This window comes from Bacillus sp. UNC437CL72CviS29, assembly GCF_000482345.1.
Classification (GTDB): domain Bacteria; phylum Bacillota; class Bacilli; order Bacillales; family Bacillaceae_G; genus Bacillus_A; species Bacillus_A arachidis.
In genome coordinates this window covers 403701-461371 of record NZ_AXVB01000003.1, presented here as the reverse complement: position 1 = coordinate 461371, position 57671 = coordinate 403701, and the positions used below count along the sequence as shown (strand labels likewise).

Here is a 57671-nt window from a genome sequence, read left to right as displayed (position 1 = left end):
ATAATAGACGTTTGTGGAATTTGAGTAGGAAGTTTCATTGCATCAATTAATAAATGATCTGGTGTACATGATAAATTCGCAATCGCATCTAACATTGCTCGTTTTGTTGCTTGATAAATATTTATCTCATCAATAACCTGAGGTGATACAATTCCAACACCAATCGCTATTGCCTTTTCTCTAATTTCATTATAGAAACGCTCACGTTTCGCTTCACTTAGCTTTTTAGAGTCATTTAACCCTGGCACATAGAAATCCTCCGGAAGAACGACAGCAGCCGTAACAACAGGCCCAGCTAGTGGTCCCCTCCCTACTTCATCAATCCCCGCAATATAGGAGAGCCCCCGTTCACGCAATGCTTGTTCATATTTAGACATCTCTAAAAATTGCTCTCTTTCTTTTTGTACCAGTTCTTTTTGTTTATGCCATTTCACAATTAATTTTTGAACACCTTTTCGTTCATCTTGCGTCAACATTTGAAAACGTTCATCTTCTTCATTCGTAATCTCTTGTAGTATACTTTCCACTTCTTGTATCGTAATTTTTTGCATTAGTGTACACTCCTTTTAAACATAACCAAAAAGAAAAGACGCACAAACGCACGTCTTATACCTCTTCTACAAATTCATCTGGTGTTTCAAATGTCATTTTTCCGAGTTTACCACCCCGAAGTTCTCGCAGAACAAGTTCTGATGTTTTATCATAATCAACAAGGCCACCGCCCATTAAACAGCCTCTGTTCTTTCCGATTGCATCAAATAATTCTACAATATCTTCTGGAATTACATTTAATTTATAACGCTCTTGCAAACGTTCTGGGTAATATTTTTCCATAAAGCGAAGTGCATAAACCGCTACATCCTGCAAGTTTAAAATAGAGTCTTTAATTGCACCAGTCGTTGCAAGGCGAAGTCCTACTAACTCATCTTCAAATTTTGGCCATAAAATACCTGGCGTGTCTAACAGTTCCATCTCTTTACCCACTTTAATCCATTGCTGAGCTGTTGTAACACCTGGGCGATCGCCTGTTTTCGCGATGTTTTTCTTGGCTAATTTATTAATTAACGTAGATTTTCCAACGTTCGGAATCCCAACGATTAATGCGCGAATTGCTCTTGGTTTAATCCCTTTCGCAATCATTTTATCAAACTTTTCTTTTACAAGTACTTTACATGCTGCCGTAATTTCTTTCATACCTTGTCCAGCTTGTGCATTAATTGAAATTGCTTTATGACCTCTCTCTTCAAAGTAAACAATCCATTGCTTAGTTAAACGATCATCTGCCATATCAGCTTTATTTAAAACAACCAATCTTGGTTTATGTGTAATAATTTCATCAATCATCGGATTTCGGGAAGATAAAGGTAAACGAGCATCTACAAGTTCAATTACAACATCGATTAACTTTAACTTCTCTGTTACTTGGCGCCTCGCTTTTGCCATATGCCCTGGAAACCATTGGATTGCCATGTTGCCACCTTCTTTTTCTCATTTATTTCACAATACGTGCATCTTTTAATGGCCAATATAACGTATTCGCTTTCCCAATTACTTGGTCCATCGAAATCGTTCCAATGGTACGACTATCTTTACTAAAACGACGATTGTCACCTAGTACAAATAATTGACCTTTTGGAACTGTTTTTTTACCTGTGATTTCTTCAAGTTTGAAATCATATGTAAGTGGTCCATCAGTAAGTTGTTTTTTCTGCTTGTCTAAATACGGTTCCTCATAAGGTTTTCCGTTAATATAGAGTTTATCATTACGATACTCAATCTCATCGCCTGGTAAGCCGATAACACGTTTAATATAATCTTTTTCCTCTGTCGCTCGGAATACAATGATATCAAAATGCTTCGGTTCTCCAATGTGATAGCCGATTTTATTAACAATCATTCGATCACGGTCATGTAGCGTCGGTGACATTGATACGCCATCTACAAGAATCGGCGCAAAGAAAAACTGCCTAATGACACCAGCCAACACAACAGCAATCAAAATTGCTTTTATCCATTCCCAAAGGGAACTCTTCTCTTTCTTCATGCATTTCCCCTCCACAATTTTGTAAGCTGTCCGTATTATATCAAAATTTCATATAGATTGGAAAAAGGGAGCTTGTGCATTTACAAGCTCCCATACATGTCTTATCGAATTTCTTTAATACGTGCTGCTTTACCGCGAAGGTTACGTAAGTAGTATAACTTAGCACGACGTACCTTACCACGGCGAAGTACTTCGATTTTCGCGATTCTTGGTGTGTGAATTGGGAATGTACGTTCAACACCTACACCGTAAGAAATCTTACGAACTGTGAACGTTTCACTAATTCCGCCACCACGACGTTTAATTACAACACCTTCAAAAAGCTGAATTCTCTCACGAGTACCCTCAACTACTTTTACGTGTACACGTAAAGTGTCACCAGGACGGAATGAAGGTAGGTCAGTTTTTAATTGGCCTTTTGTAATTTCTGCGATTAATTGTTGCATATTCAATTCTCTCCTTTAAACAGATGCTCTTATAAAGTCATTAATAAATTACAGCGGAACATCGTTAATACGGCTACTGCTTTCAGTAGCACAAATGTTATAATAGCACATTGCTAGGCCTGTTGCAATAGAAAATATATGCAGCTGTTATTGTTCTTCTTTAATCTGCTCAAGCCATTTTTCTTCTTGCTTTGACAACTCACGTTCTTCAAGTAAATCCGGTCTACGCGTATATGTGCGGCGCAATGATTCCTTATGACGCCATTCTTCAATATTCTTATGATTTCCTGACATGAGTACATCCGGTACCTTCATACCACGAAAATCGCCTGGACGTGTATAATGTGGATGTTCCAATAAGCCCGTACTAAAAGAATCTTCCACTTGTGAGTTTTGATTTCCAAGCACTCCTGGCAAAAGACGCACAACACTATCCGTAATAACCATAGATGCTAATTCTCCACCCGTTAACACATAATCACCAATAGAAATCTCATCTGTTACAAGATGTTCGCGAATCCGTTCATCATATCCTTCATAATGACCACACACAAAAATAACATGTTCTTCCCCAGCAAGCTCTTCTGCCTTTTTCTGGGTAAATCGTTCTCCTTGCGGGCACATTAATACAACTCTTGGTTTACATTCTGTTTCTTTCGTTAATTCTTCTACAGCATCAAAAATGGGTTGCGGAGTTAAAACCATACCTGCACCTCCGCCGTACGGATAATCATCCACACTGTTATGCTTACTTGTTGTATAGTCACGGAAATTTACAACCCTCAGCTTAACTGCTTCTTTTTCTTGCGCTTTTTTTAAAATTGAAGATCCAAATACACCAGTGAACATATCTGGAAATAATGTTAAAATATCAATTTTCATTATAGCAATCCTTCCATCACATGAATGGTTACTAGTTTATTTTCGATGTTAACTTGCAGTACAACATCATCAATATATGGAATTAAAAGATCTTGTCCTTTTGGACGTTTAATTACCCATACATCATTTGCACCAGGAGATAGAATTTCTTTTATCGTCCCTAACGCCTCTCCATCCTCTGTTACAACTTTACAACCAATAATTTCATGGTAATAATACTCACCTTCAGCAAGTTCACCTAATTGATCTTCTGGTACTTTTAATAGAGACCCTTTAAATTTCTCTACTTCATCCACGTTGTTATATCCTTCAAATGTCAATAAATCAAATGTTTTATGTTGACGATGAGAAGTGATTTTTACCGGAAGCGGTTCCGCTCCTTTATCGCTCCATATGTATAGTGTATTCCCTACCTGATATCGTTCTTCTGGAAAATCAGTACGAGAAATGACACGAATTTCTCCTCTAACACCATGAGTATTTACAATTTTTCCTACGTTAAACCATTTTGTCATAAACAGCATGTCACCCCTGTTTTCTATATAATTTAAGCATCTCCATTCCATATGTAGAACATGCAACTTCTCTTAAAATGTTAAAAAAGGGAGAGGAATAGATCCTCGCCCTTTTCATATTTATTGAATTTCCAGTGTAACTTTTTCATGATTATGATGTCCCACTGAATACAAGAGCATTCGAATTGCTTTCGCAACTCGCCCTTGCTTTCCAATGACTTTTCCAACATCCTTAGGATGTACGGTTAATCGATATTTTATCTCTCCGTTGCAAAGTTCCTGTGTAACCTTTACATCTTCAGGATGATCTACAAGAGGCTTGACGATCGTTACGATTAACCCTTTCATAGCCATTACCTCAATTACTTACCTTGTTTAGATAAGTGGAATTTCTCCATAATGCCTTGGCTAGAGAAAAGATTACGAACTGTATCAGATGGTTTCGCACCGTTTCCTAACCATTTTAATGCTGCTTCTTCGTTGATTTTCACTTCAGCTGGTTGAGCAACTGGATTGTAAGTACCGATTTCCTCGATGAAACGTCCGTCACGAGGAGAACGAGAATCTGCAACAACTACACGATAGAAAGGAGTCTTTTTAGCTCCCATACGTTTTAAACGAATTTTAACTGCCATTTATAAAGCACCTCCGAATTTATTTCACACAGATAATTATATTAGCAAAAAGACTATTGCTTTGTAAAGTATTTTTTCTTAACAGAGCCATCTTTTTTTCCTTACATAAATGGAAACTTCAATCCACCTAGTCCTTTTTTCTTACCTTTTTGCATGCCTGTCATCGTCTTCATCATTTTTTTCATATCTTCAAACTGTTTCAATAGACGATTGATTTCTTGTACGGTTGTACCGCTACCTTTGGCAATGCGTTTTTTACGACTAGCATTGATTATTTCCGGTTGTTCGCGTTCTACTTTTGTCATAGAACGGATAATAGCTTCAATATGCCCAATTTGCTTTTCATCAACTTGTGCATTTTTCAGCCCTTTGATTTTATTTGCACCTGGAAGCATCCCTAGCAATTCATCAAGCGGTCCAAGTTGACGCACTTGTCCAAGTTGCTCAAGGAAATCATCAAGTGTAAACGAAAGCGTACGCATTTTTTGCTCAAGTTCTTTTGCTTTTTCTTCATCAACTGTGGCTTGCGCCTTTTCAATTAATGTTAGAACGTCACCCATCCCTAAAATACGAGATGCCATACGTTCAGGATGGAATGCTTCAAGTGCATCTAACTTTTCGCCCATACCAGCAAATTTAATTGGTGTGTTTGTTACTGCTTTAATAGATAATGCTGCACCACCGCGCGTATCACCATCTAATTTTGTTAATACAACACCTGTTAAACCTAACTGTTCATGGAAGCTTTGTGCAACATTGACCGCATCTTGTCCTGTCATCGCATCGACAACCAGGAAAATTTCATCCGGCTTAGCAACTTCTTTTACTTTCGCTAATTCATCCATTAGTTCTTCATCAATATGCAGACGACCTGCTGTATCGATTAAAACATAATCATGATGATCTTCTTTTGCTTTTGCAATCGCTTGTTTTGCAATTTCAACAGGACTTACTTGATCTCCTAATGAGAATACAGGCATATCCAATTGCTTTCCTAGTGTTTCAAGCTGTTTAATCGCTGCTGGACGGTAAATATCAGCTGCAACAAGCATTGGTTTACGATTATGCTTTTTACGAAGCAAATTCGCAAGTTTACCTGTCGTTGTTGTTTTACCTGCTCCTTGAAGTCCAACCATCATAATAACAGTTGGAGGCTTATTAGCGACAGCAATTTTACTTTGCTCTCCACCCATAAGTTCTGTCAGTTCTTCCTGTACAACTTTAATTACTTGTTGTCCAGGTGTCAAACTCTTCATCACATCTTGTCCGACAGCACGCTCAGACACACGCTTTACAAAATCTTTTACTACTTTAAAGTTAACATCCGCTTCTAAAAGAGCTAGACGAACTTCTCTCATCATTTCTTTTACATCGGCTTCGGAAACTTTTCCTTTGCCGCGGATTTTTTGCATCGTCTGTTGAAGTCGGTCGGCTAATCCCTCAAATGCCATATTGCCGCCCTCCTAATCTAATTTTTCGATAGCTTCAACAACTTGTTTCATTTCTTCATTCACATGCTCTTCTTCGCCGATTAGCTGTTTTAGCTTTGCAACAAGTCGCTTTCGCTCTTGAAACTTTTGAAGTAATACTAATTTTTCTTCATATTCTTCAAGCATCGCTTCAGTCCGTTTAATGTTATCATACACTGCTTGGCGACTCACATCAAATTCTTCCGCAATTTCACCAAGAGATAAATCATCTAAATAATAAAGCGACATATAACTTCTTTGTTTTTGCGTTAACAACGATTGGTAAAAATCAAACAAATAATTCATTCTCGTTGTTTTTTCGAGCATGTTGGATCATCCTTTGTTAAGTGATTTCCCTTTACATGGATTAGTTTACATGGAGTCTAAAAGAGTGTCAAGTTTTTTTCTTAACATCCTATATTTTTTATAAAAAAGAAGCGATAACACCGCTTCTTCCACTTTATATTTCTTCTTTTTCTACTAAATTTGCAAATAAACCATACACATATTGTTCTGGATCAAATTGTTGTAAGTCGTCCATTTGTTCTCCAAGCCCAACAAATTTCACTGGTACGTCCATCTCATTACGAATTGCTAATACAATACCACCTTTAGCCGTTCCGTCTAATTTTGTTAAAACAATACCTGTAACATTTGTTGCTTCACGGAATGTTTTTGCTTGACTTAAACCATTTTGTCCAGTCGTTGCATCAATGACAAGCAACACTTCATGAGGAGCACCTGGAATTTCACGCTCAATGACACGTTTTACTTTTTCTAACTCTTTCATTAAGTTCACTTTATTTTGCAGGCGTCCTGCTGTATCACATAGCAAGACATCTGCTTTACGCGCTTTTGCAGCTTGAACTGCATCATACATAACAGCTGCTGAATCAGAACCAGATCCTTGTTTAATTACTTCCACACCAACACGCTCTCCCCATACTTCTAGCTGTTCAATCGCTCCTGCACGGAACGTATCTCCTGCTGCTAATAGGACAGACTTGCCTTCTGATTTAAACTTATGAGCCATTTTACCAATTGTTGTCGTTTTCCCAACACCATTAACACCAACAAATAAAATAACCGTTAATTGATCTTGTTGCATATTCAGTTCATTACTGAAGTCCTTATCACCTTTGTAAATCCCTACTAATTTTTCAGAAATAACAGCTTGTACTTCTTTTGGATCTTGAATATTACGACGTTGTACTTCTTCCTTCAGCTGATCGATAAGCTCCATTACAGTTGTAATACCAACATCTGCACCAATTAAAATCTCTTCTAATTCTTCAAAGAAATCCTCATCAACTTTACGATAACGATATACTAGATCATTTACTTTATCCGCAAATGAATTTCTTGTTTTTTCTAATCCTTGCTTAAATTTTTCAGTTACAGTATCTGTTTGCTTTGAAATCTTTTCTTTTAATTTTTTAAAGAAACTCATTCTTCTCATCCTTCCTATTCACTTGTAACAAGTTCTTCTTCCCCGTCACCTAAACGAACGGAAACAAGCTTAGAAACACCTGATTCTTGCATTGTCACCCCGTACAGTACATCCGATTCTTCCATCGTACCTTTTCGATGTGTAATAACAATAAACTGCGTTTCATCACTAAACTTTTTCAAATACTGCGCAAAACGAGCTACATTTGCTTCATCAAGCGCCGCTTCAACCTCATCTAGTACACAGAACGGAACAGGTCGCACTTTTAAAATACCAAATAGCAGTGCAATTGCGGTTAAAGCACGTTCTCCACCTGAAAGCAAACCTAGATTTTGTAGTTTCTTACCTGGTGGCTGCGCAACAATATCAATGCCCGTATTTAATAAATCTTCCGGATTTGTCATCACTAAGTCTGCTCTTCCCCCGCCGAACAACTCACAGAAAACGGATTGAAATTCCATACGAATTGCTTGGAATGTAGTAGAGAAACGTTTTTTCATTTCCTCATCCATTTCCATAATAACTTGGTGCAATGTCGCTTTTGCTTCCTCTAAATCGTCTCGCTGTTCTAACAAGAACTCATGTCGTTCCGCTACACGTTCGTACTCCTCAATCGCCCCTAAGTTTACGGTTCCGAGTTCCTCAATAGATACTTTAATTAATTTCACCTTTTTACGCGCATCCTCTGCAGGCATCGTCATTGTATATTTCAGTTTTGCTGCTTCAAATGAAATCGTATACGTTTCGCGTAAATGTTGCAATCTATTTTCTAATTCAACATCGAGACGATTGATTTTCACTTCTTGATCTTTTAAGACCTCAAGAACATATTTATGTCGTCCTTTCGTCTCTTTTACTTCACGCTCTATATGTTCTACCCGTTCTTGAAGAGTCAGACGTTGCTCACGACGAGAACTAATTAATTCCGATGTTTGATTTCGATCGTGTGCTTTCTTTTCAATCATATTCGTAATTTGCTCTTCACCGCTTGAATTGGATGTCATTTCTTGCTTTAAGAACGCTAAATCTTCTTTTGTTTTTACCAATGTTCGCTCTGTTTCTTCTTGTTCTTTCGTTAAACGAGCTACTTTCTCTTTTTGATTAGACAAACGTTGCTGCTGTTCTGCCGCTTGTACTTTTAGCTCCGTCATCTCTGTCTGAACTTTTTCTCTTGAAGAATGCTGCTCACTTTTTTGCTTGGTTAAAGCAATAATTCTTTCATCAAGCTCTGTGATATCTTTTTGAAGCTCTGCTAAAATTCCATCCAACTCTTGTTTTCGCCCTTGCATTTTCACTTGATCTTGTAAAAATCCTTCTATTTCTAAATCATAGATGGATAAACGGTCATTAATGCGATGCTCTTCTAGCTCTAGTTGATTAATTTCTTCTTTTAATTTTTGTTCAACGACACGCTCTTGTTCCGCATCGTGACGTAATTCTTTTATCTTAACTTCTTTTTCTTGAATTTCTTGTTTTAACGCTTTAACGAAGTTTTCTAACTTAGAAGTTTTTTCTTCCATTTCAGCAAGTTTCTTGCTCCACTCTTCTAATTCTCGCTGGCGTCCTAATAAGGATGATTTAGCTTGCTTCACAGCTCCACCAGTCATAGAACCGCCTGGATTCACAACATCACCTTCAACCGTTACAATACGGTAACGATATTGCAATTGCTTTGCTAGTTCATTCGCACCTCTTAAATCTTTAGCAACAATGACTGTTCCTAATAAATTTGAAATTATGTTTTCATATCTATTATCGTAATGCACGAGTTCCGCTGCCACACCTACAAACGCTTGATGTTGCTTTACCATGCGTAGTTGTTCAATTGATAACGATCTTCCTTTAACAACTGCCTGCGGTAAAAACGTTGCACGCCCATGGCGATTTTGCTTCAAAAAGGCAATTGCCTTGCGGGCATGCTCTTCCGTTTGAACAACAACGTGTTGCATCGCTGCGCCCAGTGCAATCTCCATAGCAACTTCATATTCTTTCGGTACCGTAAGTAGTTCAGCTACCGCACCTTCAATACCTTGAAGCTTGTTTTCACGAGCTTTTAATACTTCACGCACTCCCTGATAGAATCCAGAGTAATCTTCTTGCATCTCTTCTAGCATTTCTTTTCGAGAACGAGCTTGTTGAACAAATTGATATGCTTGATACAATTTTGTTTCATTTTCACTATATTGCGCCTTACATTTTCCAAGTGCCGATTCTGTTTTTTGTATATTTGTAATAACACTTGTAACTTTCTCTTTTACTTGTTCATAACCCTCTACAAGTTTTGCCTTTTTAGCTGTAATTTGCAGGCGCATTTGTACATACTTTTCATTTTCTTCATCAAGGCGTTGATTTTTAGAATTTTGTTGTTTGAATTGTTCCTCAAGCATAGATAGTTCATTACGGTTACTTGCTTGTTGATTTAACAATTCAATATAATCACCTTTTAAATGTTCAATTTGCTCTTCCAGGTCTTCCACATATGTAGAAAGAAGTTTCTCATTTTCATGTAGCTTCTGTTCTAACTCTTTTACCTGATTCGCAAATTTCATAAGTTCTTCTGTACTTGTTTCTATTTCTCCATCGTAAATCTTAGCTTTCTCTGTCAACTCAATAATTAATTGCTCAAGCTGCGCGCAATGCGTTGTTGCATTTTGCTTTCGTTCCTTTAATAATTCACGCTGACCTTCTAATTTTTCTAACTCTTTACTAGAAAGAAGGAGAACTTCTTGCAAGGAATCTACAGATTCATCAATCGCTTGCAATTGTCCGCGCAATTCCTCGAGCTCTGTTTCACTTTTTTGTAAATGCGTTGACATTTTTACTTCTTCATCTTTATTATGTCCAAACTGCTTTCTAAGCGCTTCCCATTTTTCATGTAATTCTTCAATCTCATATACAATAAGAGCGGCTTCAACTTTTTCTAATTCTTCTTTTTTCTCAAGATAATCTTTCGCAATAGAAGCTTGTCGTTCAAGCGGTTCTACTTGACTACTTAATTCGTGAATAATATCTTGCACACGATTTAAATTTTCTTGTGTTTCTCCTAATTTCCCTTCAGCTTTCTTTTTACGAAGCTTATATTTTAATACGCCTGCCGCTTCTTCAAACACACCACGACGTTCTTCAGATTTACTGCTCAAAATTTCTTCTACTTTCCCTTGGCTAATAATCGAGAAAGCTTCTCGTCCCATACCAGAATCCATAAATAAATCAACAATATCTTTTAGTCGACAAGATTGCTTGTTAATAAAAAAATCACTATCTCCCGAGCGAGTAACACGACGTGTAACACTCACCTCATTATACTCAATTGGTAAACGCTGATCTTCATTATTTAATGTTAATGTTACCTCTGCAACATTAACTGCTTTTCGTGTATCGCTTCCCGCAAAAATAATATCCTCCATTTTTGCACCGCGTAATGATTTTGCAGATTGTTCACCAAGCACCCAGCGAATTGCATCTGTAATATTACTCTTTCCGCTTCCATTGGGACCAACTACAGAGGTTACACCTGGGACGAAATCAACAGATACACGCTCCGCAAAGGATTTAAATCCTACTATTTCTAATCTCTTTAAAAACACGAAAGGCCTTCCCCCTATTCTCCGTTTCCATGGTTTATGTCTGTAAAACCAAGCTACTGTACGGATTCATATTTATTTTTTATATCGAAATAAATATAAAGTTTTATTCTATGCACAAGGAATCCCCCTCATTTAAAGGGGGATTCCTTATGATTGTTCTTTTAACGTTTTCAACGCCTCTGCAGCAGCTTGTTGTTCTGCTTCTTTTTTCGACTTGCCGCTACCAAGACCAAGAGCTACGCCATTTAATGTCACACGTGACACAAATTCTCGATTGTGAGCAGGTCCTTTTTCTTGCAAAATTTGGTACTCAATATTACCGCTACCATCACGTTGAATTAATTCTTGTAATTGACTCTTATAATCCATCACATGAGAAAAAGCACCTTCATTAATTTTCGGATATACAATTTCTTTTAAGAATTCCCAAACTGTATCCAATCCTTGATCAAGGTAAAGGGCACCAATAAACGCTTCAAAGACATCCGCTAATAAAGCTGGTCGTTCACGTCCGCCTGTCATTTCTTCACCTTTTCCTAATAGAACGAGATTACCAAATGACATTTCATTCGCAAAACGGACAAGAGATGGTTCACACACAACAGCTGCACGCAACTTTGTTAATTCTCCTTCGCTCATTGTCGGATATTTTTGAAACAAATACTGTGATACAGTTAGTTCTAATACAGCATCTCCGAGAAATTCAAGACGTTCATTGTCTTCATGTGGCTTTTTTCGATGCTCATTCACATACGATGAATGCGTAAATGCTTGAATCAATAATTTTTCGTCTGTAAACGTAATACCTATTTTTTGTTGGAACGTTTTAAAAGCTTCACGATATTTTGTTTCATATTTCTTTTCTCTATATTTTCGGTACGGCATAGGTCCCTCCAGATATAAGCCGAGAAAGCCCCGCTATAAAACGGGACTTCGCTCAAACATTATAGATGACTCTCTATGTAAGTCACAGCATCGCCAACAGTAGCAATTTTCTCTGCATCTTCATCAGAAATTTCCATTTCAAACTCATCTTCTAATTGCATTACAAGTTCAACTACATCTAGGGAGTCTGCACCTAAATCTTCTTTAAAGCTTGCAGCTGGTACTACTTCTGTTTCTTCTACTCCTAAACGATCCACGATGATTTTCGTTACACGCTCTAAAACATCTGCCATAATTCATTCACCTCCCCTCAAATATTATATTAAATATTTCACAAAAAAACTAGGTGAAATCTTTTCTTTTATTACATTACCATACCGCCATCAACATGTAGTGTTTGTCCTGTAATATATTTGCTGTGATCAGCAGCAAAAAATGTAACAGCATTCGCAATATCTTGCGCTTCTCCAAACTTAGCAGCAGGTATTAATTTTAGCATTTCCTCTTTTACGTTTTCGCCTAATATATCTGTCATATCAGTAGCGATAAACCCTGGAGCAATTGCATTAACTGTTATATTGCGACTAGCTAATTCTTTCGCAGAAGTCTTAGTCAATCCAATTACTCCCGCTTTTGCTGCAACGTAATTCGCTTGACCAGGATTTCCTGTAACACCGACAACAGAAGCGATATTGATAATGCGACCATGGCGCTGACGCATCATATAACGAGATACTGCTTTTGTACATAAGAATACACCTTTTAAGTTTGTATCAATAACTGTATCCCATTCTTCTTCTTTCATACGCATTAATAAATTGTCTCTTGTTACTCCGGCATTATTCACAAGAATATCAACTTGTCCAAATGTATCTACAGTTTGCTTTACCAGGCTTGTAACTTCTTCAGTATTAGCAACATCCGCTCTTACTGCGATTGCTTCTGAACCAAGTTTTTTTATTTCATCAACTACTTCGTTTGCTTTCTGCTCATTACCAGCATAGTTTACTACAACCGATGCTCCTTGCTTTGCTAAATCAATTGCAATTGCACGACCAATCCCGCGTGATGCACCTGTTACTAACGCTACTTTCCCTTTTAACATCCGCTTTCTCCTCTCAAACTTGAAATGGTATCTTTCAATGTCTCTTCATCATATATCGCATATACCTTCGCAGATGGAGCAATTGATTTCATAAGACCAGCAAGAACTTTCCCAGGACCGATTTCAATAAATGTATCTACCCCTTGTTCTACCATTTGTTCAATAGATGGGTACCATAACACAGGTGAATAGAGCTGTTCAATTAGCTTTTCTTGAATATCTTCACTACGACTTACGCAATTTGCCGTAACGTTCGCAACAACTGGAATGTTCGCATCTTGAATTGTAATTTCGTTTAGAACACTTTGAAACTTCTCAGCTGCCGGCTTCATTAATGAAGAGTGGAATGGACCACTCACACGAAGTGGGATTGCTCGTTTCGCACCATTTTCCTTCACTTTTTGAGAAGCGAGTTCTACTCCTCGTTTCGTTCCAGAAATAACAATTTGCTTCGTGCTATTCATATTAGCAATTTGCACAGCATGACCTTCACTCGTCACTTCTTCTGTAACTTGTTTCAGAACATCTGGGTCTGCTCCTAAAATAGCAGCCATTGCACCTTCTCCACTCGGCACAGCTTCTTCCATATATTCGCCACGTTTTCTCACAGCGTAAACAGCATCTTCAAATGTTAATGCTCCCGCTGCCACAAGTGCGCTATACTCACCTAAACTATGTCCTGCAACATAATCGGGCGTAATATCATATTGTTTCAAAGCTGTTAAGATTGCAATACTTGTCGTCAATAGTGCTGGCTGCGCATTTGTCGTTAATGTTAACTTTTCCTGAGGTCCTTCAAAAATCAACGATGAAAGAGACTCTTGTAAAACTTCATCTGCTTTTTGAAATATTCTTGCAACCTCTTTATTATTCCCTGCTAATTGCTGTCCCATTCCAACTGCCTGTGAACCTTGGCCCGGAAAAAGAAATGCCAGTTTTCCCATTTCAAATCCTCCTCTTATTGAAGCGGCTCTTTCTCCATTACACTTGAAATTGTAGGAATTACTTCTTTCGCTACCATTTCTCTCGTTTGACGAATCGCACTAAAAATCGATTGATCATTAGAAGATCCATGAGCCTTAATGACAGGCGCTTTTAATCCAAATAAAGCCGCTCCGCCATACTCCGAATAATCCATTTTATCTTTTAATACCATCAGCTTCGGTTTTAATACCGCTGCCGCTAATTTACTTGTGAACGAACTCATTAATTGTTCTTTTAACATAGAAAATAATGCAAGTGCAGTTCCTTCTAATGATTTTAATGCAACATTACCAGTAAAACCATCACATACAACTACATCGGCTACACCTTGTAATAAATCCCTTGATTCAACGTTTCCTACAAAATTAATTGGTGCATCTTTTAGCATGGAAAATACTTGTTTTGAAAGATCATTTCCTTTCCCATCTTCCGTACCAACATTTAAAAGTCCGACGCGTGGATTTTGAATCCCTCTTACCTTCTCAGCGTAAACAGACCCCATAACCGCGTATTGATATAAATGGATCGGTTTTGCATCAACATTTGCTCCAACATCTAGCATCACAAAACCTTCGCCATCCACAGTTGGCATTGTAGGGGATAAAGCTGGTCGTTCAATCCCTTCCATTCGACCTACAACAAATAATCCAGCCGCCATCAAAGCTCCTGTACTACCCGCTGATATACAAGCATCTGCTATACCATCTTTTACTTGCTGTGCTGCGAGCACCATTGAAGCTTGCTTTTTACGGCGAACAGCTCTTACCGGCTCGTCTGTTGCTTCAATCATTTCGTCTGTATGAAGGATTGTAATACGTTCTTCATTTGTTAAATATTGACGAATTCCCTCTTCTTTTCCTACTAATGTTATATGTAAATCTGAATATTCCTTAATAGCTTTCATTGCTCCTAATACAACTGCTTTTGGAGCGTGATCGCCACCCATTGCATCTATTACGATTTTCATAAATTGTTACCTTCCTCACTATAGTTACTAGATCGATACATTTCAAAAGTGCCTGTAATAACAAGTTCTTCTCCAACAAAGCTACGCACTTTGACAACCGTCCGTCCTTTATCATTCTCCACATCCTCAACGCGTGCTTTTGCAACAACGCGTTCTCCTAATTTTACAGGACGAATGTATCGAATGGTAGACTTTGCAGTTAAAGCTAGTTCTTCATCAATAACTGCAACAGCTAGTGAGTTTGCTTGAGCAAACAAATGATGCCCACGTGCAATTTGATTTCTTTTAAATACATGCTCCATCTTTACTTCAAAGATAGAAATTGCATGTCTATCTAATTCTATATCAATTATTTCCCCTACCACTTCTTCTAACGGTAAAGATTTCACATCTTCTTCATGTTGCCGTGTTGCTACATATTTAATTCGCTCTCTTAGCTCTGGAATAGATAATTCCATTCGATCAAGACGAACCGTTTGTATACTTACTTGAAATTGCTCTGCTAATTCTTCATCCGTGATGAAAGGATTTGTTTCTATTGTTTGTTGTAATAATGCTTGTCTTTCTTTCTTACTTCTTCTTTTTTTCATACCGCACCATCCATTTTTATGACTAGGTACTAACAGTAGTATATAATCATTAAAAGTAGAATGCAACAAAAAAATTTGCACATTTCACTTTCAATCGAGCTTTTCCCCTTGAAACACACCTGTTCCTTCAAGATATACACGCAGCGGCGCATACTGTTCATTATGCCAAAATGCTTCTGAATCAACCAGTATGGATGCATCTTGTCTCGCCGTTTCCAATGCTCGATAATCATGTACCATATCAGCTACCTTAAACTCTGGTAGACCACTTTGCTTACTTCCAAAGAAATCCCCAGGACCACGTAACTCTAAATCTTTTTCCGATAATACAAATCCATCATTTGTTTCCGTCATAATGCGCATACGCTCTTTCCCAGTTTCCGATTTCGGATCCGCAATTAACAAACAGTAAGATTGCTCACTCCCACGCCCAACACGACCTCGAAGCTGATGCAATTGCGATAAACCAAAACGTTCCGCATCATAAATTACCATAACTGTTGCATTCGGCACGTTAACACCAACCTCAACTACAGTTGTTGAAACAAGAATTTGCACTGTATTTTCACTAAATTGCTCCATCACCTCTTCTTTTTCTTGAGAAGATAAGCGTCCGTGCATTAATCCTACTTGAAATTTCCCTTGATAATGATGCATTAGCATGCTATGTAAATCAATTGCATTCTGCACATCAAGCTTTTCAGATTCTTCAATAAGTGGACAAATTACATAAGCTTGTCTCCCCTTCTTCACTTCCTTCTCCACAAAGCCAAGAACTCGTTCTAACATGTCATGTTTTGCCCAATACGTTTCAATCACTTTACGTCCAGCTGGCATTTCATCAATAATAGAAACATCCATCTCTCCAAAGGCTGTAATTGCCAATGTACGAGGAATAGGTGTTGCTGTCATAAACAACACATCTGGGCTCTCACCTTTCTCTCGCAAAACGCGACGCTGCGCTACACCAAAGCGATGTTGTTCATCAGTGATAACAAGTCCAAGTCTATGAAAAATGACCTCATCCTGAATTAAAGCATGCGTCCCAACAAGAACATCTATCTCGCCCTGTTCAAGTTTTGCTAAAATTTCACGACGACGTGCTCCTTTAACCGAGCTTGTTAATAATTCTACGTTCATATTAAAATGAGAAAATGTCTCTGCTAGTGACTGATAGTGTTGTTCTGCCAATATTTCAGTAGGAACCATTAACGCTCCCTGATAATAGGCAAGTTTTGCTGCATAAAGAGCAATCGCAGCTACGACCGTTTTTCCCGATCCAACATCTCCTTGTAATAACCGATTCATCCGATAAGGAGACTGCATATCTTTCATAACCTCAGAAACAACGCGGCGCTGCGCACCAGTGAGCGGGAATGGAAGCGCATCAGTGAACTCTTCTAATTCTTTCATAGAAATATCTTTTTTTGTCCCTTTTGAATTTTCTCTTTCTATCTTACGAAGAGTTTGCATTTTGAGCTGGAATAAGAAAAATTCTTCATATACAAATCGTCGACGCGCTTGCTTTAAATCTTCTTGTCCAACTGGAAAATGCAATGCCCGAAGTGCTTCATATCGAGGTAGCAACTTATAACGGCTTAATAAACCATCTGGTAACACTTCAACTATAGAGTTACCATATTCTTTTATAGCTTGTGCAATAAAACGTCGCATTTGCTTTACTGTTAATTTTCCTTTGACGGAATACACAGGTTCTACTTCTTGCTGACGTACAACTGGACCAAAGTGAAGCTCAGAAACAGAAATCGTCTGACGATGCTGATCCCATTTCCCAGTAATCGTCACCGTTTCATCAAGCTTCAATTTTTGCTTATAGTACGGTCTATTAAAACATACAGCTGTAATTAAATAGCGTCCAACAAGCACACGAACAGTAAGACGTGATTTTTTCTTTCCATAGTATTGTAATAAAGGAGCACTATGTACCTTCCCTTCCACTGTTACACGCTCTTCATGCTTCACTTCTGCCAGATCTTTCATCGCGTAGTCTTCATAACGGTACGGAAAATGCTCTAATAAGTGGGAAACTGTATAAATTCCCATCTCATGTAATAATTCAGATGTCTCTTCCCCGATTCCCTTTACATCCGTAATAGGAATTTGCACAACTTCATTCAAGATTTTCACGCTCCGTCACATCATTTTTCTTAGTTTTATTCAAGTATATTCTATATACCAATTTAGATAGATATACAATTCCATATAACTCATACATCTAATGTCGTCCTAGCTTGTAATCGCCCACTTCTGCCTTTTCTATTCTATCATAGGCATTCTAAAGGACACTAGCCTTATACATGATCACCTATATAAAACGATTTTGATTTTCTAACATATACGTCGCAGCTACAAAAACAAAAGGAGACATTCACTCTGCTTTCACATGACATGGGGTTAAAATAGGCAACCACCTCTATCCATGATCGGACCATCTCTACCGTCTAAAAAAAAGTTTTCTATCTATTTTTCAATTTGTATTTATATAAATGTCTACTTATTTAAACAAGCAAACTATGTGAATTTTTTATCATGTATAATTCGAAAAAAGATATATGAAAGAAAAGAGCCTCACTATAGCAGTAAGGCCCTTTTCTCATCCATATACTAGCCTTTTGAATAAGAACTGCAGACAATTTACGTCATTCATTCTTGCTCATTAGCAAATAAACAATTTTCCCCTTATTATCAAAAGGAATTTATCTTATTCTACAGAGAAAATGAAAGAATATACAGGTTGATTTCCTTGGTGTACCTCTACCTCTACCTCTTCAAACTTCTCTTCTACAAACGCAACTAATTCTGCAACCTCTTCATCTGTTGCATCTTCACCTTGCAAAATTGTTACGATCTCAGAATCTTCATCAATCATGCTTTCTAGCAGCTGCTTCCCTGCATCTACCTTTGTAGCATTTGTAGATACGATTTTCCCATCTGCAATACACATGAAATCATTTTTTTGAATCTCTACACCGTCAATTTCCGTATCACGAACTGCATACGTAATTTGACCTGTTTTCACATGCGTTAGCGCTTCTTTCATATTCTCTTCATTTTCTTCTAATGTTCCAGCTGGGTTAAATGCCAACATCGCAGCCATTCCTTGAGGAACAGTCTTTGAGCGAATAACAATAACTTCTTGATCAACAACAGAAGCAGCTTGTTCTGCTGCCATCACAATATTCCCGTTATTCGGTAAAATAATGATTTTTTCAGCATTTGTGTCTTCAATTGCTTTCACGATGTCCTCCGTACTCGGATTCATCGTTTGACCACCTTCGATAACCTCAGTTGCACCAATGCTCTCAAATAAGTTTTTAATACCGGATCCCATCGCTACAGTTACGATACCATACGGCTGTTTTTCTTTCTGTTCTTTCACTTCTTCATGCATTGGTGTTGGTCCATCTAATAGAGCAGTATGCTGTTCACGCATATTTTCTACTTTAATTTTAATCAAACTACCGTAACGTTGACCGTAGTTCATTGCATCCCCAGGATGTTCTGCATGAATATGAACTTTTACAATTTCATCGTCCGATACAACAAGTAGTGAATCTCCATATACACTAATATCTTCACGGAATTTTTGTTCAGAGAAATTATGTTCCTTTACTTTTTCAGGCTCTAATTTCACCATAAACTCCGTACAATATCCGTATTTAATATCTTCTGTACTCAATTGGCTTTGTACACTACGGTGATGTTCTGCACGTACCATTTCATTCATAGATGGTTGCGCAATTTCATCTGAAGAGATTGTCTCTCCTTTTAAGTCAGCTAAAAAGCCTTCGTATACAACAACAAGACCTTTACCACCGCTATCTACAACGCCAACTTGTTTTAATACAGGTAATAAATCTGGCGTACGATTTAACGATGCATTCGCTTCTTTTACAACGTCTTCCATAAACAAAACAAAGTCGCGTTGTTTTTTCGCAACTGTGACTGCATATTTAGCCGTTTCTCTTGCAACTGTTAAAATCGTTCCTTCAATCGGTTTCATAACCGCTTTATACGCTGTTTCTACACCAGCTTCTAAAGCTGCTGCAAAATCAACTGTTGTTAACTCTTCTTTTAGCTCAATAGACTTAGAGAAACCTCGGAATAATTGAGATAAAATAACTCCTGAGTTACCGCGCGCGCCCATCAATAATCCCTTTGCTAAGCTTACACCGACTTTACCAGCATGCTGCGAAGGGTTTGATTTTACTTCACGTGCGCCTGAAGTCATTGATAAATTCATATTTGTACCGGTATCGCCATCTGGAACTGGGAAAACGTTCAATGCATCAACAAGCTGAACATTGTTCGTTAAATTATTCGCTCCTTGAATAATCATTTGTGATAAACGTTTTCCATCAATTTTTTGAATTGACACAGATTTTCCTCCTTAATGCACATTACAAGTTTATTACTTTAACTCCTTGTACGTAGATGTTTACAGAATCTACTGCTAGTCCTACCGTTTGATCTAATGTATATTTCACTTTCGTTTGGACGTTATGTGCTACCTCTGAAATTTTTGTACCATAGCTCACAATAATATACATATCAATATGTACTTCATCTTCGTCTTTACGAACAATAACGCCTCTAGTGAAGTTTTCTTTTCGTAAAATGTCTGTTAATCCATCTTTTAATTGATTCTTTGAAGCCATACCAACGATACCGTAGCAATCTACCGCGGCACCTCCAGCAATTGTTGCAATTACATCTGTACTAATATCAATTTGACCGTACTTCGTTTTAATTTCAATTGACATCTCGTTTCCCCCTTCATTAATGGTGAAAGTGAGCTAGACTACTTTAATTACTATCATATAATCTTTTTAAAGAAAATTCCATCGTTCTTTCTTTTCGCTCTCATATTTATGACGAGCAAAATAGTCCATTGTTATTATACAACATGTACTACTATAATATGTCAAGTAATTTTTCTTGATTTTTACTTTTCTTTATTAACATTTGGTGTCAAGTAATTTTTCTTGATTTCTTTTTTATACACTGTTGCATTCTCTTTTTAGTTGTGTTAAATTATAGTAGTGTTTTTAGCATCGCATAAAAGACTAACATTGAAAAAATTACGTATGGTAAGGTAGTTAAGGGAGGGAAATATAGATGGCTCGTGTTTGTGCTATTACTGGAAGAAAAGCTCGTTCTGGTAACTCTCGTTCTCACGCAATGAACGCTACAAAACGTAAATGGGGCGCTAACCTTCAAAAAGTTCGCGTACGCATCGACGGTAAAGTTCAACGTGTTTACGTTTCTGCTAGAGCATTAAAATCTGGCAAAATCGAACGTGTTTAATAATAAAAAAAAGAGCCGATAGGCTCTTTTTTTATTATCCTCATGAAAAAAGCACCATTAATGGTGCTTTTTTAGTCCTTTTTAAAGGTATTTAACACCGCGCGAACAATTCCACCAAGAAATTTAGGTAACTTAATTGTATAAAATCTCATGGTTTCCCTCCTAACCCCCATTACTCCACTTGTTTACTATATGATGCAAGCAGCAAAAGTGTTTCTTTAATCAGTGCTTCTTATCACCATTAATATGCCAGAAGTAAATGAAAAAGTACCTTTTTCCACAATGAGTTCATTACTAATACAAAGCGTGGATCCCCATTCTATCGTTTTATCAGTGAGAGGATATTTAAAACCGCGAAGTGTAATACCATTTACAATTTCCGTAACAGGTACAAAGGATACGTATGGAAATTGTTCATTTTCTTCAATTGTATATGTGCCTACTTTTTTTACAGAGATTTCATTTTTATTGTCAACGATATACATTTCAGTATGCGCTTCCAATCCTTTTAAAAGCATTTGAATATTCGCTAATCCATGGTCAAGCCTTCCACCTGTAGCACCAAAAATACGAATCAATTTCGGCTTTTGCTCCAATGCCCAATGAATTGCAATTTCTAAATCCGTTTGATCTTTTTCCCGCGGAACAATATGTAACTCATCTGTCTGTTTTTGCATCCACGCTAATTCTTCACCTGTAACCGAGTCATAGTCACCAAGTGCAACAGTAGGTGCGATTCCTCTTTGCAACAAATAATATACACCACGATCAACCGCAGCCCATACTACTTCCTCGTTTTCATAAAGAGAGAAATCGGCACAATACTCCTTAGGTCCTCCAGCTAAAATATGAATAATCATCTTTTCTTTCCCTTCTATAGAAAAAGGCAATCTGCCATTCGGTAGATTACCTTTTTTTCACATTATCCCGTTCTAACAGGTCATGAAAGTTTTCTTACATCTATTCCTTATCCACGAATTATTCGAATTGCTTCACCGCGGTCTTTTTGATTGTAAACTGCCGATCCTGCTACAAGAACATTCGCTCCTGCTTCCACACAAAGTCTTGCAGTCTCAGTGTTTACACCACCATCAACTTCGATTTCTACTTGTAAATTACGCTCTTTGACCATCTCTGCAACTTGTTTAATTTTCGGTAATACAGAATGAATAAACTTCTGTCCACCAAACCCTGGATTTACTGTCATAAGTAATACCATATCAACATCTTCTAATACGTGTTCAATCATTGAAACTGGTGTGTGAGGATTTAATACAACCCCAGCTTTAATACCATGCGATTTAATTAATTGAATTGTACGATGTAAATGTGGGCAAGCCTCTACATGAACAGTAATAATATCCGCTCCAGCTTTTGCAAAAGTAGGAATATAGTTATCCGGATTTTCAATCATTAAATGTACATCTAATGGTAAAGATGTAATTGGACGAATCGCTTCTACAATTAATGGACCAATTGTAATGTTTGGAACAAAATGGCCGTCCATTACATCAACATGGATATAATCCGCTCCGCCCTTTTCTACATCTTTAATTTCTTCCCCTAGTTTGGAAAAATCTGCTGATAAAATCGATGGTGCAATTTTAATCATAATTAATACCTCGGCTTTCTCTCTCTAATTTCTTCTACAAATTGTTTGTAATGTTCATAACGATATTGCGTAATCTTTCCTTCTTCAACTGCAGCTTTTACCGCACATTTCGGCTCTGAAAGATGTGTACACCCTCTAAACTTACAGTATTGGCTTTCTTCTTTCAACTCTGGAAAACAATGCGTAAGATCTTCTACTTCTATGTCAATAAAATCAAGAGAGCTAAAACCAGGTGTATCTGCAACAAGACCGCTTCCTACTGCAATTAATTCCACATGTCTTGTCGTGTGCTTTCCACGTCCTAAATGAGAGGAAATATCATTCGTTTTTAACGCTAAATCTGGGCGTAATACATTTAACATGGAAGATTTACCCACACCAGACTGTCCTGCAACAACTGAGACACAACCTTCTAAAAATGGTTTGAGAATATCAATACTTTCCGATGTATTTATAGAAGTAAACAACACATCATATCCCATTTCACGATAATCATTCGCATAAGATTCAACAGTTTCTCGCATTTTTTCATCTACTAAATCCATTTTGCTAATACAAATAATCGGTTTAATGTTATGATGTTCAATTAATACGAGAAATCGATCTAATAACCCCGGATTAAAATCTGGTTCAACCGCTGAAAAAACAAGGATTGCTTGATCTACATTAGCAATTGGCGGTCTAACAAGTTCATTCTTCCGCTCAAAAACCTCTAAAACATAGCCTTCATTCGGATTATCCGCTTGAAAAACTACTTGATCTCCTACAAGCGGTGTAATTTTATTTTTTCTGAACACACCACGACCGCGACATTGTGTAATGCCATCTTCATGCTGCACATAATAAAAGCCACTCAAAGCTTTTACAATTTTTCCTTCTGCCATATAATTCTCCTTTATTCTATATAAAGTAAAATTTTTATCAGCCCTTCATCAAACAGACTTTTACATGCTTTGAGACGAGGTACTGCCAGCGAGTACTGGGATAAAACTAACTACCAGTTCAGATTCCCCTTTATTTTCACTTCACTTTTATGGCCGTTCTTCTATTTCAAAACGTAAATTTTCGCCATTTTTCCCATCCGCTACGTTAACAGCATAACAGGCAAGAACAACAAATTCCACTTTCCATACAAAGAAGGTGGAATCCATAATATGGAGACACACCTTTACTCAGCTGGATATGGTACATCTTTATCAATAATTGTCGTTCCATCTCGAACAATTTTATAATGACCTTTTGTTCCTTCTTGGATAACAAATGCTAAAGAAATAGTAGTTGACTCTGTTATCGTCCGTGTTTCAATCGGTTTATCCATTTTCTGCTGCATATCTTCTTTATATATCTCAATTGTTTGCGGTTTTTTCTCACCTACTACAGGAGACTCGTAAGGAATCGGGATGTTATCCACTTTTACTGTTTTCGTTACTTTTGGTTTCGGACCATCAGAGACAGTAATCGTTACTTTATCCCCTTCTTTTAGCGGTATTCCTGGTTTTGGTGATTGTGAAATTACCAGTCCTTTATCAACTGTATCTGAATATTCTCTTTTCACATCTGGAACCAGTTTCTTTTCACTTAAATAGCTATTCACGCTATTTTCAGTCCATCCAGAAAAATCAACAGGTCGAATTTGGTACGGACCTTTACTTATCCACACTTTTACATCTTGCTCAGCTTCAACAACCATTTGATCTGCCGTTGGAATTTGCTCAACAACTTCACCTTTTGGTTTTTCACTTTCAATATAGTATGGGACAATAATTTTATACTTCCCTTCTAATTCTTTTTTCAAGGTTTCAAAATCTTGCCCAATTAAATTACTCATCTTATTCTTTTGTTTTCCGCCAGATTGATAAATAGTGATTTTTGTATTTTCCTTTACAACTCTTCCCGCTGCTGGATTTGTTTTAATCACCTTTCCTGCTTCTACTTTATCTGTATAAACAATGTTAGGCTCAGCAACCTCAAAACCTTTCTCAACAAGTGCATTCACAGCTGCTTCATATTTCATACTAGACACATCTGGAATTTTCACTTCTTTCGGTATAAAGAACCCTGGAATCACAGTAAGGGCTAACGTTATACCGATTGCTAAAAGTAAAAATGTTGTAATTAAAATTTTCAACAATTTGTTACTTCGCTTTTTTTTCTCGTTTGGTTTCACTTCTTCATTTTTTATCTGTTCGTCTACCTTACTTCCATTCAATACAATTGTTTCATCACTTACATTTTCAAATAATTGTTCTTGTTGAATAATTGGAATTGCTTTCGTCGCTTCCATATCTTCAGGTATATAGAATGGTTGCTCATTAATCCGTTCTGGATATAAAGCTGTTTCAATGTCTCTTTTCATCGCATTAGCAGACTGATAGCGATGAAATGGATCTTTTGCGGTTGCTTTTAAAATAATATTTTCTACACTTTGTGGAATATCCGGATTCCATCGCTTTGGAGACGGCGTCTCATTTTGTAAGTGTTTTAAAGCTACCGCAACTGCCGATTCCCCTGAGAAAGGTTGACGACCTGTTAACAATTCAAACATAACAATCCCAAGTGAGTAAATATCCGATTGTTTATTTGCTATGCCTCCGCGCGCTTGTTCTGGCGACAAATAATGAACAGAACCGAGTACAGAGTTCGTATGCGTTATCGTCGTTGCACTTGTAGCTGTCGCAATACCAAAATCGGTCACTTTCACAATTCCATCATTCCGAATTAAGATGTTATGTGGTTTTATATCTCGATGGACAATTTCAAAATGATGAGCGTGTGCCATTGCAGATGTTAGCTGCTCCATAATATCAAGGGCTTCCCCTATAGGTAACATCCCACGCTGATTTATGTATTGCTTTAATGTTTGTCCAGGTACATATTCCATAACAAGATAATAAATTCCATCTTCTTCCCCAACATCATACATATTCACAATATTTGGATGCGACAACGTTGTAACAGATTGCGCTTCTCGATGAAAACGTTTAATAAACTCATCATTATTCGCATAATCGAGTCGTAGTATTTTTACCGCTACATCCCGGCTTAGTATATCATCATGAGCTAAATATACATTGGCCATTCCTCCGCCACCAATCATTTTTAGCAGCTTATAACGGTCGTTTAGGCGTTTTCCAATCATCACGTTGTTATTCACCTACTTTCGTTTGCCGAATCCACATAATCAACAATGACAAGAGTAATATTATCTTCTCCACCACGATCATTCGCAAGTTGAATAAGACGTTCTCCCTTTGTCTCGAGCTGTTCGTTTAATAGCAAAATTTTTCGCATATCATCCATAGCAACTTTATTTGATAATCCGTCAGAGCAAAGAAGCAATTGATCATTTTCTTCTAACACTAATGTTTTAACATCTAATCCAACTTTTTCTTCTGTTCCAAGCGCTCGTAAAAGCACGTTCTTTTTTGGATGATACTCTGCATCTTCTTTTGAAATTTCACCATACCTGACAAGTTCATTTACAAGTGAATGATCCTCAGTTATAAGTGAAATCTCACCATCTGATAACATGTAACAACGACTATCTCCTATATGTCCAATTGTTACAAACCCTGCCGTACAAATTGCAACAATAACAGTGGTTCCCATACCATTGCACTCTACATGTTGCTTCGAGTATTCGTATACCCTCTCGTTAATCATTTCAACGTTTATATGTAACCATTCTTCCGCCTTTTTTGGTGTATCCATACTATACGTTTGCTTCCAATAATCATGGAATAATTGAATGGCCATCGAGCTAGCAACATCGCCAGCTCGATGACCTCCCATTCCATCAGCTACTACAGCTAAAATATCTCCATCTAAATTATGAAAAACTCCTGCACTATCTTCATTATGTTGACGAACTTTACCTTTATCCGATAGAAACACGGCTTTCATCTTGTCACCTCGTCTCTTCTTTGCGCTCCTTTGCACGCAACTGACCGCAGGCAGCATCAATATCATGACCTTGTTCACGGCGAATCGTTACATTCACTCCACGGTCTTTTAGCGTTTTTTCAAATAAGAAAATTTGCTCACGTGGCGTTCTTACATAATCGCGCTCTGGTACGTAGTTTACCGGAATTAAGTTCACATGACACTTTACACCTTTTAACAATTGAGCAAGTTCTTCAGCGTGCTCAACTTGGTCATTTTCTCCTCCAAATAAACCATATTCAAATGTAATACGACGCCCCGTTCTATTTACATAGTATTTAATAGCTTCCATTAAATCTGGCAGCTTATATGCACGGTTAATTGGCATTAATTTTGAACGTAATTCTGTATTTGGAGCATGCAATGAAATCGCAAAGTTAATTTGCATATCTTCTTCAGCGAACTTATAAATTTTCGGGATAATTCCACTTGTTGAAACCGTCATATGACGCGCACCAATGTGGATTCCTTTTTCATGATTTACAATGCGTAGGAACGCCATTAAATTATCGTAATTATCAAACGGTTCTCCGATACCCATTACAACAAGAGAGCTCACGCGTTCTTCTGTCTCATCAAGCGCACGTTGAACCTCAACTACTTGTGCTACAATTTCCCCAGCCTCTAGATTTCGTTTTAAACCACCTAGTGTAGATGCACAAAATGTACAGCCAATACGACATCCAACTTGCGTTGTTACACAAATGGAATTTCCATATTCATGTCGCATTAATACTGTCTCAATAGAATACCCATCATATAATTGGAATAAAAATTTAATGGTTCCATCAGAAGATGTTTGTTTTACTAGCGTATTTAAAGTAGTAATATCAAAGGAATTCGACAATTTATCACGCAATCCTTTGGAAAGGTTTGTCATATCCTCATAATTTTTTACACGTTTTTTATATAACCAATCAAAAATTTGACCTGCACGGAATTTCGGTTCACCTTTTTCCTTTAACCAATCTTGCATTTCATGAAGTTGTAAAGAGTAAATAGATGGTTTTTTTGTTTCTAAATTTTTCTTTTGTTTTTTTACAGTCGTTTCCATGATGCTACACCTTCTTTCTTAAACAAGCAATATAAAAGCCATCTGTTGCAAAATAATGCGGTAAAATTTGTACTTGTCCCTCATTTATATAGGGACGTAATTTTTCTGGCATGCGTTCTTTCATAGTAGTATCCCATGTAAATTCAGGATGCTCTTGTAAAAATCGCTCTATCACTTGCTCATTTTCTATTTTTTCAATTGTGCACGTACTATAAACAAGGCGACCACCTGCTTTTAACAGAGGAGCTACCTTTTCTAGTATCGATAGCTGAATTGTCGACAGTCTTTCACTATCGCCTTTCTCTTTCCCTAATTTAATATCAGGTTTACGTCTAATTACACCAAACCCAGAACACGGTGCATCCACTAATATTTTATCAAAGCTTTCGCTTGCAAAATGCTCTTGAACTTTTCTGGCATCAAGTGCCTTTGTTTCAACATTTTCTAAATCAAGGCGCTTCGCTTGTTGCTGAATTAAACGAACTTTATGCGGATGTAAATCAAGCGACATCACCTGTCCAGTTCCCTTTAAGCGTTCTGCAATATGTGTTGTTTTCCCACCAGGTGCTGCGCAGCTATCTAGAACCATATCTCCTTCTTCTGGTTCTAGAGCACGTGCAACAAGCATTGAGCTTTCATCTTGAATAGAGAGGAAACCTTTTTGAAACGCTTCTGTATGCGCTACATTTCCTTTTTCAAGTTGGATAGCATCTTCGGATAAATCACCACGTTTTGCCTCTACGCCTTCATCTTCTAATAAGCTAATCGCTTCTTCTACTGTTCCCTTATCGACATTTACACGCGCTGCTGAAACAGGTGGAATCAAGTTCATTTCACACATTTTTTCCGCTGTTTCTAAATCATATGCTGCAGTCCACTCTTTTACAAGCCATTCTGGATGACTCGTTGCAACAGCAAGTCGCGATATCGGATTTTGTATTTCTTCTAAAGACGGCACACCTTCACGTTGAATTGAGCGCAGTACTCCATTTACCATTCCTGCAATCCCTTTATGACCACGGCGTTTTGCAATTTCAACCGCTTCATGAATTACCGCTCTTTCTGGAACACGATCTAAATATACCATTTGATATAGGGACAGACGTAGTAAAACTTTTACCCATGCCTCTACCTTTTTTCTTAAAAATGGTTGTAAATAATAATCAAGCGTATCACGACGTTGAATCGTTCCATAAACGATTTCTGTTAATAAACCAACATCTTTTCTATCAATTTGACTCTTCTCAATCAAGTTATTTAAAAGTAAGTTACTATAAGCACCACTTTTTTCAACTTGCATTAAACCATCAAGAGCTAACTCACGAACATTCTGTCTCATGCGTCTTCTCCTAACTTCGTCCCAATTTCAGGTTTTGTTCCACGTAAAAATTGTGAACAGCTCATACGTTTTTTACCAGATGGCTGCAGTTCAGTAATTTTAACACCCGTTTCATTCCCTGTTGCCACAACGAAACCATCTTCTTCAATCGCTACAATAGAACCCGCTTCAGCCTGCATAGTTACAGGAACTTTTTCGCCCCACCATACTTTTACAACTTGTCCTGCTAAAGTCGTATAAGCAACTGGCCACGGATTTAAACCACGAATATGGTTATATACTTCCTCTCCTGTTTTCGTCCAATCAATCTTTTCTTGTTCACGTTTAATATTGTAAGCAAATGTTACTTGATCCTCATTTTGTTTAATTGGTTCTAATTTCCCTTGTATTAAAAGTGGAACTGTTTTTGATAATAAATGCGCTCCAGCCTCACTCAATTTATCAAATAATGAACCAGTTGTTTCACGCTCTTCAATTTCCACTTCTACTTGCGTTAAAATATCACCAGCATCTAATTTTTCCACCATATACATAATTGTAATACCTGTTTTTTCTTTTCCTTGCATGATGGAATAATGGATTGGTGCACCACCGCGAAGCTCTGGCAGTAATGAAGCATGGACATTAATACATCCGTACTTCGGTGCTTCTAAAATTTCATTTGGCACAATTTGTCCAAACGCAGCTGTTACAATTAAATCGGGCTCTAATGCCAATACTTTTTCATATTCGTCTTTTTCACGAATTTTTAACGGTTGTAATACTGGGATACCATGTTTTTCCGCTTCCACCTTAACAGGTGTTGGTGTCATAACTTTTTTTCTGCCTACTGGACGATCTGGCTGCGTTACAACACCAATCACATCATATCCATCTTCAATAAGACGACGAAGCACCGGTACAGAAAAGTCCGGTGTTCCCATGAATACTACTTTTATCATTCAAAAACCGCTCCTTTTACATCTCTTCTAATTCATTTTCCTCGTAATATCTCGTCACTTTTGATGTAAACAACACACCGTGTAAATGATCGATTTCATGTTGGATTGCGCGTGCTAAAAAATCATTTGCTTCTAACAAAAAGATTTTACCACGACGATTTTGCGCACGTACTTTAATATACTCTGCACGCTCCACTTCACCATAAAGTCCCGGAAAGCTTAAGCAGCCTTCGGGACCTACTTGTTCACCACGTTTTTCTAAAATAACTGGATTAATCAGTTCGATTTTTCCAGTGTCATCACCAATATCAACAACTGCCACTTGCAAACTTACACCGACTTGCGGCGCTGCTAGACCGACTCCATCTGCAACTAACATTGTTTCGTGCATATCTTTTAACAAATTCACTAACTTTTTATCAAAGTTGATTACCCGTTCACATGGGGTTTCTAACACTTCATCTGGGTGCTTTACAATTTCTAAAACTGCCATATTTTCCTCCGCTACATTAACATTGTTGGATTAAAGTCGATTGAGATCTGCAAATCTTTTTGCATTTCTGCCTGATAATGTTCATTTACCATTTTAAGCACGTACTTTAAGTTTGGTTCCCGCTTGTATTTTATCATGCATTGGTATCGATATCTATCTTTTATCCTTGGAATTGCTGAAGCAACCGGTCCTAACACCATTGTTTGCTGTGAGCAATGCGTTCGTAAATAACCGACAATTTTTTCCGTTACTTGAACTGCTTTTAATAACTCTGGATGTGAAACGGTTACAAGTGCGACATAGTAATACGGCGGGTATTGCCTCATTTTTCTCATTTGCATTTCTTGTTCAAAAAATACATCGTACTGCTGATTCTTTGCCAGTTCTACGCTATAATGTTCTGGCGTATATGTTTGAATCACTACTTCTCCTGGTAATTCATGTCGACCTGCACGTCCACTCACCTGTGTCAATAACTGATACGTCTTCTCGCTTGCACGAAAATCCGGTAAATGCAGCATCGTATCAGCTGTTAAAACACCAACAAGCGTAACCATTGGAAAATCAAGCCCTTTAGCTATCATCTGTGTTCCAAGTAAGATATCAGCTTTCTCTTCACCAAAGGCTTTTAATAACTTTTCATGCATTCCTTTGCGACTCGTTGTATCAACATCCATACGAATAACCCTTGCCTCTGGAAATAGCTTTGTAATTTCTTCTTCTACCTTTTGTGTTCCTGTCCCAAAGAAACGAATATACGAACTGTTACAAGCAGGACAAGCAGTTGGCATACTTTCCTCATAACTACAATAGTGACATTTTAAACGATGATTCATTTTATGATAGGTGAGTGATATATCACAGTGTGGACATTGCACGACATAACCACAATCACGACACATGACAAACGTTGAATGGCCTCTTCGATTTAAAAAAAGAACCATTTGTTCTTTCTTTTCTAACCGGTCCGCTATCTTCTCATAAAGTAACTTGGAAAACATCGATCGATTTCCATCACGCAGTTCCTCACGCATGTCAACAATTTCTACTGTTGGCAACGCCTGTTCATTCATACGCTTTTGCATAGTTAGTAGCTCATAAACACCTTTTTTCGCTCTAGCAAACGATTCCAGTGTCGGTGTTGCACTGCCGAGCACAATTGGACAATTATGATATTGTCCTCGCCAAATCGCAACATCCCTAGCATGATATCTCGGATTATCTTCTTGTTTATAACTTGATTCATGTTCTTCATCAATAATAATAATTCCTAAGTTTTCAAATGGAGCAAAAATAGCAGAGCGTGCTCCAACAACAACCTTTACTTCTTTTCTTAAAATTTTTCGCCATTCATCATATTTTTCCCCAACAGAAAGAGCACTATGAAGAACTGCAACTTGCGAGCCAAATCGTCCTTTAAAACGGTCCACCATTTGTGGTGTTAATGCAATTTCAGGAACGAGTACAATGGCTTCCTTACCTTTTTTTAATACCGCAGCAATGGATTGCAAATACACTTCTGTTTTACCGCTTCCTGTAACACCATATAGTAAAAACGGATTATATGTTCCATCCTCAATAGATGACAAAATAGGCGTAATCACTTGGTTTTGTTCATCTGTGAGCGGAAATGGCTTTGTCTGTTCAAAAGCTTCGTCGTCATATGGGTTACGGTATACTTCAACATACTTTTCTAAAAGCAATCCTTTTTTTACAAGCGACTTCACAGGTGCATCTGTTATTTGCAGCTCTTCCGTTAATGTTTTTAATGCCACACTGTGATAATTTTCTACAAAATAATAAAGTACATCCTGTTGCTTTTTACTTTTCAGCTCAAATGCAGCTGCCTCTAATTGTTCCTGTGGCAATTCTGGTTGAACCACTCTTTGTTTCTTCTTTTGCACTTTATCCTTTACTTTATAGATGACTTCAATCGTTCCATTTACTATCTCTTTTTGAACTGTGCGATACATATGTGGGTGCGCGGCAACTTCTTCCCAATCTATCGCTTCTTTCCCTTGAAATAAATTACAAATTTCCGGCGCTACTTCTTCTGGTTTATGGAGCTGTAGTCGCTTTTTATAAGTTGCTTTTATTGCAGTTGGAAGCATAACTTGAAAAGCTGAAATCATATAACATAGCGTTTCATCTGTTAGCCAAAATCCAATTTTTAATAACTCTTCATTTAAAACTGGGGTAACATCTAGTATTTCATACAACGCTTTTAACTTCTTACTTTCCACATCAACTGAATCTTTTATTTCAATAATAAAACCTTGTAATTTCCTTGGACCAAACGGAACGACTACACGCATACCTGTTTGTACAATATCTTCCCATTTCTTAGGGATTATATAATCAAACGGGCGATCTGTTTGCCGTGCCGGTACATCAACAATTACACTTGCAAATTTCATACACGATCCTCTTCTAACATTGCTTCAATTTGCATTAAAATTTCATGTGCAACTTCTTTCTTTGTTAAAAGAGGCAATCGAATAATTTCTCCATCTTTTCTATACATTGTTACAATATTTGTATCCGTACCAAATCCTGCGCCTTGCGCTTTCACATCATTTGCTACAATCATATTCGCATTTTTTTCACGTAACTTTTTCGTTGCATATTCTTCTATATTTGTCGTTTCAGCAGCAAAACCGATAAGAAGTTGATGCTCCTTTTTCTCCCCGAGAGTTTTCAAAATATCAATTGTTCTTTCTAACTCAATAACTGCATCGCCACTTTTCTTTTTCATCTTCTGATCATGCACAAATTTTGGGCGATAATCTGCTACTGCTGCTGTTTTAATAACGACATCCATAGATCCATAATGTTGCATGACAGCTTCTAACATATCTTGTGCAGATTCTACTTGCACAGTTGTTACATTTACAGGTGGTGTGATTGCAGTTGGACCGGAAACAAGTATTACATCCGCTCCTAAGTGAGCAGCAACTTCCGCTAGCGCATACCCCATTTTCCCTGAAGAAAAATTCGTCATAAAACGTACTGGATCAATCTTCTCACGAGTTGGACCAGCAGTTACTAAAATTTTCTTTCCTTTTAATGGTTTATGTTCTGAAAAAGCTTCTTGTAACCGATTAATAATTGTTTCCGGTTCCTCTAATCGACCTTTCGCAACATACCCGCATGCTAAAAAACCTTCTCCAGGCTCAATAAATGTATATCCCAATGCTTTTAACGTCATCATATTCTTTTGAACAATTTTATTTTCATACATATGCACATTCATAGCAGGTGCAATCCAGACTGGAGCTGTAGTAGCTAACAATGTTGTTGTAATCATATCATCAGCAATACCATTTGCTAGTTTTCCGATACAATTTGCTGTTGCTGGAGCAACAAGCACAATGTCTGCCCAATCTGCTAAATCAATATGAGCGATAACTGCTGAATCTTTTTCATCAAATGTATCCGTATATACATTATGGCGAGAAAGCGCTTGAAATGTAAGAGGTGTAACAAATTTCATCGCCGATTCACTCATCATTACTTTTACAAGTGCCCCTGCTTGTGTTAATTTACTCGTTAACGCAGCTGCCTTAAAAACAGCGATGCCCCCTGTCACACATAGAAGTATCTTTTTCTCTTTTAGCATATGACTCGTCCTCTTTCTTTTTCAAACTTATTCTGCTGGAATGTATTCATTCCAGTTCGTCAGTGCCAGTATTTCATTAAACAAAAAGCTATGTCTTTTTAGCTCTATCGTAAAAAAATAACAACCTACTTGTAAATAGGTTGTTACCGTTACATAGAAAAGTATAAATTCTATGTTTTCATTTGTCGAAGAGAATGCCTTAATCAGATACTTTCTCTTCGCTTGGTACATAATTTAATGCTTCTGCATCGATTTCTTCCAACGCTTTTCCTACACATTTATGAGAAACAGGTTTTTCAATTGCACAGTTGTTAGCTATTTGCATTTCACGAGCGCGTTTTGCAGCTACCGTTACTAATGTATATTTAGAGTCGATTTTTTTTAGTAATGAATCAATTGATGGATTTAACATATTATATACCCTCCGTCATTTCTTTATAATATTTCGCTACTCTTTCTCGGCGGCAATGTTCACCAACCACAATAGCTTTAATGCGATCACAAGCAAGTTCTACTTTATCATTTTCTACTACATAGTCATAAGCGTCCATCATCTCGATTTCTTCTTTTGCTACAGTTAAACGATTTTCAATAACATCCTCAGTCTCTGTACCACGACCCACGATGCGATTCTTAAGCTCTGATAAGCTTGGAGGAGCTAAGAAAATAAATACACCTTCAGGGAAAGCTTTCTTTACTTGGATTGCTCCTTGTACTTCAATTTCTAAGAACACATCTTTTCCTTCTTGCAATGTCTTTTCAACATAATCGATTGGTGTTCCATAGTAATTCCCAACGAACTCTGCCCACTCAAGTAGCTTTTCGTTACGAATCATTTCTTCAAACTCTTCTCTCTCTTTAAAGAAATAATCCACACCATCTACTTCACCTTCACGTGGCTTACGTGTCGTTACTGAAATAGAGTATTGGAATTTTGTATCTTCATGGCTGAACAATTCTTTTCGAACTGTCCCTTTCCCAACGCCAGAAGGTCCTGAAAGAACGATGAGCAACCCTCTTCTACTTCTCATAAATATGTAAAACCTACCCTTCCTCACTTAAATCTTCTTTATTATTTAAACGATGTGCAATCGTCTCTGGTTGAATTGGACTTAATACAATATGTCCATCATCCATAACAATAACCGCCCTTGTTTTTCTCCCATACGTAGCATCTAATAACACGTTATGTTCACGCGCTTCCTGCACTGTTCGTTTAATAGGAGCTGACTCCGGACTTACAATTGCAATAATTCGATGAGCAGATACGATATTTCCATATCCAATATTTAAAAACCGCATGGCCATAGTTTGCGCCTCCTAGTAAGTCTATCCGATTTCCCCACCACGTATAACTTTATATATTTTTTGACAGCTACTCAATATTTTGTACCTGTTCACGAATTTTTTCAAGATTATTTTTCATTTCTACAACATATTTTGAAATTGTTAAGTCGTTTGCCTTAGAACCAATTGTATTAATTTCACGATGCATCTCCTGTACGATAAAGTCCATTTTTCTTCCAACAGGCTCTGCAATCTCAAGCGCTTCTTGAAATTGATCCAAGTGACTTTGCAAACGAACTAATTCTTCATGAATATCACACCGCTCTGCAAACATCGCTACTTCTGTCAGCAGTCGTTGTTCATCTAAATCCTGATTATGTAATTCCTTTAAGCGATTTTCTAATCGCTCACGATATTTTTGAATCACAATCGGTGCGTGCGGAATAATCGCATTTACACAATTATGAATCTCTTGTAGACGATATACTATATCTTTATGTAAGCGTTCTCCTTCGCCATCTCTCATTGTTTTTAACATACTAGCAGCTTGGCGAACAGCTTCATATAAACTTTGTTCAAATTGTTCATTTTCATTTTCCATTTCCTCAATTGCCGTTACTTCTGGCATCTCCATGAGTTGTTGAAGCGTAATGGAATCTTGTAATTGAAATTTTGTTTTCACGTCTTCCATAATGGATTTGTACTGCTCAAGAAGTGGCCAATTCACACTCAGCTTTCTTTCCACAAGCCCTTCACCCGTAATGCTAACAGACACTTCAATACGTCCGCGGCGAACTTGTTCTGCAATTAACTTACGAATTTTGTCCTCAAAAACCATCATTTGTTTCGGAAGTCGAATGTTCATCTCTAAAAACCGATGATTCACTGACTTCATTTCTACTGTAATTTGAAAAGTTTCGTTTTCTACCTTCGACCTTCCAAAACCTGTCATACTAGAAATCATTTTTATCACATCCACGCCATGAAATAACTCAATGAAAAAGGTAATAGAGATGCAACTCTACTACCTTTCGTAAATTATATCACATTTTCATATCATTGACTATTTCAAGTTTAGCCCTTTCTTATACAACACACGCTTTTTCTTCTCCTTTTTCCCTGTCAATAAAGAGCCCACTAATAAAAATGTTGGAATAGACGATAGACCAACAATTAATAACCAATCTCTCGCTTGAACTGGCATCGTACTAAAAATCGGTTGCAATGGTGGATAATAAATAACCACAAGCATTAATAACACCGAGATAATAACTGCTCCAACCAAATACACGTTTCCAAAAGGATTACGATGGAATATAGAATGTTCACTTCGGCAATCAAATACATGAATAAGCTGCGCTAAAACTAATGTAGCAAAAGCTACTGTTTGTGCATATTTCAATTCATTTGGATGTTGATTAAACGCAATAATAAATGCGAGCAAGGTTACAATACCAATTAAAAAGCCACGGCTCACAATTTTCCAAGCCAATCCTCTCGCAAAAACCCCTTCTTTCGGATGACGTGGATTTCTTCGCATTACATCTCCCTCAGCTTTATCTAACCCTAATGCCATTGCAGGTAAACCATCTGTTACTAAATTGACCCATAAAATTTGAATTGGAACCATCGGAAGTGGCAGTGCGAGCATCATCGCAAATAACATAACCAAAATTTCTCCAACATTTGATGCCAATAAATAACGAATGAATTTTCGAATATTTTCATATATATTTCTTCCCTCTTTAATTGCCGATTTAATCGTGGCAAAGTTATCATCTAACAATACAAGAGAAGACGCTTCTTTTGCTACATCCGTTCCTGTAATCCCCATCGCTATCCCAATATCAGCTGTTTTTATTGCTGGAGCATCATTTACTCCATCACCTGTCATTGCAACAATATGATCTTTATTTTGAAGAGCTTTGACAATTTTCAACTTATGTTCCGGTGATACACGCGCAAATACATAAGTATCTTCCACAATATTCTCTAGTTCATCTACAGACATATTTGCTAATTCTACTCCTTCTATAACACGACCGTTCGGCGGTAAAATCCCTAACTGCTCCGCAATTGCCATCGCTGTTACTTTATGATCACCTGTAATCATTACCGTTTTAATACCAGCCTCTTTACACTCTTTTACAGCCTGTTTTACTTCTGGTCTTGGTGGATCTATCATTCCTTGTATCCCGACAAGCATAAAGTCTTTTTCTACTTCTCTTTCATGTTCAATTGAATCCGTAACTTTTAACGGCTTAAAAGCCACTGCAATTGTTCTAAGCGCTTGACTTCCAAGACTATGAATAGCCGCCTGTACTTCTTTACGATACAATTCACTTAAAGGTTGCTGTTTATTTCCCCACAAAATGGTTTGACTCATTTGTAAAAGAACATCCGGTGCTCCTTTTGTGACTACAAATTTTTTACCATCACGATCGCGGACAATCACACTCATCATTTTACGTGTGGAATCAAATGGGAACTCATGAATAATTTCAAATTTCTCTTTTAAAGCTTCACGTGATACTCCCGCTTTCATCGCTGCTGCAACAAGTGCTCCTTCTGTCGGATCTCCATCTAAAACATACGTTTTTTTCTTTTTTACAATACTCGCGTTATTACATAGACACCCGAATGTTAATAATTGATATAACGACCTTGTCGATGTTGGATTAATCTTCTGCTCATCTTTCATAAACGATCCAGTAGGTTCATAGCCTTGCCCTGTTACATACCATGTTTCGCCACCTGACCACATATGTGTTACCATCATTTTATTTTGTGTCATCGTTCCTGTTTTGTCCGAACAAATAACAGAAGCACATCCTAAAGTTTCTACCGCTGGTAATTTTCGAACAATCGCTCTCTTTTTAATCATACGCTGTACACCGAGTGACAATGCGACCGTAACAATTGCTGGTAATCCTTCTGGAATTGCCGCAACAGCAAGTGACACACCCGCCAAGAACATATGGTACACTTCATTTCCTTGATACACTCCAGCTAATACAACAAGCGTCGTTAAGATAAGGGCAACAACGATTAGAATCTTTCCAAGTTGTTCTAACCTTCTTTGCAGCGGTGTTTCCATTTGCTCTGCATTTTGTAACATATTTGCAATCTGTCCCATTGCAGTATTCATCCCTGTCCCTACTACTACGCCTATTCCTGATCCTCTCGTTATCATCGTCCCCATAAAAGCCATATTTCTTTGATCACCAATCGCAACATTTTCACCTTGTAATGCTTCTACCTTCTTTTGAACAGGTACAGATTCACCTGTTAAAGCTGATTCTTCAATATATAAACTAGATGCTTCAATAAGACGAATGTCTGCTCCAATACGATCCCCGCTAGAAAATTTAATGACATCACCAAGAACAAGAGCTTTTGATGGCGCCTTTATCCATTTTCCATTTCGTAAAACTGTTACTTGTGGGGCGGCTAGTTCCTTTAAAGCTTCGAGTGATTTTTCTGCTTTTCGTTCCTGAAAAAAACCAAGGATCCCATTAATAATCACAATTGCCACAATCGCAATTGCATCAATATACTCTCCTAAAAACGCTGAAATAATTGTTGCACCAAATAAAACAAGCACCATAAAATCTTTAAATTGTGATAAAAATACAACGAGTGCAGAAGGCCGCTTTGCTTCTTGCAATTCATTTGGACCTAGTTTCTTTAAGCGTCCTTCCGCTTCTTGCTCTGACAGCCCTACCTTCACATTTGTATTCGTTCGTTCTTCCACTTCATGCGCACGCATTTCATACCAATTCATCTCGCTATCGACCTCCTGATTGCAGACATGCTCTAATGAAAGCTTATTCAGCCCCGTCCAAAAAAATGCTATAATTAACATTTAGTTAGAAAGGAGTGTTCATAATGGCATTCGATGGATTATTTACAAGAGCGATTACACATGAAATTGCTAATTCTCTTCAAACAGGAAGAATTTCAAAAATATATCAGCCCTCAAAATATGAGATTTTGTTACATATTCGAGCGAACGGAAAAAATCAAAAACTGCTTCTTTCCGCACACCCTACATACACACGTATGCATCTTACAAGTCAAGGTTATGATTCACCTGCATTACCACCAATGTTTTGTATGCTTCTTCGCAAACATTTAGAAGGTGGATTTATTGAGAAAATTGAACAAGTCGATTTAGAACGAATCATTCAAATTACCGTTCGAAGCCGTAACGAAATTGGTGACGAATCGTTAAGAACATTAGTGATTGAAATAATGGGTCGTCACAGTAATATTATTTTAGTAGACGCAAAAACGAATATCATTTTAGATAGCTTAAAGCACGTTTCTTTAGCAGTAAATAGGCATCGTACTGTATATGCTGGCGCAGAATATGTTGCACCACCAGCGCAGCATAAAATCAATCCATTGCAGATTGAAACACAAGATGAATTTATTAGACCACTAGACTTTTTGGCTGGAAATATGGATAAACAACTCGTCGGAACCTTTATGGGGATTTCGCCACTATTCGCAAAAGAAGTTGTAAGAAAAGCCGGTATGATAAATGAAAAAGCATTATCAGAAGCATTTTTCACATTACAAAAACCGCTGCAAGCACACCAATATGAGCCAACAATGATAACGGCAAATGGAAAAGAGTTCTTTTATCTATTCCCGCTCACACATTTAAAAGGTGACGCTAAAACATTCTCATCTGTAAGTGAATTATTAGATCGATTCTTCTTTGGAAAAGCAGAACGCGACCGTGTAAAACAACAAGCACATGATTTAGAACGATTTATGTACAATGAAAAAACAAAGAACGAAAAGAAATTAGTTAAATTAAAGAAAACATTACAAGACGCGGGAAAAGCAGATAAATATCAATTATTCGGTGAGCTTCTTACTGCTAACATGTATGCATTAAAAAAAGGAGATAAAGAAATTGAAGCCGTTAACTACTACGACGAGAATGGTGGAACAGTAAAAATCACGTTAGACCCATTAAAAACACCATCTGAAAATGCACAACGTTATTTCCAAAAGTATCAAAAAGCGAAAAATTCTGTTGCAATTGTAGAAGAACAAATCGAAAAAACGAATGAAGAAATCCTTTACTTTGATAGCTTACTTCAACAAATGGAAGCTGCTTCTTCAAAAGATATTGAAGAAATCCGCGAAGAATTAGCTGAAGAAGGCTACATGCGTAACCGCAAATTAAAAAACGCAAAGAAAAAACCGACAAAACCAATATTAGATAAATATATCGCTAGCGATGGAACAGAAATTTTTGTCGGTAAAAATAACAAGCAAAATGACTATTTAACAACGAAGTTTGCACGCCGTGATGAAATTTGGTTACATACAAAAGATATTCCTGGTTCTCACGTTGTCATTCGTTCATTAGAACCGACCGAGGAAACTTTGCTAGAAGCTGCCAAACTTGCTGCTTATTACAGTAAAGCAAAAGATTCTAGTTCTGTTCCTGTAGATTTCACAAAAATTCGCCATGTTAAAAAACCAAGCGGTGCCAAACTAGGATTTGTTACATATGATAATCAACAAACATTGTATGTAACACCTGATGCTGATACCGTGATGAAATTAAAGGCCTAAGATTATAGGAAACAAAAACGCAATGAATATGGGTGATCATTGCGTTTTTTCTTATAAAATTATATTTCCTGTCTTTCACAAAGACGTTCCCCCCTTATCCCCCTCTATCAAACCAATATATAATGATAAAAAAATTGACACTTTATATGTTTCGTGTAAAAAAATATAGACACAAACAAGAGTTATATTCCTAAACTTTTTGACACTTTATGTAGTAATTATTTCTTATACAAAGAAAATTACATTGGCACAATTATTGCTTTATATAAGGAAGTGAAAGGGAGGAATCAAAATGACTTCAAGAATAAAGAAAATACAAGAACAGCTAGATCGATATGGAATAGATGGATTACTCATTACGAAAAAGGAAAATCGCCAGTATGCAACTGGATTTACAGGTAGCGCTGGTACCGTATTACTATCTGCAACTGAAGCTGTATTCATTACAGATTTCCGCTATGTCGATCAAGCAAAGACACAGGTACAAGAATCTGAAATCATTATGCATAAAGGAAACATGGAACAAGAGATCGCAAATCATATAACTAAATTAAACATCCAAAGACTAGGAATTGAAGAAAATAATATGACCTTACAACAGTATAGTTCGTTAAAAAAATATACAAACATCGAACTTGTACAAGTAAGTGAACTAGTAGAAACAATCCGTGCCATTAAGGAAGAATCTGAAATCGAAACAATCAAAATTGCAGCACGTATCGCTGATGAAGCATTTCAACATATAACAGGATTTCTAAAACCCGGTGTATCTGAATTTGATGTCCGAGATGAATTAGAGTTTTTTATGCGAAAACAAGGAGCTTCTTCCTCATCATTTAACATTATCGTAGCTTCTGGAGTCCGTTCTTCTCTTCCTCACGGCGTTGCCACAAATAAGATGATTGAAAACGGAGATATGGTTACATTAGATTTTGGTGCACTTTACAATGGGTATTGCTCTGATTTAACACGTACTATCGCGATTGGAAGTTACTCCAAAGAATTTGAAAAGATATATGGTATTGTATTAGAAGCATTAAAACGAGGAACCGAAGCAATCCGGCCTGGCGAATCAGCAAAAACAATTGATGATGTAACAAGAAATTACATTACAGATCACGGTTACGGTGAATACTTTGGTCATTCTACTGGCCATGGCGTTGGATTAGAACTTCATGAACCACTTCGATTATCAAAAGAAAGTAAATCAACTTTACAGGAAGGAATGGTTGTGACTGTTGAACCAGGTATTTATATCCCTAGCTGGGGTGGCTGTAGAATTGAAGATGATATTGTCATTACAAAAGATGGACATGAAGTAATTACAAAGGCGAATAGAGACCTTATTGTTATAGGCTAATAAGAAACTCTCCTCTATGTAATGATTCTTTCATTTATCATAGGGGCGTTTTTTTCTTATTATTCTAACAGGAATTCCTGCCTACATAGAGAAATCTTTCTATAAAGATGTCATTTACTAGGAGGAATTTTGATTGAATTTCGTAATTGATAAGATCGATGGATTAAACACAGAGTTTTCAAAACTTGTTTCTATGATGAATTATGCTCGTTACACAACAATGCAAGATGTACAAGATTTAACAATTGAAGAACTTGATTATTTGTACGATGATACGGCAAACTCTGTTGGTATGCTTTTGTATCATATGGCTGCAGTTGAGTTTTATTATCAAATTCATACCTTTGAAGACCGCGAGCCGACAGACGAAGAATTAGAACGTTGGTTGCCAGGAGTTGAATTGGGCGACCTTGGACGCCAAAACATTAAAAATCACCCAATAGAATACTATATAAATACTTTACAAGAGGTTCGTGCTAAAACGATAGCAACGTTCCAATCCCTTCCGGATGAGTGGCTCTATAAGACAACACCGTTTTGGCATGACAAACCTGCAAATAACTACTTTAAATGGTTCCATGTCTTTGAAGACGAAATCAGCCATCGTGGGCAAATTCGATTGATTAAAAAGATGCATAAAACTCATGTTGTAAAATAATAAAAAGTGCTATCTCTTAACGAGGTAGCACTTTTTATGTTTTAAATTCATTATCTACTAATAATTTTCCATTTACTTTTGTGACAATTATGCCCACTATGATTAAAATAGCAATTAAATATAGTAACTTAGGAAAAGATAACCACCCTTGGAGAATCTGCATCGTGTTCATTTGTTTACCGCCTTCCATTAAGATGAATGGGAGCGTACTCATTAAAACAACGTACTCAACACTTAAAATCAGCTTCTTTTTTCGGCCATATGTTTTCCATTCTCCCCGGCGATATAATAAAGCAAAAATCAATCCAACTACAGCAATCATAACCGCTATCCAATCACTTTCAATGAATCGACTTGAAATAATAGATACAATTAAATAAGTCATCACACCATAAAAACCTATTTTCTTAAACATAAGCCCTCCTTTCATTCCATTTTTTAGGATTATTTGTATTATAACATTCATTATAACCGTAAGTAAGATTTTCTTTACTTACGGTTTCTCTTTGTGAATTGTTGCAATATACTGATTTTACAAAGGGATTTTTAACCCCTCGTTGAAATTATATTAGAAGAACAATATTCTCAAAACGTTTACGAGAAACAGATTACTTCTTCAAAAAAGGGGACATGACCATGAATGAATTGGTGTTCGTCTTATTTATTTGGCCATTACTTATTTTCATTGTTTCAGTAATTGGAACACGTAGAACAAAAACATATTACGTGATGCCAATTGTAACGTTTGCTATTTTTCTCATAATAGGAGTTACATTGTTTCCCCCATCCTTTTTCTTTTGGATTGGCATGTATTGCATTTTCTCATTTATCGTTTCTTATATGACTTTATTATTTGTAAAGGGCTATGAAGCTGCAGAGGGGAGACACTAATATCTTTTATGTAAGTAATATAATCGCGCTCATAATATTGATAATTAAGAAAAATTCAGCACTTCTATGAGGTAGTCCTATTTCTTCGTATACAAGTGATCATCACGAAAAAAATGATTGATTAAACATTCTTCCAGTAAAAAATTGGCTTCCTTTATATTAAGGAAGCCGATTTTTTAGGTTACTTATTAACTTGGATAATATATCGTCATACTTAATCTAGCTAATGTTTCTCCCGAATTATAATATGTATGTGGTCTATCAGCCTTAAACCTGATTGAATCACCACTTTTTAATGTATAGTTGCATTCACTAACACGAATCGTTACTTCTCCATCAAAAACAGTAATAAATTCCTCAGTTCCCTCTTTATGGGATTCGGAACTTAATACTCCGTCTTTTTCAATTTCAACAGCGTACACTTCAAATCGTCTATCCTCTTGGAATGGAAAAGAAGGATAGACTCTATATCTTCCATTGTCTTCAGACAATACTTGAATTTCATTTCTTAATACCACAGTAGTATCAGGCTGCGGATTATTTATTAAAGCAGTAAAGGAAACCTTCAATCCATTCGCTATTTTCCAAATTGTTGTAAGAGTTGGACTAGATTCACCTCTTTCAATTTGCCCTATCATCGTTTTACTTACTCCACTTAATTGAGAGACCTTTTCTAAACTCAATTTCTCCTTCTCTCTGATCGCTTTTAAATTTCTTGCAAGAATAAGATGAATTTCTTCCATAAAATCACTCCTATCTATATACATTATAACGACCGATTTGTATAATAAAACACACAACGTTATATTGTTCATTTTGGACATTATAACATACACCCATGAAAGGTAGGTCCAAAAATGCCTTTATTTTCATTTTTGTTATTTGTTTTTATTAGCAGTTTTACTCCAGGTCCCAATAACATCATGGCAATGACGTTTGCGAATAAACATGGATTAAAGAAAACCTTTACATTTTGTTTAGGAGTCAGTTTTGGATTTTTTGTTCTCACATTATTGTGTAGTTTTTTTAACATCATACTTACAAGTACTCTGCCAATCATTGAATTTCCTTTAACCATTTTTGGTGTAGCTTATATGCTATATTTGGCTTTTAAAACACTTACTAGTAAAGGAAATACGGGGGGAAATGATGAAGAGAATCGAAATCTTTTCTTAATAGGTATCTTGTTACAATTTGTGAATCCAAAAGGTATCCTTTTTGGGCTTACAGTAGTAGCAACCTTTATTCTCCCCTATTACCATTCCTATTCCAGCTTCCTTATTTACTCATTATTTTTAGGAATGGTTGGCTTAATGAGTACATTTAGTTGGAGTCTATTTGGCTCTATTTTTCAAAAGCTCTTATTACAATATAGACAGCAGTTTAATATAGTTATGGCAATTTTGTTGGTATTTAGTGCTGTATCCATTCTTGTTAAATAGATTAAAAAACACGACCGAGTTTCCCCCCACGGTCGTGTTTTCTTTGTTACGCTGTAATCCAAGCCTCGTCAGCTGGATTTTTACGCCACTCTTGTAATTTTTTCGTTTCAGCTTGTCCGATCATACCTTTTTCTGCTGCAACTTCAGTTAATGCACTGTAATCACTTAAAGAATATGATGCTACGTTTGCTGCTTCTAGTTTCTCTTTTCCTGCCTCAAGCTCGTATGTGAAGATTGATACGATTCCTAATACTTCACAACCAGCCTCGCGAAGTGCTTCTACACATGTAATTGCACTACCGCCAGTTGAAATTAAGTCTTCTACTACTACTACTTTTTGACCTTTTTCTGCTTTTCCTTCGATTTGGTTCCCTTTACCGTGTCCTTTTGCTTTGCTGCGTACGTAGCACATTGGTAAATCCATACGATCGCTTACCCATGCAGCGTGCGCGATACCAGCAGTTGCTGTTCCTGCAATAACTTCTACAGCCCCGAAGTGCTCTTTAATTAACTCTTCTAATCCAGATGCGATCGCTTGGCGTACTTTTGGATAAGATAAAGTTAAACGATTATCACAATAAATTGGTGATTTCATACCAGAAGACCAAGTAAATGGATCATTCGGTTGTAAAAATACTGCTCCAATTTCTAATAAATGTGATGCGATTTCTTTTTTCATACTGTTACACCTTCCCACTGTTGTTTTACTGTTTCATACGCTTCAAGCGGATTTTCTGCTTTTGTAATACTACGTCCAACCACAATGTAACTTGAACCAAGTTCCCTCGCACGTTTCGGTGTTGCAACGCGCACTTGGTCATTTATATCATCACTTGCAAGACGAATACCCGGTGTTACTGTTACAAATTCATCTCCACATACTTCACGTAATTTCGGAACTTCAAGTGTTGAACAAACAACTCCATCAAGTCCACTTTCTTTCGTTAATTTTGCATAATGCGCAACCGCTTCTTCTAACGTTTTCTCAATGCCGATCTCTTTTTTCATCATAGCTTCCGAAGTGCTTGTTAGTTGTGTAACTGCAATACAAATCGGTCTCTCTTTTCCTTCTTGCTTACCTTCCTCTAATCCCTCAATCGCAGCTTTCATCATACTGCTTCCCCCAGCAGCATGAACGTTCACCATATCAACATCTAGACTAGCTAGGCTACGCATAGCGCTCTTTACTGTATTTGGAATATCATGAAGCTTTAAATCTAGAAAAATCTTATGTCCTTTTTCTTTTAAGTACGTAATAATTGCTGGTCCTTCTTTGTAAAACAACTCCATACCAACTTTGACAAATAACTCTTCCCCTTCAAAGTGTTGTAAGAATTGTTCTACCTCTTGTTTCCCTGGAAAATCTAGCGCAACAATTAACGACTGTGACATACTTGCTTCCAGCTCCTTCCTTGACATTCCGAAATATGATCAAATCCTAATTCATCTAGTAATGCTGGTAACTCTTCAATAATTGTTGGACATATGAAAGGATCGATAAAGTTCGCCGTCCCTACTGCAACCGCGCTTGCTCCAGCATAGAAGAATTCAATTACATCTTCCGCTGATTCAATACCACCCATTCCGATAATCGGAATGTTAACAGCTTGACTTACTTCATGTACCATACGAATTGCTACCGGCTTAATCGCAGGGCCTGATAGTCCACCTGTACGGTTTGCTAAAATTGGTTTTGCTGTTTTTAAATCTAGACGCATACCAAGCAATGTATTAATCATCGTTAAGCCGTCCGCACCTGCATTTTCAATTGCTTTTGCAATTTCCACAATGTTTGCCACGTTCGGTGACAATTTCACATATACCGGCACTTCAGAAACCTCTTTTACCCGCTTCGTTAAATCAGCAGCAACTTCAGGGTTCGTACCAAAAGCGATACCACCCGTCTTTACGTTTGGACAAGAAATATTTAATTCTAGCGCATGAACATTTGGTGCTTTTGAAATTTCTTTCGCAACCGCTACATAATCCTCAGCCTGTGAACCAGCAACGTTTGCAATAATCGGAAGATCAAATTGCTCAAGCCACGGTAATTCAGAATTCATTACCTTTTCTAATCCAGGATTTTGAAGTCCGATTGCATTTAGCATTCCGCCCGGTGTTTCAGCAACACGAGGCGTTGGGTTTCCATAACGAGGTTGTTCTGTCGTCGCTTTAATCATAATGGATCCAAGTACACTTAAGTCATAAAACTGTGCGTACTCACGACCAAATCCGAAGCAACCAGATGCTGGGATAATTGGATTCTTTAATGATAATCCTGGTAATTCAACTTGCAATCTGTTCATAGTACAACCTCCCCGATTGGAAATACTGGTCCGTCGCTACACACCTTCTTGTAAGAATGTCCACTCGGATCTTCTTGTAAGTGACATACGCATGCGAAACATGCTCCGATGCCACAGCCCATGCGTTCTTCTAATGAAATGTAGGCTTTTTTCTCTTTATAGCGCCCTTCTAATGCTCGAAGCATCGCTAAAGGTCCACATGAATATAGAATGTCAAAGTCAATTCCATAGCTATCAATTACATCTGTTACAAATCCTTTTGTACCGTGTGTACCATCAACCGTTGCAACATACGTATCACCAAGCTCTGCGAATTTCTCTTCATAGAAGACAACATCTTTCGTTTGAAAACCTAAGATATGAATAACACGTACTCCCCTTGCTGCTAAACGTTGTGACAATTCATATAGTGGTGGTACACCAATTCCACCGCCTACTAATAAAGCCGTTTGTCCAGCTTCCGCTTCTTCTACAGGAAAACCATGTCCAAGTGGTCCTAATACATCAACAAGTTCACCTTGTTTTCTTTTTGCTAATGTTTTCGTTCCTTGTCCTTCCGCACGATATAGCATTGTAAATTCGTTCTTGTCTTGATCGACATTACAAATACTAATTGGGCGGCGCAGAAGAGGCGTAATGCCCTCTGCTACCTTAATGTGTACAAACTGCCCTGGATCGTTCATTTGCTGCACAAGATCCCCTTGAAGCACTAATTCGTAAATGTTTTTTGCGATTTCTTTTTGGTTAACGACGATCATATTTTGCTTTTGCATCATGCATGTACCACCTCGTGACGCTTTGTTGGCGCGATTTCTTTCATTGCGTGAGCCGAGAATGTCATTGATTCTAGTACTCTTAAAATTGCTCTTGTTGTATCAAGTGATGTTAAGCAAGCCACACCATTTTCTACTGATTCACGGCGAATGCGGAAACCATCACGCGCTGGTTGTTTTCCTTTTGTTAATGTATTGATTACAAACTGTGCTTTCCCTTGACGGATAATATCAAGTAAGTTGTAGTCTTCAGAATCAATTTTGTTTACAACTTGCACCGGAATATTTTGCTCTGTTAACGATTTTGCTGTTCCAGCTGTTGCTAATAAGTTATAGCCGATTTCATGGAAGCGTTTTGCAATTTCCATTGCTTCTTCTTTATCTTTATCCGCTACAGTAATGATTACTGATCCGTGCGTTGGAATGTTAATTCCAGAAGCAACAAGTCCTTTATATAGTGCTTTTTCAAGCGTCAAGTCTTTACCCATTACTTCCCCTGTTGATTTCATTTCAGGCCCTAATGTTGTATCAACTGAACGTAGTTTCGCAAATGAGAATACTGGGGCTTTTACATACACTTCATTCTCTTCTGGGCGATAGCCAGTTTCATATCCTTGTTCTACAAGGTTTTGACCTAAAATAACTTTCGTTGCGATATTCGCCATTGGTACACCTGTAATTTTGCTTAAGAATGGTACTGTACGGCTCGCACGTGGGTTTACTTCAATTACATACACTTCGTCTTTGAATACTACAAACTGGATATTCAGTAATCCAACAATGTTTAATCCTTTTCCAAGTGCAATTGTATTTTCAATGATTTGTTCTTTCAGTTTTGCAGATAAGCTTTGCGGTGGATATACTCCAATTGAGTCACCAGAGTGAACTCCAGCGCGTTCAATATGTTCCATGATACCTGGAATGAATACATTTTCACCGTCTGAAATTGCATCTACTTCAATTTCTTTACCAACCATATAGCGGTCAATTAATACCGGATGATCCGCATGAACCTTAACCGCATTTTTCATGTAGTGCAGTAGTTCTTCTTGACGATATACGATTTCCATCGCACGCCCACCTAGTACGTAAGATGGTCTTACTAATACTGGGTAACCAATTTCTTCAGCGATTGCTACCGCTTGTTCTACAGTCGTTGCTGTTTTACCAACTGGTTGCGGAATACCAAGCTGTGTTAAGGCTGCTTCAAATTTATCACGATCTTCTGCACGGTCTAAATCTTCAAGAGATGTTCCTAAAATTTTCACACCATGCGCTTCCAATTTTGCAGCTAAGTTAATTGCCGTTTGTCCACCGAACTGAACGATAACACCTTCTGGTTTCTCTAAATCGATGATGTGCATTACATCTTCGATTGTTAATGGCTCAAAGTATAACTTATCAGAAATACTGAAGTCTGTTGAAACTGTTTCTGGGTTATTATTAATAATAATCGCTTCATATCCAGCTTCTTTAATTGCCCATACAGAGTGAACTGTTGCATAGTCAAATTCAACACCTTGACCGATGCGGATTGGACCAGATCCAAGTACAACTACGCTTTTACGATCTGTAACGATTGATTCATTTTCATCGCCATATGTGCTGTAGTAGTAAGGCGTTGCAGATTCGAATTCTGCCGCACAAGTATCAACCATTTTGAATACTGGCGTCATATTATTTTCTTTACGCATATCGTAAATTTCACGCTCAGTTTTATTCCAAGCTGCTGCGATGTAGTGGTCACTGAATCCCATTTCTTTCGCAGATTGTAATACTTCCATATTTCCTACATTCGCTTTTACTTCGCGTTCCATGTTTACGATGTTTTCAACTTTTTGTAAGAAGAAGAAGTCCATTTCACACCATGAGTTGATTTCTTCTTTCGTTACACCTTGACGAATTGCTTCTGCTACAATAAACAGGCGCTCATCATCCGCTTTAATAATGCGCTTTTTCATCGTTTCTTTATCAAGTTCTTTTAAGTGATCTAACTCTAAGTGATAAATGCCAAGTTCTAGAGAGCGAACCGCTTTTAATAATGATTCCTCTAAGTTACGTCCAATTGACATAACTTCACCAGTTGCCTTCATCTGTGTTCCAAGCGTTCTGTTCGCTGATTCAAACTTATCAAATGGCCAGCGTGGAATTTTTGAAACAACATAATCTAATGCTGGCTCGAAGCAAGCATATGTTTTTTGTGTTACTGGGTTTACAATTTCATCTAATGTTAAACCGACTGCAATTTTCGCCGCTAATTTTGCAATTGGATATCCAGTTGCTTTAGATGCTAGCGCAGATGAACGACTTACACGTGGATTTACTTCGATTACATAGTATTGGAAGCTATATGGATCAAGTGCAAGCTGAACGTTACATCCACCTTCAATTCCTAATGCACGAATAATTCTTAATGAAGTATTACGTAACATTTGATATTCACGGTCACTTAATGTTTGGCTTGGCGCTATAACAATGGAATCTCCTGTATGCACACCAACTGGGTCAATATTTTCCATATTACATACTACAATCGCATTATCGTTCGCGTCGCGCATTACTTCATATTCAATCTCTTTAAAACCAGCGATACTTTTTTCCAATAAGCATTGCGTTACTGGGCTATGTTTTAAACCGCTTGTTACAGTTTCAATTAGCTCTTTTTCATCATGGCAAATCCCGCCGCCAGTTCCGCCTAGCGTAAATGCAGGACGAACGATTACTGGATAACCAATTTCATTTACAAATTCATACGCTTCATCAAGGTTATGAATAATTTCACTAGGCGGTACTGGTTCGTTTAAATCTCTCATTAATGTACGGAATAAATCACGATCTTCCGCCTGCTCGATTGCTGATAATTTTGTGCCTAAAATTTCAACTCCGCACTCGTCAAGTACGCCTGATTTTGCAAGTTCAACAGCCATGTTTAAACCTGTTTGACCACCTAATGTTGGTAAGATCGCATCTGGACGTTCTTTGCGAATAATACGGCTTACGAATTCTAATGTTAATGGCTCAATGTATACTTTATCTGCTGTTGCAGTATCCGTCATAATTGTTGCTGGGTTTGAGTTAACAAGGATTACTTTGTAACCTTCCTCTTTAAGAGATTGACAAGCTTGTGTACCAGAATAATCAAACTCCGCTGCTTGCCCAATTACAATTGGTCCTGATCCGATTACTAAAATTGTGTTAATGTCTAGGCGTTTTGGCATAACTCTTCCCCTTCTTTCTTGAAGTTTTCAATCATTGTTAAGAAATCTTCGAATAAATCATTTGCATCTTCTGGTCCTGCTGAAGCTTCTGGATGGTATTGTACTGTAAATGCTGGGAATTTCTTATGACGAAGACCTTCTACTGTTCCATCATTTAAAGCTACATGTGTAATTTCAAGCTCTGTATTTTCAACTGATGCTTCTTCTACTGCATAACCATGATTTTGAGAAGTAATTGCTACTTTTCCAGTTGCAAGGTGTTTTACTGGATGGTTTAAACCACGGTGACCGAATTTTAACTTACTTGTATTTGCACCAGATGCTAAAGCGAATAATTGATGTCCAAGACAGATCCCAAATAAAGGTACTTTTCCAATGATTTCTTTTAACATTTCAATCGCTTCCGGTACATCTTTTGGATCCCCAGGTCCATTACTTAACATAATTCCATCTGGGCTTAGGCGTAAAATTTCTTCAGCTGTTGTATTGTAAGGTACAACAATTACATCACAGTCGCGCTTATTTAATTCTCGTAAAATACCATGTTTCATTCCGAAGTCAACAAGTACAACACGATGACCACGGCCTGGGCTTGGGTATGGATCTTTTGTTGATACGCGTTTTACATGATCTGTAAAGACTGTCGCTTTTAATTGGCTAACGATGTATTCTACATCCGCATCCATGTTGCAAAGACGTCCGCGTAATGTTCCATATTGACGAATTTTTCGCGTTAATTTTCTTGTATCAATTCCTGCTAATCCAGGAATATTTCTTTCTTTTAAATATGCATCTAACGAAATTTCACTTCGGAAGTTAGATGGATGATCACAAATTTCGTTTACAATTAAACCATTTACAGATGGATGAATAGATTCAAAGTCATCACGATTAATTCCGTAGTTTCCGATTAACGGATACGTAAATGTTACAATTTGACCGCAATATGATGGATCAGATAATGTTTCTTGATATCCTGTCATTCCTGTTGTAAATACAACCTCACCTGACTTTTCGATTTCTCCTCCGAAACCTTTTCCAATTAATACTGTTCCATCTTCTAAGATAAGTTGTCTTTTCATACTAATGCACTCTCCTTTTGCCATGCGATCTTACCACCAACGATTGTCATAACCGGCCAACCTTGGCATTTCCAACCTGCGAATGGTGTATTCTTTCCTTTTGATAAGAATGTTGTTGGATCAATTTCTTCTTCTTGTTCTAAATCGATAATTGTGATATCAGCTGCTCTACCTTCTTTCAGGCGACCTGCTTCTAAACCAAATGTATCAGCCGGCTTTTCTGTTAAGAATTGAATTAGCTGTTCTAATGTGATAATTCCTTTTTTCACAAGGTTTGTATATAAGAGTGGGAATGCTGTTTCAAAACCAGTAATTCCGAATGGTGCTCTTTCAATACCTTGTGCTTTCTCTTCCGCAGCGTGCGGTGCATGGTCAGTTGCAATCATATCGATTGTTCCATCTAATAATCCTTCAATTAAAGCTTCATGGTCTTCTTTTCCTCGAAGCGGCGGATTCATTTTAAAGTTTGAATCAACTGATGGGATATCATCTTCACATAATACTAAGTGATGCGGTGTTACTTCTGCTGTTACTTTAATTCCAGCACGTTTTGCATCACGGATTACACGTACAGATCCTTTTGTACTTACGTGACATACGTGATAGTGACAATCTGCTGCTTCCGCAAGTAATATGTCCCGGGCAATATGTACGGATTCGCATACTGATGGGATACCGTTTAATCCGTGTTTCTTAGAAAACTTCCCTTCATGTACACAACCTTTATTAATCAATGTATTCTCTTCACAGTGTGCAACGACTGCCATATTTAATTTTGCTGCACGTTTCATAGCAGCTAGCATCATGCTTGCATCTTGTACCCCTACTCCATCGTCAGTAAACGCGAATGCACCAAGTTCTTTTAATGTTTCAAAGTCTGTCATTTCAGAACCTGCTTGGCGTACTGTAATTGCACCATATGGTAATACATTTACATGCGCTTTTTCTTTAATTCGCTTTTGCAAGTCTTCCATATGTTCTTTGCTGTCTGGTACTGGGCGTGTATTTGGCATTGCACAAATTGTTGTAAAGCCACCCTTTGCTGCTGCAAGTGTACCTGTTTCAATTGTTTCTTTATGTTCACCACCTGGTTCGCGAAGATGAACGTGTACATCTACTAATCCAGGTGAGATTAATTTTCCGTTTACATCGATTACTTCAGCATTATCTGCCGTAATATTTTCTGCTACTTTCGCAATTTTACCGTCTTGTACGAGAAGATCTGTTACTACAATGTTTCCTTCTTCATTTAGATAGCGTCCATTTTTAAACAAATAATTCATGTTTCATTCCTCCTAATACATTTGGTAACGCGCGTTTTAGCACAGCCATTCTTACGTAAACTCCATTTTCCATCTGTTTGAAAATACGGGAACGCTCACACTCAACAAGTTCACTCGCAATTTCTACATCGCGATTTACAGGAGCTGGATGCATAATAATGCTTCCTTGTTTCATACGTTTTTCTCGTTCAATTGTTAAACCGTGCTGCTCATGATACTCTTTCATGATGTCTGTTTCATAATGGTCATGACGCTCATGTTGCACACGAAGTAACATCATCACATCAACTTCTGGAACAAGTTCATCTAATTCTTTGTATGTTCCGAATGTTTTTGTTTCACCTTTCCACTCTTCTGGGCTAGCAAAGTAAATTGTTGCTCCTAATTTCGTTAATGCTTCCGCATTGGAACGAGCTACTCGGCTATGACGAATGTCTCCAACAATCGCAATCTTTAATCCTTCAAAGCTTCCAAACTCTTGTTTAATTGTTAGAAGATCTAGCAGGCATTGCGTTGGATGATTTCCACATCCATCTCCAGCATTTAGGATTGGAATACTTACTTTATCTTTTAGTTCATCGAAGTAGCGATCTTGCTGATGGCGGATGACTACCGCTCTTGTTCCGATTGATTCTAGTGTTCTTATCGTATCGTATAACGTTTCTCCTTTTTGTACGCTAGAGGAATCTACTTCGAAATTTAGCACATCAAGTCCTAATTTCTTCTCGGCAACTTCGAAGCTAAACTTTGTTCTTGTACTGTTTTCGAAGAATAAGTTTGCTACAAATGTTTGCTCTGTTGATTTTCTCTCTTTTCCATTCGCAAAATCTTCTGCGTCTTTTAGGATTTCTGAAATCTCTTCTTTCGATAATTCACTCATCGTTAACAAATGGCTCATTGTCATCCCTCATCTTTCTGATTTTTATGATAACACCTTTGGTATTTATATAACAATAACTGCATAAAAATACCCTAGTCATGTGAGACTAGGGTGCAAGAAAGAAGCTCCCCTTTTTCGTCTCACAGGACTGAATTAAAAGGTTGTTTTTATGAAGCAATCTGCTTAGATTGTTGTTTTTGTTTCATTTCAGGTAATAGTAGATTTAATAGTACACCTACAATTGCTGCAAGTGCCATGCCTTCTACTTGGAAAGATTCTCCAACGCGTAGTACTGCGCCGCCAATACCGATTACCAGGATTACTGATGCAATCATTAAGTTTCGTTTATCACTTAGGTCTGTTTTATCATCTACCATCATGCGTAAACCACTTGATGCGATTACACCGAAAAGTAAGATCGATACTCCGCCCATAACTGGTGTTGGAATCGAGTGAATCAGTGCTGAAATCTTACCGATAAATCCGAACATAATCGCGAACACCGCTGATCCAATGAATAGGTATACACTGTATGCTCTTGTAATTGCTAGTACACCGATGTTTTCACCGTATGTTGTATTCGGTGGTCCACCTATTAATGATGCAATTAATGTTGCTACCCCATCCCCGAAGATCGAGCGATGTAGACCTGGTTTTTCAATTAGATCTCTTTTAATGACATTTCCAAGTACAATTTGGTGCCCGATATGTTCTGAGATTGTTACGAGTGCAACTGGTACCATTAAGAGTACAATCTTCCATGAAAACTCTGGAGTATATGTTACAAATGGTATTGTGAAGTCTGGTACGTCAAACCATTTTGCCTCAGCTACCGGTTTTAAATCTACAAGCCCTTGGAAGTAAGCGAAGATATATCCCCCGACGATTCCAAGTAAAACTGGTATGATGCTGAAAAATCCTCTTCCGAATATGGAGCAAATGATTGTAATTGCTAATGTTACTAATGCTACTGAAAAGTGAGTAAAGCTATACTTGCCATCCGCACCATTCATCGCCATATCAACTGCTGTATGTGCTAAAGCTAAACCGATAACCATTACGACTGGACCAACTACGATTGGTGGGAGTAACTTCATGATCCACTCTGATCCTGACTTCTTAATTCCCAGTGAAATTAAGATGTAAACAAGTCCTGCTAGTAAGCCACCAAGCATTGCTGCTCCTGGCCCACCTGCTGTTTTTGCTGTAATGATTGGTGCGATAAACGCAAATGATGATCCTAGATATGCTGGTACTTGACCTTTTGTTATAAGAAGGAACGCTAGTGTTCCTAATCCACTTGATATTAAAGCTACTGATGGGTTCAGTCCTGTTAAAAATGGAACAAGCACTGTTGATCCAAACATAGCGAACAAATGCTGTATACTTAAAAATAACCATTTCCCGGGTTTCGGTACTTCCTGAACGTCTAACACTGGCTTTTGCTCCATTGTTATATCCTCCTTCAGTTTAAAACTTTGCAATAAAAAAACTCTTTGTGACTGTGCACAAAGAGTCCTATACTTTCGTATGTCAAATTTGACATACAAAAGTCAAGACCCTTTGGCAGCCTCACAGGACTACATTTAAAAGGGCTTTACTTATCGTATATACTTACTCGATCTTGTTGATCTGTCTCTTGCAAATCAACTTCAATACGCTCTTCACTTGATGTTGGAATATTTTTCCCTACATAATCAGCGCGAATTGGTAATTCACGATGACCTCTGTCTACAAGAACCGCAAGCTGGATTTGTGACGGTCTACCTAAATCCATCAGAGCATCCATTGCTGCTCGAACCGTTCTTCCTGTATATAGTACATCATCCACTAGAATAACTTTCTTTTTCGTAATGTCCACAGGAATATCAGAACCTTTTACAAGTGGCTCTTTATTTTTAGATTGTAGTGTTAAATCATCACGATACAATGTAATGTCTAACTCCCCTACTTCTATTTCTTTCCCTTCAATTTGACCAATGCGTTCTGCTAAACGCTGTGCAATAAAGATACCACGTGTTTTAATCCCGACAAGAACACAATTATCAACACCTTTATTACGTTCCACAATTTCATGACTGATGCGTGTTAAAGCGCGGCGAATCATTTGGTCATCTAAAACGACTGCTTTTTCTTGCATGTTCTACACCTCCAAGCTTTTTTCTTGCGTGAGAGGAATGGTATAAAAAAAGTCCTCTCAGCGTGTGCGAGAGGACTTTTGAAAAAAGGGTATAACTATACCCTAAGTATTTCAAACCGTTACCTTCTCAACCTCACGGGGCTGTGTTAAAGGATCATTATTTAACTGTTGTTAGTATCGCAAATTCCATTTGTTTTGTCAATACTATTTCCGTAAAACATTTAAGACTTCTTCAAACACTGCTGGAACTGGTGCCTCAAACTCGATATATTCTCCTGTACGAGGGTGATCAAATCCTAAGATTCCTGCATGAAGCGCCTGTCCATTTATATCTAACGTCTTTTTCGGACCATATTTCGGATCTCCCGCAATCGGGTATCCAATATATTTCATATGAACACGAATTTGGTGCGTACGGCCGGTTTCTAAACGACATTCTACAAGTGTAAAATCTTTAAATCGTTCTAACACCTGGAAATGCGTAACAGCATTCTTCCCATTTTCATCAACCGTCATACTTTGGCGTTCCTTTTTATCACGGCCAATTGGAGCATCAATTGTCCCTTTATCATGTGGAATTACACCATGGACGATTGCTTTATATCGTCTTGTTACTGTTTTTTCTACAAGCTGATTTACAAGAGATTCATGTGCCATATCATTTTTAGCAACCATCAATAAACCAGATGTGTCTTTATCAATACGATGCACAATACCAGGACGCATTACACCGTTAATACCTGATAGATCTGTACAATGATACATTAATCCATTTACAAGGGTACCACTTGTATGTCCAGGAGCTGGATGTACAACCATACCGCGTGGTTTATTGACAACTAATACATCTGCATCCTCATAATAAA

General features: G+C 37.4%; 57 protein-coding genes (2 of these 57 cut by a window edge). 6 read left to right on the top strand and 51 right to left on the bottom strand.

Annotated elements, in window-relative coordinates:
- From M014_RS0102565 to M014_RS0102460, 21 genes are all read right to left on the bottom strand, one after another.
- Positions 1-551, bottom strand: the 5' portion of a protein-coding gene (locus tag M014_RS0102565) for a ribonuclease HII (RefSeq protein WP_026590312.1). Its footprint begins 223 nt before the window's first position; the window shows 551 of its 774 coding nt (coding positions 1-551); the start codon lies at positions 549-551; the stop codon falls past the left edge of the window.
- A 55-nt stretch (positions 552-606) separates the two neighbouring features.
- Positions 607-1470 (bottom strand): ribosome biogenesis GTPase YlqF, encoded by an 864-nt coding sequence (gene ylqF / locus M014_RS0102560; RefSeq protein WP_026590311.1) that lies wholly within the window; start codon positions 1468-1470, stop codon positions 607-609.
- Between the two features lie 22 nt (positions 1471-1492).
- The gene (gene lepB / locus M014_RS0102555; protein ID WP_026590310.1) at positions 1493-2044 is read right to left on the bottom strand and encodes a signal peptidase I; all 552 of its coding nucleotides are present in this window, start codon (positions 2042-2044) and stop codon (positions 1493-1495) included.
- Positions 2045-2145: 101 nt separating this feature from the next.
- Complete coding sequence (gene rplS, locus M014_RS0102550; RefSeq protein ID WP_017151244.1) at positions 2146-2490, bottom strand: 50S ribosomal protein L19; 345 nt, start codon at positions 2488-2490, stop codon at positions 2146-2148.
- Between the two features lie 147 nt (positions 2491-2637).
- On the bottom strand, positions 2638-3372 hold the full coding sequence (gene trmD, locus M014_RS0102545; RefSeq protein WP_026590309.1) for a tRNA (guanosine(37)-N1)-methyltransferase TrmD: 735 nt from the start codon (positions 3370-3372) through the stop codon (positions 2638-2640).
- The gene (gene rimM / locus M014_RS0102540) at positions 3372-3887 is read right to left on the bottom strand and encodes a ribosome maturation factor RimM (protein ID WP_026590308.1); all 516 of its coding nucleotides are present in this window, start codon (positions 3885-3887) and stop codon (positions 3372-3374) included. The genes trmD and rimM overlap by 1 nt, the downstream gene beginning before the upstream one ends.
- A 120-nt stretch (positions 3888-4007) precedes the next feature.
- A complete protein-coding gene (locus M014_RS0102535) occupies positions 4008-4235 on the bottom strand; it encodes a KH domain-containing protein (RefSeq protein ID WP_026590307.1) in 228 nt (75 codons plus the stop codon).
- 14 nt (positions 4236-4249) lie between these two features.
- A complete protein-coding gene (rpsP, locus tag M014_RS0102530; protein ID WP_026590306.1) occupies positions 4250-4522 on the bottom strand; it encodes a 30S ribosomal protein S16 in 273 nt (90 codons plus the stop codon).
- Between the two features lie 101 nt (positions 4523-4623).
- Positions 4624-5973 carry a signal recognition particle protein gene (gene ffh / locus M014_RS0102525; protein WP_026590305.1) on the bottom strand — a complete coding sequence of 450 codons (1350 nt, stop codon included), beginning with the start codon at positions 5971-5973 and terminating at the stop codon, positions 4624-4626.
- Between the two features lie 12 nt (positions 5974-5985).
- Positions 5986-6318: a putative DNA-binding protein gene (locus tag M014_RS0102520; RefSeq protein ID WP_026590304.1), complete on the bottom strand. Its 333-nt coding sequence runs from the start codon at positions 6316-6318 to the stop codon at positions 5986-5988.
- Between the two features lie 133 nt (positions 6319-6451).
- Positions 6452-7441 carry a signal recognition particle-docking protein FtsY gene (gene ftsY / locus M014_RS0102515; RefSeq protein WP_026590303.1) on the bottom strand — a complete coding sequence of 330 codons (990 nt, stop codon included), beginning with the start codon at positions 7439-7441 and terminating at the stop codon, positions 6452-6454.
- 14 nt (positions 7442-7455) lie between these two features.
- Positions 7456-11028 (bottom strand): chromosome segregation protein SMC, encoded by a 3573-nt coding sequence (gene smc, locus M014_RS0102510; RefSeq protein ID WP_026590302.1) that lies wholly within the window; start codon positions 11026-11028, stop codon positions 7456-7458.
- Positions 11029-11175: 147 nt separating this feature from the next.
- Complete coding sequence (rncS, locus tag M014_RS0102505) at positions 11176-11913, bottom strand: ribonuclease III (RefSeq protein ID WP_026590301.1); 738 nt, start codon at positions 11911-11913, stop codon at positions 11176-11178.
- A gap of 59 nt (positions 11914-11972) precedes the next feature.
- Positions 11973-12206 (bottom strand): acyl carrier protein, encoded by a 234-nt coding sequence (acpP, locus tag M014_RS0102500; protein ID WP_000786062.1) that lies wholly within the window; start codon positions 12204-12206, stop codon positions 11973-11975.
- A 71-nt stretch (positions 12207-12277) separates the two neighbouring features.
- Complete coding sequence (fabG, locus tag M014_RS0102495) at positions 12278-13018, bottom strand: 3-oxoacyl-[acyl-carrier-protein] reductase (RefSeq protein ID WP_026590300.1); 741 nt, start codon at positions 13016-13018, stop codon at positions 12278-12280.
- Positions 13012-13962 carry an ACP S-malonyltransferase gene (gene fabD / locus M014_RS0102490; protein WP_026590299.1) on the bottom strand — a complete coding sequence of 317 codons (951 nt, stop codon included), beginning with the start codon at positions 13960-13962 and terminating at the stop codon, positions 13012-13014. Before fabD ends, fabG begins: the two co-directional genes overlap by 7 nt.
- 14 nt (positions 13963-13976) lie before the next feature.
- A complete protein-coding gene (plsX, locus tag M014_RS0102485) occupies positions 13977-14969 on the bottom strand; it encodes a phosphate acyltransferase PlsX (RefSeq protein ID WP_026590298.1) in 993 nt (330 codons plus the stop codon).
- The gene (gene fapR, locus M014_RS0102480; RefSeq protein WP_026590297.1) at positions 14966-15559 is read right to left on the bottom strand and encodes a transcription factor FapR; all 594 of its coding nucleotides are present in this window, start codon (positions 15557-15559) and stop codon (positions 14966-14968) included. Before fapR ends, plsX begins: the two co-directional genes overlap by 4 nt.
- A gap of 90 nt (positions 15560-15649) precedes the next feature.
- A complete protein-coding gene (gene recG / locus M014_RS0102475; protein WP_026590296.1) occupies positions 15650-17698 on the bottom strand; it encodes an ATP-dependent DNA helicase RecG in 2049 nt (682 codons plus the stop codon).
- Positions 17699-18281: 583 nt separating this feature from the next.
- The gene (locus tag M014_RS0102465) at positions 18282-19958 is read right to left on the bottom strand and encodes a DAK2 domain-containing protein (protein WP_026590295.1); all 1677 of its coding nucleotides are present in this window, start codon (positions 19956-19958) and stop codon (positions 18282-18284) included.
- A 22-nt stretch (positions 19959-19980) separates the two neighbouring features.
- Positions 19981-20343, bottom strand: coding sequence for an Asp23/Gls24 family envelope stress response protein (locus M014_RS0102460; protein ID WP_000021109.1), 363 nt, complete (start codon positions 20341-20343; stop codon positions 19981-19983).
- A gap of 355 nt (positions 20344-20698) precedes the next feature.
- On the opposite strand from M014_RS0102460, the gene rpmB reads away from it, so the two are divergent.
- Positions 20699-20887 carry a 50S ribosomal protein L28 gene (gene rpmB, locus M014_RS0102455; RefSeq protein ID WP_000124776.1) on the top strand — a complete coding sequence of 63 codons (189 nt, stop codon included), beginning with the start codon at positions 20699-20701 and terminating at the stop codon, positions 20885-20887.
- A 71-nt stretch (positions 20888-20958) separates the two neighbouring features.
- Here the strand turns inward: rpmB and spoVM are convergent, their stop codons facing one another.
- The 17 genes from spoVM to M014_RS0102365 form a co-directional block, all read right to left on the bottom strand.
- On the bottom strand, positions 20959-21039 hold the full coding sequence (spoVM, locus tag M014_RS26315) for a stage V sporulation protein SpoVM (RefSeq protein WP_001213600.1): 81 nt from the start codon (positions 21037-21039) through the stop codon (positions 20959-20961).
- 66 nt (positions 21040-21105) lie between these two features.
- Complete coding sequence (locus M014_RS0102445; RefSeq protein WP_026590294.1) at positions 21106-21747, bottom strand: thiamine diphosphokinase; 642 nt, start codon at positions 21745-21747, stop codon at positions 21106-21108.
- A 107-nt stretch (positions 21748-21854) separates the two neighbouring features.
- Complete coding sequence (gene rpe, locus M014_RS0102440) at positions 21855-22499, bottom strand: ribulose-phosphate 3-epimerase (RefSeq protein ID WP_026590293.1); 645 nt, start codon at positions 22497-22499, stop codon at positions 21855-21857.
- 2 nt (positions 22500-22501) lie between these two features.
- Positions 22502-23383 (bottom strand): ribosome small subunit-dependent GTPase A, encoded by an 882-nt coding sequence (gene rsgA / locus M014_RS0102435; protein ID WP_026590292.1) that lies wholly within the window; start codon positions 23381-23383, stop codon positions 22502-22504.
- A gap of 284 nt (positions 23384-23667) precedes the next feature.
- Entirely contained in the window at positions 23668-25641 is a 1974-nt protein-coding gene (pknB, locus tag M014_RS0102425) for a Stk1 family PASTA domain-containing Ser/Thr kinase (protein WP_026590291.1), read from the bottom strand.
- A gap of 8 nt (positions 25642-25649) precedes the next feature.
- Positions 25650-26402, bottom strand: coding sequence for a Stp1/IreP family PP2C-type Ser/Thr phosphatase (locus M014_RS0102420; protein WP_026590290.1), 753 nt, complete (start codon positions 26400-26402; stop codon positions 25650-25652).
- A 4-nt stretch (positions 26403-26406) separates the two neighbouring features.
- Positions 26407-27495 (bottom strand): 23S rRNA (adenine(2503)-C(2))-methyltransferase RlmN, encoded by a 1089-nt coding sequence (rlmN, locus tag M014_RS0102415; protein ID WP_026590289.1) that lies wholly within the window; start codon positions 27493-27495, stop codon positions 26407-26409.
- 4 nt (positions 27496-27499) lie between these two features.
- The gene (gene rsmB / locus M014_RS0102410) at positions 27500-28834 is read right to left on the bottom strand and encodes a 16S rRNA (cytosine(967)-C(5))-methyltransferase RsmB (RefSeq protein WP_026590288.1); all 1335 of its coding nucleotides are present in this window, start codon (positions 28832-28834) and stop codon (positions 27500-27502) included.
- Positions 28831-29775 carry a methionyl-tRNA formyltransferase gene (gene fmt, locus M014_RS0102405; RefSeq protein WP_026590287.1) on the bottom strand — a complete coding sequence of 315 codons (945 nt, stop codon included), beginning with the start codon at positions 29773-29775 and terminating at the stop codon, positions 28831-28833. Before fmt ends, rsmB begins: the two co-directional genes overlap by 4 nt.
- Before the next feature lie 16 nt (positions 29776-29791).
- Positions 29792-30268: a peptide deformylase gene (gene def, locus M014_RS0102400; RefSeq protein WP_026590286.1), complete on the bottom strand. Its 477-nt coding sequence runs from the start codon at positions 30266-30268 to the stop codon at positions 29792-29794.
- Between the two features lie 11 nt (positions 30269-30279).
- The gene (gene priA, locus M014_RS0102395; protein WP_026590285.1) at positions 30280-32685 is read right to left on the bottom strand and encodes a primosomal protein N'; all 2406 of its coding nucleotides are present in this window, start codon (positions 32683-32685) and stop codon (positions 30280-30282) included.
- On the bottom strand, positions 32682-33887 hold the full coding sequence (gene coaBC / locus M014_RS0102390) for a bifunctional phosphopantothenoylcysteine decarboxylase/phosphopantothenate--cysteine ligase CoaBC (RefSeq protein WP_026590284.1): 1206 nt from the start codon (positions 33885-33887) through the stop codon (positions 32682-32684). Before coaBC ends, priA begins: the two co-directional genes overlap by 4 nt.
- 199 nt (positions 33888-34086) lie before the next feature.
- Complete coding sequence (gene rpoZ / locus M014_RS0102385; protein ID WP_026590283.1) at positions 34087-34299, bottom strand: DNA-directed RNA polymerase subunit omega; 213 nt, start codon at positions 34297-34299, stop codon at positions 34087-34089.
- A 1-nt stretch (position 34300) separates the two neighbouring features.
- The gene (gene gmk / locus M014_RS0102380) at positions 34301-34918 is read right to left on the bottom strand and encodes a guanylate kinase (RefSeq protein ID WP_026590282.1); all 618 of its coding nucleotides are present in this window, start codon (positions 34916-34918) and stop codon (positions 34301-34303) included.
- A 13-nt stretch (positions 34919-34931) separates the two neighbouring features.
- Positions 34932-35195: an extracellular matrix/biofilm regulator RemA gene (gene remA / locus M014_RS0102375; RefSeq protein ID WP_001251459.1), complete on the bottom strand. Its 264-nt coding sequence runs from the start codon at positions 35193-35195 to the stop codon at positions 34932-34934.
- Positions 35196-35262: 67 nt separating this feature from the next.
- Positions 35263-36138 (bottom strand): YicC/YloC family endoribonuclease, encoded by an 876-nt coding sequence (locus M014_RS0102370; protein WP_026590281.1) that lies wholly within the window; start codon positions 36136-36138, stop codon positions 35263-35265.
- A 99-nt stretch (positions 36139-36237) separates the two neighbouring features.
- Entirely contained in the window at positions 36238-38958 is a 2721-nt protein-coding gene (locus M014_RS0102365) for a calcium-translocating P-type ATPase, SERCA-type (RefSeq protein WP_026590280.1), read from the bottom strand.
- 104 nt (positions 38959-39062) lie between these two features.
- On the opposite strand from M014_RS0102365, the gene M014_RS0102360 reads away from it, so the two are divergent.
- The 3 genes from M014_RS0102360 (at position 39063) to M014_RS0102350 (ending at position 42790) form a co-directional block, all read left to right on the top strand.
- On the top strand, positions 39063-40772 hold the full coding sequence (locus M014_RS0102360; RefSeq protein WP_026590279.1) for an Rqc2 family fibronectin-binding protein: 1710 nt from the start codon (positions 39063-39065) through the stop codon (positions 40770-40772).
- Positions 40773-41064: 292 nt separating this feature from the next.
- Complete coding sequence (locus M014_RS0102355; protein ID WP_026590278.1) at positions 41065-42132, top strand: M24 family metallopeptidase; 1068 nt, start codon at positions 41065-41067, stop codon at positions 42130-42132.
- Positions 42133-42265: 133 nt separating this feature from the next.
- Positions 42266-42790, top strand: a complete 525-nt coding sequence (locus M014_RS0102350; protein WP_026590277.1) for a DinB family protein — start codon at positions 42266-42268, stop codon at positions 42788-42790.
- Between the two features lie 34 nt (positions 42791-42824).
- Here the strand turns inward: M014_RS0102350 and M014_RS0102345 are convergent, their stop codons facing one another.
- Complete coding sequence (locus M014_RS0102345; RefSeq protein ID WP_026590276.1) at positions 42825-43205, bottom strand: YoqO family protein; 381 nt, start codon at positions 43203-43205, stop codon at positions 42825-42827.
- Between the two features lie 221 nt (positions 43206-43426).
- Here M014_RS0102345 and M014_RS0102340 point away from each other — a divergent pair, with 221 nt between their 5' ends.
- On the top strand, positions 43427-43681 hold the full coding sequence (locus tag M014_RS0102340; RefSeq protein ID WP_026590275.1) for a YbeF family protein: 255 nt from the start codon (positions 43427-43429) through the stop codon (positions 43679-43681).
- Between the two features lie 188 nt (positions 43682-43869).
- Here M014_RS0102340 and M014_RS0102335 read toward each other — a convergent pair whose 3' ends face one another.
- Positions 43870-44424 (bottom strand): helix-turn-helix domain-containing protein, encoded by a 555-nt coding sequence (locus M014_RS0102335; protein WP_026590274.1) that lies wholly within the window; start codon positions 44422-44424, stop codon positions 43870-43872.
- Positions 44425-44538: 114 nt separating this feature from the next.
- Here M014_RS0102335 and M014_RS0102330 point away from each other — a divergent pair, with 114 nt between their 5' ends.
- Entirely contained in the window at positions 44539-45123 is a 585-nt protein-coding gene (locus M014_RS0102330; protein WP_026590273.1) for a LysE family transporter, read from the top strand.
- Between the two features lie 46 nt (positions 45124-45169).
- Here M014_RS0102330 and pyrE read toward each other — a convergent pair whose 3' ends face one another.
- The 11 genes from pyrE to M014_RS0102275 all read right to left on the bottom strand — a co-directional run.
- Positions 45170-45802, bottom strand: a complete 633-nt coding sequence (pyrE, locus tag M014_RS0102325; RefSeq protein WP_026590272.1) for an orotate phosphoribosyltransferase — start codon at positions 45800-45802, stop codon at positions 45170-45172.
- Positions 45799-46515 carry an orotidine-5'-phosphate decarboxylase gene (pyrF, locus tag M014_RS0102320; protein WP_026590271.1) on the bottom strand — a complete coding sequence of 239 codons (717 nt, stop codon included), beginning with the start codon at positions 46513-46515 and terminating at the stop codon, positions 45799-45801. The genes pyrE and pyrF overlap by 4 nt, the downstream gene beginning before the upstream one ends.
- Positions 46500-47429, bottom strand: coding sequence for a dihydroorotate oxidase B catalytic subunit (pyrD, locus tag M014_RS0102315; protein WP_026590270.1), 930 nt, complete (start codon positions 47427-47429; stop codon positions 46500-46502). Before pyrD ends, pyrF begins: the two co-directional genes overlap by 16 nt.
- On the bottom strand, positions 47426-48205 hold the full coding sequence (gene pyrK / locus M014_RS0102310; RefSeq protein ID WP_026590269.1) for a dihydroorotate oxidase B electron transfer subunit: 780 nt from the start codon (positions 48203-48205) through the stop codon (positions 47426-47428). Before pyrK ends, pyrD begins: the two co-directional genes overlap by 4 nt.
- Positions 48202-51420: a carbamoyl-phosphate synthase large subunit gene (gene carB / locus M014_RS0102305; RefSeq protein ID WP_026590268.1), complete on the bottom strand. Its 3219-nt coding sequence runs from the start codon at positions 51418-51420 to the stop codon at positions 48202-48204. The genes pyrK and carB overlap by 4 nt, the downstream gene beginning before the upstream one ends.
- Positions 51405-52502, bottom strand: coding sequence for a carbamoyl phosphate synthase small subunit (locus M014_RS0102300; RefSeq protein WP_026590267.1), 1098 nt, complete (start codon positions 52500-52502; stop codon positions 51405-51407). The genes carB and M014_RS0102300 overlap by 16 nt, the downstream gene beginning before the upstream one ends.
- Positions 52499-53785, bottom strand: a complete 1287-nt coding sequence (gene pyrC, locus M014_RS0102295) for a dihydroorotase (RefSeq protein WP_026590266.1) — start codon at positions 53783-53785, stop codon at positions 52499-52501. The genes M014_RS0102300 and pyrC overlap by 4 nt, the downstream gene beginning before the upstream one ends.
- Positions 53769-54683 carry an aspartate carbamoyltransferase catalytic subunit gene (locus M014_RS0102290; RefSeq protein WP_026590265.1) on the bottom strand — a complete coding sequence of 305 codons (915 nt, stop codon included), beginning with the start codon at positions 54681-54683 and terminating at the stop codon, positions 53769-53771. The genes pyrC and M014_RS0102290 overlap by 17 nt, the downstream gene beginning before the upstream one ends.
- A 149-nt stretch (positions 54684-54832) precedes the next feature.
- Positions 54833-56116, bottom strand: a complete 1284-nt coding sequence (gene uraA, locus M014_RS0102285; protein ID WP_026590264.1) for a uracil permease — start codon at positions 56114-56116, stop codon at positions 54833-54835.
- 146 nt (positions 56117-56262) lie between these two features.
- Positions 56263-56805 (bottom strand): bifunctional pyrimidine operon transcriptional regulator/uracil phosphoribosyltransferase, encoded by a 543-nt coding sequence (gene pyrR, locus M014_RS0102280; protein WP_001156487.1) that lies wholly within the window; start codon positions 56803-56805, stop codon positions 56263-56265.
- Positions 56806-57009: 204 nt separating this feature from the next.
- Positions 57010-57671 carry the 3' portion of an RluA family pseudouridine synthase gene (locus M014_RS0102275; RefSeq protein ID WP_026590263.1) on the bottom strand. Its footprint extends 247 nt past the window's final position, so the window shows 662 of its 909 coding nt (coding positions 248-909); its start codon lies off the right edge, out of view; it ends in the stop codon at positions 57010-57012.

What these genes read in the sequence shown, in the direction of transcription:
- fabD (WP_026590299.1), bottom strand. Translation starts at nt 13,962, where the DNA reads ATGGGAAAACTGGCATTTCTTTTTCCGGGCCAAGGTTCACAGGCAGTT.
- M014_RS0102360 (WP_026590279.1), top strand. Translation starts at nt 39,063, where the DNA reads ATGGCATTCGATGGATTATTTACAAGAGCGATTACACATGAAATTGCT.
- coaBC (WP_026590284.1), bottom strand. Translation starts at nt 33,887, where the DNA reads ATGCTAAAAGAGAAAAAGATACTTCTATGTGTGACAGGGGGCATCGCT.
- trmD (WP_026590309.1), bottom strand. Translation starts at nt 3,372, where the DNA reads ATGAAAATTGATATTTTAACATTATTTCCAGATATGTTCACTGGTGTA.
- M014_RS0102535 (WP_026590307.1), bottom strand. Translation starts at nt 4,235, where the DNA reads ATGAAAGGGTTAATCGTAACGATCGTCAAGCCTCTTGTAGATCATCCT.
- pyrD (WP_026590270.1), bottom strand. Translation starts at nt 47,429, where the DNA reads ATGAACAGATTGCAAGTTGAATTACCAGGATTATCATTAAAGAATCCA.
- M014_RS0102300 (WP_026590267.1), bottom strand. Translation starts at nt 52,502, where the DNA reads ATGAAAAGACAACTTATCTTAGAAGATGGAACAGTATTAATTGGAAAA.
- ffh (WP_026590305.1), bottom strand. Translation starts at nt 5,973, where the DNA reads ATGGCATTTGAGGGATTAGCCGACCGACTTCAACAGACGATGCAAAAA.
- rncS (WP_026590301.1), bottom strand. Translation starts at nt 11,913, where the DNA reads ATGCCGTACCGAAAATATAGAGAAAAGAAATATGAAACAAAATATCGT.
- rsgA (WP_026590292.1), bottom strand. Translation starts at nt 23,383, where the DNA reads ATGGCAGAAGGAAAAATTGTAAAAGCTTTGAGTGGCTTTTATTATGTG.
- carB (WP_026590268.1), bottom strand. Translation starts at nt 51,420, where the DNA reads ATGCCAAAACGCCTAGACATTAACACAATTTTAGTAATCGGATCAGGA.
- remA (WP_001251459.1), bottom strand. Translation starts at nt 35,195, where the DNA reads ATGGCCATGCGGTTTTTAAATATTGGATATGGAAATATCGTATCTGCT.
- M014_RS0102355 (WP_026590278.1), top strand. Translation starts at nt 41,065, where the DNA reads ATGACTTCAAGAATAAAGAAAATACAAGAACAGCTAGATCGATATGGA.
- pyrR (WP_001156487.1), bottom strand. Translation starts at nt 56,805, where the DNA reads ATGCAAGAAAAAGCAGTCGTTTTAGATGACCAAATGATTCGCCGCGCT.
- M014_RS0102365 (WP_026590280.1), bottom strand. Translation starts at nt 38,958, where the DNA reads ATGAATTGGTATGAAATGCGTGCGCATGAAGTGGAAGAACGAACGAAT.
- priA (WP_026590285.1), bottom strand. Translation starts at nt 32,685, where the DNA reads ATGAAATTTGCAAGTGTAATTGTTGATGTACCGGCACGGCAAACAGAT.
- M014_RS0102345 (WP_026590276.1), bottom strand. Translation starts at nt 43,205, where the DNA reads ATGTTTAAGAAAATAGGTTTTTATGGTGTGATGACTTATTTAATTGTA.
- ylqF (WP_026590311.1), bottom strand. Translation starts at nt 1,470, where the DNA reads ATGGCAATCCAATGGTTTCCAGGGCATATGGCAAAAGCGAGGCGCCAA.
- pyrF (WP_026590271.1), bottom strand. Translation starts at nt 46,515, where the DNA reads ATGTCACAGTCGTTAATTGTTGCGCTAGATTTTCCAGGGAAACAAGAG.
- M014_RS0102290 (WP_026590265.1), bottom strand. Translation starts at nt 54,683, where the DNA reads ATGAGCCATTTGTTAACGATGAGTGAATTATCGAAAGAAGAGATTTCA.
- gmk (WP_026590282.1), bottom strand. Translation starts at nt 34,918, where the DNA reads ATGAGAAGTAGAAGAGGGTTGCTCATCGTTCTTTCAGGACCTTCTGGC.
- spoVM (WP_001213600.1), bottom strand. Translation starts at nt 21,039, where the DNA reads ATGAGATTTTATACAATTAAGTTACCTAAATTTCTTGGTGGAATTGTT.
- pyrC (WP_026590266.1), bottom strand. Translation starts at nt 53,785, where the DNA reads ATGAATTATTTGTTTAAAAATGGACGCTATCTAAATGAAGAAGGAAAC.
- plsX (WP_026590298.1), bottom strand. Translation starts at nt 14,969, where the DNA reads ATGAAAATCGTAATAGATGCAATGGGTGGCGATCACGCTCCAAAAGCA.
- pyrE (WP_026590272.1), bottom strand. Translation starts at nt 45,802, where the DNA reads ATGAAAAAAGAAATCGCATCACATTTATTAGAAATTGGAGCAGTATTT.
- def (WP_026590286.1), bottom strand. Translation starts at nt 30,268, where the DNA reads ATGGCAGTTTTAGAAATTGTAAAGCACCCAGATGAAGTGTTAGAAACC.
- M014_RS0102340 (WP_026590275.1), top strand. Translation starts at nt 43,427, where the DNA reads ATGAATGAATTGGTGTTCGTCTTATTTATTTGGCCATTACTTATTTTC.
- fmt (WP_026590287.1), bottom strand. Translation starts at nt 29,775, where the DNA reads ATGATAAAAGTAGTATTCATGGGAACACCGGACTTTTCTGTACCGGTG.
- rplS (WP_017151244.1), bottom strand. Translation starts at nt 2,490, where the DNA reads ATGCAACAATTAATCGCAGAAATTACAAAAGGCCAATTAAAAACTGAC.
- rpoZ (WP_026590283.1), bottom strand. Translation starts at nt 34,299, where the DNA reads ATGTTAAATCCATCAATTGATTCATTACTAAAAAAAATCGACTCTAAA.
- M014_RS0102445 (WP_026590294.1), bottom strand. Translation starts at nt 21,747, where the DNA reads ATGATTATTCATATTTTAGCTGGAGGACCTAAGGAGTATTGTGCCGAT.
- lepB (WP_026590310.1), bottom strand. Translation starts at nt 2,044, where the DNA reads ATGAAGAAAGAGAAGAGTTCCCTTTGGGAATGGATAAAAGCAATTTTG.
- acpP (WP_000786062.1), bottom strand. Translation starts at nt 12,206, where the DNA reads ATGGCAGATGTTTTAGAGCGTGTAACGAAAATCATCGTGGATCGTTTA.
- M014_RS0102460 (WP_000021109.1), bottom strand. Translation starts at nt 20,343, where the DNA reads ATGTCAATTGAAATTAAAACGAAGTACGGTCAAATTGATATTAGTACA.
- uraA (WP_026590264.1), bottom strand. Translation starts at nt 56,116, where the DNA reads ATGGAGCAAAAGCCAGTGTTAGACGTTCAGGAAGTACCGAAACCCGGG.
- M014_RS0102330 (WP_026590273.1), top strand. Translation starts at nt 44,539, where the DNA reads ATGCCTTTATTTTCATTTTTGTTATTTGTTTTTATTAGCAGTTTTACT.
- M014_RS0102370 (WP_026590281.1), bottom strand. Translation starts at nt 36,138, where the DNA reads ATGATTTCTAGTATGACAGGTTTTGGAAGGTCGAAGGTAGAAAACGAA.
- M014_RS0102335 (WP_026590274.1), bottom strand. Translation starts at nt 44,424, where the DNA reads ATGGAAGAAATTCATCTTATTCTTGCAAGAAATTTAAAAGCGATCAGA.
- fapR (WP_026590297.1), bottom strand. Translation starts at nt 15,559, where the DNA reads ATGAAAAAAAGAAGAAGTAAGAAAGAAAGACAAGCATTATTACAACAA.
- M014_RS0102520 (WP_026590304.1), bottom strand. Translation starts at nt 6,318, where the DNA reads ATGCTCGAAAAAACAACGAGAATGAATTATTTGTTTGATTTTTACCAA.
- fabG (WP_026590300.1), bottom strand. Translation starts at nt 13,018, where the DNA reads ATGTTAAAAGGGAAAGTAGCGTTAGTAACAGGTGCATCACGCGGGATT.
- rpe (WP_026590293.1), bottom strand. Translation starts at nt 22,499, where the DNA reads ATGATTAAAATTGCACCATCGATTTTATCAGCAGATTTTTCCAAACTA.
- rsmB (WP_026590288.1), bottom strand. Translation starts at nt 28,834, where the DNA reads ATGAGACAGAATGTTCGTGAGTTAGCTCTTGATGGTTTAATGCAAGTT.
- M014_RS0102420 (WP_026590290.1), bottom strand. Translation starts at nt 26,402, where the DNA reads ATGAAAGCCGTGTTTCTATCGGATAAAGGTAAAGTTCGTCAACATAAT.
- rpsP (WP_026590306.1), bottom strand. Translation starts at nt 4,522, where the DNA reads ATGGCAGTTAAAATTCGTTTAAAACGTATGGGAGCTAAAAAGACTCCT.
- pyrK (WP_026590269.1), bottom strand. Translation starts at nt 48,205, where the DNA reads ATGATGCAAAAGCAAAATATGATCGTCGTTAACCAAAAAGAAATCGCA.
- ftsY (WP_026590303.1), bottom strand. Translation starts at nt 7,441, where the DNA reads ATGAGTTTCTTTAAAAAATTAAAAGAAAAGATTTCAAAGCAAACAGAT.
- rimM (WP_026590308.1), bottom strand. Translation starts at nt 3,887, where the DNA reads ATGACAAAATGGTTTAACGTAGGAAAAATTGTAAATACTCATGGTGTT.
- rpmB (WP_000124776.1), top strand. Translation starts at nt 20,699, where the DNA reads ATGGCTCGTGTTTGTGCTATTACTGGAAGAAAAGCTCGTTCTGGTAAC.
- rlmN (WP_026590289.1), bottom strand. Translation starts at nt 27,495, where the DNA reads ATGGAAACGACTGTAAAAAAACAAAAGAAAAATTTAGAAACAAAAAAA.